The sequence below is a fragment of the Candidatus Woesearchaeota archaeon B3_Woes genome (assembly GCA_005222965.1).
In the GTDB taxonomy this organism is placed as follows: domain Archaea; phylum Nanobdellota; class Nanobdellia; order Woesearchaeales; family B3-WOES; genus B3-WOES.
In genome coordinates, this window is the sequence record NJBG01000001.1 from 56,736 (window position 1) to 114,406 (window position 57,671).

Sequence of the window (57,671 nt, forward strand, 5' to 3'; positions counted from 1 at the left end):
CAGAAGGTATTTTAGCATAATTATACTGCTCAAAAAAATAATCATATATCGCTCTAGAACCATTCTTATCTACATACAAATATTCATCAATAAATTTCAAAAGATTGGTTTTTGAAATCTTTTTTGTAAATTTGCCATCCATAAGCCGTCTAAACTTTCCTATTGCCAGACTTAAATCAAAACTTAATGGTAAAGATTCAGAAAACCATCTTGGAACAGTAGGTGGTCTGCTAACAGAAGCACTTACCTGCGCAACCATTCCACGTGAAAATTTAAACATATAAACAGAGCCACCCAAAACAAAAATATCTCCTGGTTTAAGCTTTTCTAAAAAAGCCTCTTCAATTGTACCAATAACTTGGTCGCCTATCTTAACAAGAACAGCAGTATTATCAGGAATAGTACCTATATTAGTCATATAAATGACCCTACCCATCTTTCCTTTTCTTCCTATTTTTCCCTTATTTCTCCATATCTTAGCATAAATATATCTGTCTTCTAAATCAACAAACTCTCCTGCTAAATAAGATAAAATCTCATTAAAATCTTCTAAAGCCAAATCCTGATAACAATAGCTTTTTCTAATTGTTTTATACAATTCTTTTTCTTCCCATGTCTGTTCCAAAGCCATTCCATCAATCTGCTGAGCCAAAACATCTAAACAATTTCTAGGAATATGTATTCTGTCTATCTTTTTTTCAATCGCTTCTTTAAGCAAGACAGCACACTCTACTAAGTCATCCCTGTCCAAAACAATTATCCTTCCTTTTGTCTTTTCATGAAGCTTATGTCCAGACCTGCCAATTCTCTGCAAAGCTCTTGCAACAGATTTTGGAGAACCCAGACAAATAACCAAATCGATATAACCTATATCAATACCTAATTCAAGAGAAGTGGAACAAACAACACATTTTAATTTTCCATCACGTAAATTCTTCTCAATCTTTGTTCTGTGTTCTTTGCTTAATGAACCATGATGAGCGCCTATATTACTTTTAACACCAGTTTTATCTTCTTCTGTAATCTCTTCAGTATAATTTTTAGGAAATTTTTCTCTTAAATGATGGACAACTCTTTCGGTAGCAGCCCTAGTATTTGTAAAAACCAGCGTTGTTTTATGATCTTGTATAAGTTTATCCATCAAATCATACATCTTATGGTGCATTTCTTCATGTGAAGCATCTATCAATTTTGGAACAGGACTTAAAACCTTTAAATCCATTTTTTTGATAAATTGAACATCAATAATTTTACACGGTCTTTTAGGACCTACTAGAAATTTAGCTATCTCTCCTAAAGGGGCTACTGTAGCGCTTAACCCTACTCTTGCCATATGAGAAGCAATATGACTTAATCTCTCTAAACTTAGATTTAAATGAACTCCTCTTTTATTTTCTGCTAAAGCATGGATCTCATCAATAATACACCAATCTACATTCTTTAGATGATCTTTAAATTTAATAGAAGATAAAAGAATAGCAAGACTTTCAGGAGTTGTAATTAAAATATGGGGAGGATTCTTAAGCATAGCAGTACGTTCTTTTGTTGTTGTATCTCCTGTTCTAACTCCTATCCTAATACCTAACTTTTTCCCGGCAATTTTCTCTATCTCTTTTAAAGGCTCAATTAAATTTACAGAAATATCATTTGACAAAGCCTTTAATGGTGAAATATAGACAGCATATATCCTGTCCTCAAGAATTCCTTTTTCAGACGAATCTATAAGTTCATTAAGTATAGATAAAAAAGCTGTTAGAGTTTTACCACTTCCAGTAGGAGCTGAAACCAAAACATTTTGACGGGAGTGTACTTCCATCAAAGCGTATTTTTGAGGAACAGCAAATTCCTTAAATTTCCCTTTAAACCATTTTTTTACAAGAGGGTGTAAAATAGAAAAAAGCTCCTTATCACTATCTGGTTTAGTCTTGTATTCTATCATTTTATATTTATAGGTAAATATTAATCTTATTTAAAATAAACTTATTTTAGAATTTTTGTTTTTCTATGATTTTAAAAGGGTAACCACGAAGATCTTCTTTTCCTACCTCAGCATTCAATTCTTTTAAAATAGAATAAAGATATGCTTTTCCTTTTTTTGGATCTTCAAAATGATTTTTTGCTTCAAGCTCGATATATGAACCAAGGCTTTTTACCTCATCTACTGCTATCTCAACATCTTTAAACATCCACGTACTTCTAGATTTTTCTACTACCACTATTTTTTTGAAATTGAGGCTTAGCAATATTTTCTTCATTAATTCTATATTATCAAGCTTAATTTCAAATTCATCACAATAGTCTGTTCTTTCCACATTTTCTGGATAGAAGTGTTTATAGTTCAATAAATTCTCTTTATTTGTTTCCCGTAACCTAAGCCATTCATAAGGGTATTTAACATCAAGAAAATCCCTATGAATTGGTGTGAAATAAGTATCTTTTTGAAAAAGATCTTTTGAAATAGGTTTTGCATTAGTATTTAGGAAATTAATCACGTCTTTTGGATTCTTCAAAGGAAATCTTAATTCAATTTCAATATCTTTATTTTCCATGTTTTCTGAATAGTCTAATAGTTTATATCTTTTTCGAAATTTATGTTTTTGATAAATTCATTACTATATAGTAATTGTAGAACAAAGCTTTATATATTAGAAAATATCTAATAAATAAGATGAACAAAGTAAAAGAGATTTCATTAGCAGCAATAGTGGCAGGTTTAACAGTCGCAAGTCCACTAAACGCACAAGAATTAAAATTTGGAGAGTATAATGGTGGTCCAAACGGGGGGCTTAGATGGCATAATGGTAATGCATCACATTTTTGGGCATGTTTTTCGATATATGGGGTAGTAAAAGAAGGATCCCATTTAATATTTGGAGATGTAAATCAAGCAAGAATTCATGGTATTTATGCTACAGGTGCAGCAGCATTTGGAAAAGAAGCACTTGATTTATATTTAAAAAGAAAGGAGCCGAATTGGCCAGATTGGAATGGTGCGCTTAATGATTTGGCGTATGGTGCAGCAGGAGCAGGTGCTGCTTTTGTTGCTGATGAAGCTATGAACTATGCAGTTAAAGCTATTAAACAAGTATTTAAAAGAAATAAAAAAACAAATAAAGATCAAAATTATAGAGTAAACCTTGTACTCTCTCAAAACTTAGGAATAAATAGTTATAGGATTAATCTGAAAATAAATCTATGATTTCTTACTGGCCCTTTTCCTTTTCTCTTTTTTCATACGTTTTCTCTGCCATTTCCAACGCATTTGGCCTTTCTTTTTCCAACGGCTTGAACTTCTTTTCATTATACTATCTCAAGGAATAATACGCCCTTTTTAAGGTTTTCTATCCAAAACCTTAATAAATACCAAATATCTAACTTAAAATATGGACCAATTTAAAGAACATATCATTAAATTATTAAAAAAAGAGACAAAATTAAGTGATATCAACCTTGAAATACCTCCATCTTCAGAATTAGGAGATTATGCTTTTCCTTGTTTCGTACTATCGAAAAAATATAAAAAAAATCCAAATGAAGTAGCACAAGAACTAACTAAAAAAATAAAGCTGGATAAAACAATTAAAGAAGTAAAAGCAACAGGACCCTATCTTAATTTCTTTGTCAACAAAGAAAAATTATCAGAAGACGTTCTAAGAAAAATATCTAATGAAAAAGAAAAATATGGTATTCAACCAAAAACAAATAAAACAATCCTAGTTGAATATCCTGGTCCAAACACCAATAAACCATTACATTTAGGTCATGTAAGAAACATTTCTTTAGGTTATTCTCTATGTAATCTTCTCAAAGCAAACGGTCACAATGTAGTTGTAGTAAACATAAACAATGATAGAGGAATACAAATCTGTAAATCAATGTTAGCATATAAAAAATGGGGTAAAAATGATTCTCCTGAGACCCAAGAAAATAAAAAATTTTCTGGGCACCGAAAATCCAAAGGATTTTCTAGTGAATCAAAACTTAAGTCAGATCATTTTGTAGGAAAATACTATGTGATGTTTGCTAAAAAATCTAAAGAAAACCCGAAACTAGAGGACGAAGCAAAAGAATTATTAAAAAAATGGGAAAAAAGAGACAAAGAAACAATTGAATTATGGAAAAAAATGAACAAATGGGCTTTAGATGGGTTTAAAGAGACCTATAAAAAGTTTGATATTAAATTCCAAAAAGAATATTTCGAAAGCAGCACATACAAAAAAGGAAAAGAGATTATTTTGGATGGATTAAAAAAAAGGGTGTTTAAAAAAGATGAAGATGGCGCAGTATTTGTCGACTTAAACAAACAAGGGTATGGAAACAAAATTCTTTTAAGAGCAGATGGAACATCTGTATATATAACTCAGGATATCTATTTAGCAAAAGAAAGATATAAAGATTTTAAGTATGATAAATCAATCTATGTTGTTGCAACAGAACAAATCTATCACTTTAAAGTTTTATTTGAAACTCTAAAAATTCTAAAATTTCCTTTTGCAGATAAATGCTATCATTTTGCATATGGGATGGTGAATCTAACAACAGGTAAAATGAAATCAAGAGAAGGTAGTGTTGTTGATGCAGATGATTTAGTAAATGATATGATTAAATTGGCTCTAAAAGAAACAAAATCAAGAAATAAAGATATAGATGAGAAAGAGCTAAAAAAGAGAGCAGAAAAAATAGCAATGGGCGCAATAAGATTTTATATTCTAAAATATGATTCAACAAAAGATTTTACATTTAATCCAAAAGAATCAATATCATTTGAAGGAGAAACAGGACCATATTTACAGTACACATATGCCAGAATAAACTCAATACTAAAAAAATACAATAAAAAGATTGAAAATAAAGCTGATACCTCTCTGTTAAAAGAAAAAGAAGAACTAGAACTAATAACAACACTAAGCAATTTTAATGATGTTGTTAAAACAGCAGGAAAGAACTATAAAATACATACTATAACGAGGTATCTTCTGGACTTAGCTCAGGCATTTAACAACTTCTACCATACCTATCCTGTGCTTAAAGCAGATGAAGAACTAAAAAAAGCAAGATTATTATTGATTAGTTGTGTAAAACAAGTCATAAAAAATGGTTTAAATCTTTTAGGTATTGATGTCCTCAAAAGAATGTAATTCTTTTGGGACACAAAAAATCTTTGATTTTTTCATGTTCTAGAAAGAATGTGATTAATCAAGGGCTAATTCATATATTTTAAGAACATCTTCTTTCTTAAGTTTTAAAAAGTTTTCAATAGAACCTCCATCCACACATTTTTCTGCCATTTCTTCTAAATGTTTGTCGTCTATTTTTAATTCTTTTAAAGATGTTGGAAGTCCTATCTCTTTAAAGAAGTCTTTAGTGCTTTTAATTCCTTTTAGTATAATTTGCTCATCTGTGTCGTCTTTGATTCCCCAAACATTTTTTGCAAATTTTACAAATCTTTTTATGTCGTGCTTATAGACATGTTTCATCCATACAGGAAAAACCACTGCAAGACCAGCCCCATGTGCAACATCATAAAATGCGCTTAATTCATGCTCAATTTTATGTGATGCCCAATCCTCTTCTCTTCCAGTTCCAAGAAGACCATTATGTGCAACACAACCAGCCCACATAATTTCTGCACGATATTCATAATTATTTGGTTCTTTTAATACATTTCTGCAGTTTTTTATTATTGATTTTAAAGTTGCTTCACATAATTTATCAGTAAAATCAACATTTTTTGTATTTGTAAAATATCTTTCCATCACGTGTGCCATCATATCAGCAACACCACATGTAGTTTGAAAATTAGGTAGCGTCATTGTCAAATCAGGATTTAATATTGAAAATTTTGGTCTTAATATTTCACCTCCAATTCCTATTTTTCTACCTTCCTCTTCATTTGTAATCACAGTAGCACGGCTAGCTTCGCTTCCTGCAGCAGGAATTGTTAATATAACTCCCACTGGCAAAGCCTTCTCTATTTTAATTTGTTTTGAAAAAAAATCCCATACATCACCTTCATAATAAAATCCAAGAGCAATTGCTTTTGCAGAATCAATTACACTACCCCCTCCAACAGCCAGAATAAAATCTATATCGTTTTCACGACAAAGTTTGATTCCTTCTCTAACTAAACTTAATCTAGGATTTGGAACAACACCTGAAAGTTCTATATACTCTACTCCAGAATTTTTTAATGATTCAATTACTCTATCATACAATCCTGATTTTTTTATACTGCTTTTTCCATAATGGAGTAGAATTTTTTTGCTGTAATTTCTTGTTTCTTTCCCAACTAGATTTTCTGTATCCTTTCCAAAAATAATTTTGGTTTGGTTTTGATAAATAAAATTTTCCATATTACTACAAAACATAACTAATTTATAAGGTTTTTGTAACTTTTTTTGATAGTCAACAAAAACTTTATAAAGGCCATAAAATTCTTATAGCGTACTGAGGTTAACATAAGATTATCCTCGGGAGGAAATCTAAAAATGGCTGATTTTAAATTAACAATTGCAGATCCAAAAACAGGTAAGTGTGTTCAGCGTGAACTAAAATCTCCTGAAGCAAACATATTAATTGGTAAGAAAATAGGGGATAAAATAGAAGGAAAATCAATTGGTTTAGAAGATTATGAATTTGAATTAACAGGAGGTTCTGATTACTGTGGCTTTCCTATGAGAAGAGATGTACAAGGAGCAAATAGAAAAAGAATTCTAGCAGTAGAAGGCGTCGGAATAAAGAAAAAGGCAAAAGGAATTAAACAAAGAAAAACCGTTTGCGGTAACACAATTCAGGATAAAATTGTTCAAATCAATTTTAAAATATTAAAACAAGGCAAGGAAAACCTATTCCAGGCCAAAGGTGAAGAACCTAAAAAAGAAGAAAAGCCAAAGGAAGAAACAAAAGCAGAGAAAAAAGAAACGAAACCTGCTGAAGAAAAACCTAAAGAAGAGAAAAAGGCAGAAGTAAAAGAAGATAAGCCAAAAGAGGAGCCTAAAGAAAAACCAGAAGAAAAGAAATAAACATGGTTGAGAAAAAGACAAAAAAAAGCGAAAAAGCAATTCAACCAGAGATAACTATAGGATTCTGTGGTCATGTTGATCATGGAAAAACAACTTTATTAGAAAAGTTAAGTGGTAAATGGGCTGATACTCATTCTGAAGAAATAAAAAGAGGAATAACAATAAGGCTTGGTTATGCAGACACATCATTCTACAAATGTCCAAAATGCAAAGCTGCAAAATCATATGGAACAAAAGAAACATGTCAAAATTGTAAATCAAAAGGGAAATTATTAAGAAAAGTTAGTTTTGTCGACGCACCAGGTCATGAAAGTTTGATGGCTACTATGTTATCTGGAGCAGCTATAATGGATGGAGCTCTAGTTATGGTTGCAGCAAATGAAAAATGCCCTCAACCACAAACAAGAGAACACCTCATGGCCCTAGAAATAGTAGGCATAAAAGATATTGTTGTAGTCCAAAACAAAATTGATCTAGTAGATGAAAAACAAGCACTAGAAAACCATAAACAAATAAAAGAATTCCTTAAAACAACCCCATATAAAGATGCTCCAATAATACCTATATCTGCTCAACATAACGTCAATATAGATGTTTTAGTAGAAACAATAGAAAAAACACTAAAGACGCCTAAAAAAGACCTTAAATTAGATCCAATAATGTTTGTTGCAAGAAGTTTTGATATTAATAAACCCGGCACAATACCAAAAGACCTAATTGGAGGGGTATTTGGAGGCATATTAAAACAAGGAAAATTAAAAAAAGGAGACGAGATAGAAATAAGACCAGGATTAGAATTCACAGAGAAAAATCAAAAAGTATGGAAACCAATAAAAACAAAAATAACAGCCATAATGGCTGGGGGCGCACAAGTTGATGAGATTCAACCAGGAGGTTCTATGGGATTATTAACAACACTAGACCCTGGAATTGTTAAATCAGACTCTTTAGGAGGAACTATAATTGGCTTGCCTGGTAAACTACCAGATACCAAAGATCAGATTAAAATGGAAGTAAATCTCTTAAAAAGGGTTGTTGGTGCTAAACAAGAGTTAGATGTAGAACCAATAAAGCCAAATGAAACATTGATGTTAAATGTAAATTCATCTGCAACGGTCGGTGTTGTTACTAGTATATCGAAGAAAGATGTAAGTCTAAAATTAAAAAGACCAGTATGTGCTGAAATAGGTTCAAGAGTTACAATTTCGAGGCTTGTTGAACATAGATTTAGATTAATTGGTTTTGGCATAATAAAATAATTGTTTCTTATGACAAAAATAAAGTTTAAAGACCTAAGTTTTGAAGAAATGGATAATAAGATTAGAGTTTTCTTTCTAGATAATTATTATTTTGACATTGAAAAAGAAGATTTATCAAATATTGGTAAATTTAAAGTTAATAAAAACTCTATTGAGTTTTATGTTAATGATAATAAAGCAAGAAAAAGGTTCGATTTTCTTATAAATAAAGGTTTTGAAAATCTGAAAAACAAATTAACCCATAAAAAAGCAGTATATTTACATCAAAATATGGATATTCCCCTTATTGGTCTTAATTATTTTGGGATTATTGACAGAAATACTTCATTAATCGAAGTAAAGCCATTAACATCATGTAATTTTAACTGTATCTATTGCTCAATTGATGAAGGAATAAGCTCAAAAAAACAGACAGATTTTATAATAGAAAAAGACTTTTTAATTCAAGAGCTTAAAAAACTAATTAAAACAAAAAACTGTAATCACATTGAAACCTACATTAATCCTCATGGAGAACCTTTATTATACAAACCACTTGTAGATTTAATCAAAGATATATCAAAAATTAAACAAGTTAAAACAATTTCAATAAGCAGCAATTCTCTTTTATTAGATAAACCAAAAGTTGATGCACTTATTAAAGCAGGTTTAAATAAATTTAATCTTTCTATTAATTCTATAGATGAGAAAATAGCCAAAAAAATGGCAGGAACAAATTATGAACCAAAAAGAATTCTGGAAATCTGTAAATATATTTCTTCAAAAAAAGCAAAACTCTTTATTGCACCAGTGTTGTTGCCTAATTTTAATGATGATGAAATGCCAAAAATAATTGAATTTGCAAAGAAAATTAATGCTAAAGTATGTATACAAAACTTTCTAAATTATAGATTTGGTAGAAATCCTTGTAAATCCTTGCCTTTTGAGAAATTCTTTGAGAATATGAAAAACCTTGAAAAAAAGCACGAGGTTAAACTAATAGTTGATTCTACTGATTTTAATGTGATAGAAACAAATAAATTAGAAAAACCCTTTAAAAAGAATGATACTATTAAAGCAGAAATATTATTTGATGGAAGATTAAAAGGTGAAAAAATAGCTATGGCAAAAAACAGACTTATTTCTATCCCTAATTGCCATAAAACAGGGAAAGTTAAACTAAAGATTGTTAGATCCAAACACAACATATTTGTAGGTATTCTAATTTAGATTGTTTTCTATAGATTTTCGTGAGCTGTTAAGTCAAAGGTTTTGAGGTGACGTTTACTTAACAGCTCAGATTTTCGAAATATTTATATAAGATAACATTTTTTAGTACTGATAAGGGGTGATGGTGTAATAACATGAAAAAAGCATTATTATTACCATTTATGATTCTAATTTTATTAGTTAGCACTGTATATGCTTTAGAAGATGGTCTTAGAATAAGTGATCTTACAATATATCAGGATTCAGACCTACAAAGAAGCATTGGAGACGGATCTGTTTATAATGAGTTTATCGTACCAGGAGGAGATATAAAATTTGAAATAGAATTAGAAAATACATTTATAGATAAAATAGATATTGAAGATATAGAAATAAGCATCACTCTTTATAATATAACAGAAAATGAAGATATATTTGAAGATGTTTCATCTTTTGATTTAAACTATGATAAAACTAAAACTAAAAGTATTAGATTAAATATCCCTGATGATGCTGAAGAAGTTCAAAAAACAGTTGAAATAAATATCCAAGGAATAGATGAAAATGATACAATTCATAAGATTGATTGGTTTGTTTATCTTAATATAGAAGATGAAGGTCATGATGTAAGAATTTACAATACACAATTAAATCAAACAATAGTAAATTGTGGAGAAACAGTAAAACTTATTGTATGGATTGTTAATGATGGGAAACATGATGAAGAAGAAGTTGTCTTAGAAATAGAAAACAAAGAACTTGGACTACATAATGTTTATGACAATATCGAAATTGATGAAGATGAAAAATATGCTAAAAGAATTCTTTTAAATTTTGATAATGTAAATAAATCAGGCAAATTTCCTCTTCAAATAAAAACATATTATAAAGATGATCATTTAGATGATTTAACTACAATAGATTTATGGGTCAATCAATGTAAAAATGTTTTAGTTATTGATGATGAAGATATATCAGAAGAAGAAAGTGATACTCAAACAACAGCACCTCAAACTAATATAGATGAAAGCGATACAAAAAAACAGAATATACCAGTTATGTTATTGGCTTTTTTTATAGTTATTTTAGTAATACTTATTATAATAGTTGTTGTTTGGTTAATAAAAGAATAGAATTCTCAAGTTTTATTTAAAAAAAGAAAAAATAAAGGAAATAAATTCCTTATTTTTATTCAGCTGCTGGTACACCAACACTAATGTCAGTTAGACTTGTTCCAGTAACAACGACTTCCATACCGCTTAAAGCATAATTTCCGCTTTCAGCAAGTACTCTGGATGCTCTTTGTGTGTCGTCTGCTTCCCATCCTGCAACAATTACAGCAACAGTTCCATCAGTTTGTTCAACAAGTTTAATTAAACCTGCATTTTCTGGTATTCCGGAATCTGTACCATATGCTGGATAAGACTTACCTGTTAAAGCTGCAGTAGCTCTGTTAATAGCTGGACCACCTACAACTATCAAGTTTTGGTTTGTATAACTTGATAAAGATGTGTCCAATACAGCTGCTCCAACTTCAATTTTGGTAATTGCTACTGATTCACTTCCTGCTGTTGTTGATACCTGAGAAGCTTTTGAACCAATATATAGGTTTGCATATGTCTCTTCACCAGGATATGTTAATTCTATTACATACTGGTCAGCAACTTTGTCTTCAATTACTTGTGTAGATACTTGGGATTGAACTAATCCTACATATCTCTTTGAGTTATCAATAGAGTATGTCTTGTCATTAGACAAGTTGGTCTTAGCAACAAGCTTTACATGTGCTTCTGTATCGCTGTTAAATGTTGCATTTAACTGTAGGAATCCTGTTCCACTAGCAATATTTTCGTCTTTGTCTTCTTCTGTTACATTCATTGTCCAAGCTGGTGCATAACAGTCTTTACTACCATTAAGACCAGTACCGGTTGCATTCCAACTAGTAAGGTTTAGATGGATACTTTTACTATAATCTCCACCTGAACAATTAATATTTGCTGTAATAATGCCGTTTGACAAATTGTATTCTGTATATACATCAGTTGCTGGCAATCCTAACTGCAAACCTTCTGCTGTAACTAAAGTGCTGTTTACACAATTACTATCAGATAGTTTAAAGGAAACATTACTATCAGTTTGAGATAAATTCATAACAGTAATTGTCATATCTGCTGCATCAAAGGTTTTAGTTACCTTTTTATTTTCAGCAATAACTGTTCCTGTGTAGTCTTTAACAGTAATTCCGTTTGTATCATGTACCTTACTTAATTGAAGTACTGCTGTTTCTGCTTCTTTACCATTTACCTTTGTAACTACAAAGTATTCATCTGTATCCATATCTACATAAAAGTATTCATCAGTACCAAGACATGTTCTTGTAATGAGTTTTTTAGTAGCTGATGCTCCTACATTATTAAAATCACCATCACTATCACTATCATATAAAAGATCTAATTTTACATCATAGTCTTTTACTGGTGCTGCTAATGTAATTGTATCATCTGAGCTGCCATATACAGATATCTCTTCTTCTGCACCTCTATAGAATCCATCCATATAAAACTTAATAGATTCTAATCCAGGCATAACAACTTCATTACCATCTTCTGTAATAAACAAGTCATCATCTGCTGTCCACGCAATCTCTATTTTTTCTAATGCAGTTTTACTAGCACTTTGACTTGTAGTTATATATACATCTACATTACTAATGTCTTCATCATCCATGCTAAGTTCTTCACCACCTTTCATGACAATTTTCTTAGCACCTAGATAAAACTCAACCATATCCTGAGTTACATCTCCTGCTTCATTAGGTAGAATCTCTCTTGCTCCAATATTAATTCCATCGGATAATTGATAGACATCGCCTTTTACCATTGAATCTGTAACTTCTCCATTAATCTTAAACTTAACTTTACTATTTGTATCGTCTATGATTAATGCTGTTACTTCATACTCTTTTCCATCAATTGTATAGGTTGCTGTCTCTCCTTCTTCAAGAGTAGGTTTTAGAGCTCCTCTCATTAACGAAAGTTCTGCAGTAGATGCAGTATTATTTTCAGATCCAGTAATATCAAAGACCTCACCTAGCATTTCAATTTGTCTATCTTCCAATTCAGTTAAATCACCATCAGAGTTTACACTTGATTTTGCATTTTTAGTAAATTCAAGTGTATAATTCAAAACATTTTTGTTTCTAGATATTGAAAGACCAACTACTGGTTTTTCATCTTCATAGTCTTTGTCTGCAAAAAATTGTATATGGTGGTCTGATGTTGATCCTAAGCTAATCTCTTGTTCATAGTCATATTTAGCTCCTTTTGCAGTTGTAAATGTTCCATCTGCCAATATTATTGGAAGGTGTGTATCTGAAAGTTTAGTCCTAATAGTAGTCATATTCTCTCCTACATTAAGCTTGTCAGAAGATTTATCAAACTTAAACACATCTCCAACTGTTGATGTCACTGCACTTGTTCCTGTGGATCCGCCCACTGCTACTGCTTGTAATGAAGAAATCATATCCATTGCTCCAAGCATATCTTGTGTGTCTCCGTCTGCCCCTATTACTAATAATCCATCAAACTTACCATCTTTGATGAACATAGGTGCAGGATATTCGCTAAGGTCAGCTGCCATAGCACCCAGAACTGTCGCTCCAAGCATTGTTGCTCCTGTGCTCAATGCCACAATTCTTTTTACTGTTTTTCTTAATTTCATAGCTTATAACACCTCCGTGTTTGTGCTATACATGGAAACTTTCATGTTTCCTCTTTTTTAGCATCCATCTGGATACATTATGGTTTGTATAAAACCATTAAACATATTTTCTTTCGCTCAAACCATTATATATAGTGTTTCAAACCCAATATATATTTAGGGATATATATTCAAGTTTTACTTTTTATATATTCAAAGTTTTTGCTTAAGCATAATAGAGATTAGTCTCTATCATCCCTAATACTACTGGCTATTGTAGGTAATAAACTCTTTATAAAGATTTCGCAATTAGACTAGATATGTTTAGATTGAATAATATATTAAACCCTCAAACACTTTAAAAAAGGCAATATAGAAGGTTGTTACTTTAAAATGGTATAGAATCTATGGTTTAAAAACATGAATCTATTTCATTAAGCTTTCTACTGTATTTCCAACAACTAGAATTCTGGGTTTTATTACTTTTGTTAATCCACTAAGAATAGGATTATAATATTTTGATTGAGGATCACTATATCTTTGTTCAAACTCTGCTAATCTTTGTTCAATAGGTATAGATTCACCATTAAGATTTGTTAAATCAGCATAAAGAGTTATTTGTTGATTCAAAGTATAAGGTAAAGCAAAATCTTCTATACTCAATGGTTCATCTGTTTTTGAAAGATCTCTTCTTAGCTGTTCAACTTTTTCAATAAACAAACCTATATGATCTTTATACAAAGCCCCATCTGGGAAATTAGACCCTCCTAATTCTTCATAAAGTGCAAGATCGGGTGGGATTATAGAAGCCATTTCTCTTAGTACTCCTTCTCTTTCTGACTTTAATCCCCCATTTATTAATCCTAAATTTTTATCGCCTTCTGTTAATATTAAATGTGCTGCCCCTACTTCATGATATTCGTGCCCCCCATATACCTTACCAAAATCATGCATATATCCTGCTGCTCTAATAATCTCAGGATCAATTAAATTTTTCAAAGAAGGATGTTTTTCAAGAATTATATTAGCTATATTATATGCTATTCTAGCTGTATCAATAGAATGATTAGCAAAGCCACTAGAATCAATAATAAAATCTTTATCTGTATTTGATTCTACTTCAGATTCAATTAATTCTCTAGCTCTTTCCTCAGTAATAAAATTTATTTCACTCATATATTATAAGTAAATTTATAGTATATAAATCTTTCTATTTGTTACTACTACTAAGAAACAAATGCGGAGAGGAGGATTTGAACCCCCGTAAGCACTAAGCTAACAGGTTTCTGCAAACAAAGTTTGTTTACCTAAGCCTGTCCCGTTTGACCGCTCCGGCATCTCCGCATATGTATAAATCAACAGAAATGAGTATTATATAAATATTATGGTTAATTAAGATTTAACACAATCTGAACAAACAAGAACATTATCTTTTTCAATAACCTTTTCAGAATAATTTCCACAAAGATTACAAACTCCTTCTTTTTCTTTAACACTATGAATTGGTTTTCTTTCTTCTTCTTTTAACTCAAACTTTTCTACTAATAAATCAAATAATTGTGGTTCTATTTTAAGGACATCTTTTAATGTCAATAATCCAACCATCTTTCCACTATCTATTACAGGTAAATGTCTTATATTATGATCTTTCATTATAACCAAAGCCTCAAATATATCCTGTTGAAGCTCTGCTGTGTGTTTTATCTTCATCATAACTTCTGATACAATCTCTTTTTCAGGATCAAGACCAAGAGAAACGCCCTTTCTTACAATATCTTGTTCTGTCACAATGTAAAGAACTTCATTATCATTTATTATCAAAGCACCAACATGGTTGTCTTTCATAACATTTGCACATTTCATTAAAGAATCATCTTTACCAACCATTACTGGATTTTTCGTCATTGCATCACACACTTTGTATCCTATCTTCATCTCAAAAAGAATATGAAAAATTAGTATTTAAATATTTAGGTCATTAAAAACATACTAAGAAAAAGATAGGATTTACCGTGTATAAAATTTAAGAATTTACTAAAATTTCTACATCTTTGCCAAAGATCTTTTTTAGATTTTCAAAGACTGGTTTTTTGATAAATGCTTTAGGTATTTGTTCAATCTCAGATAATGTTTTATCTAGTTCATCAAAAGAACTTTTCTTTAATGTGCCAAAACTTCCATCTGGGTTTAATTTTACCTGACTAATTTTCTTAGCTTCTTCACTAACATCATGTATTACAAAAGCAACAGCTCCAAGCAAAACAACTTCTCCGTATTTCTTGCCATATTTTACCTTGATTTTTGATCTTTCTAATTCTCCAACTCTTTTTCTCTGGATATATTCCACCATAAATTTGATTAGTTCCCTTGTATCTTTTTTGACTTTCTCAACTTCTGTTTTTGTTAACTTCTTTTCATCATAATCTTTTTTAGCTTTAAATGTCTCATTAAGTATTCTTAAAAATTTAGCAGGTATTTTTCCTTTTGACGTCATTTCACTCTCAAACACTTTAACAATCTCTTTATCAGGAATTTTTTCAATACCTTCATTCTTTAGTATATCTCTTATGATTGTAATAACAGATTCATATATACTCACAACATCTTGTTCTGATTTTATAACACTTATCTGCTCAAATAATCTTTTTATTCTTTTGAGATATTTTTTAGCATGAGATAATAGATCATCTACTTCTTTCCCGGTTATTTCTTTTTTTGTACCATGTTCAATTTCTTTTCTTAAAGTGATTATTTTCTCGAGGATACTAATATAATTAGCTTCTAAAAGTTTCTCTTTTTGCACAAAGATTTGCTTCATAAGCTCTGGTGTTTCTCTCGGTGTAGGTGGAGGAATACCCAACATCATTAATGCTGCCTGAGAAGGCGTCAAGAGAGCATAATATATATCCTCTATACATATATCTTTAAGCTTGAAAGTAACTCTTTGGAGCATCTGTTCTCCAGACGACATAAACATATCAATAGCTTCTGCACTTGGTTTAATCTTACCCATTCTAAGCAATAATTTCCAAGGCATAAATACTCCTCTGTCATAAAAAGGAACTCCATCTCTCAATAAAGTAAAGATTATTGGGTTTGCTTCCTTTAGGCTGTCCCAGAAATCAGTCAAAATATAAATTTGAATATTTAATTTGTTTTTAATACCAGTCATCTCTCCAGCTTCAATACCCATACCAATAATTATAGCCCTTAACTTATCCCTTAACTCCACTCTTGTCATCTTTTTAACATCTGTATCGTCGATAACTATCCAGACATCAATATCAGATGTTTTTGTAGATTTACCTTGTGTTAAAGAACCTGCTAAAACATAGCTAACTATATACTTTTCAAATTTCTTTAGAACCATTGATTTATGTATTTCAGCTATTTTTATTGCAGCCAACATTCCATTATCATACACAGGAGCAGACATAGAAACCATCTGTAATAATTCATATTTTCCATCATAACAATTTTGCCATAACTCGCTTAACAAAATTATTTCAGGAAATATTTTTTTATCTGTTTTCTGTGCCATCTCGATTATTATAGTGGATAGTTTTTGATGTAATTCCATCTTAGACATTGTTTTACTATCCATGTCATCAATTAAAACCAAGACGCTTATCTTATCTTTATCCTCTTCCTTCATCTTTTGCATCTGTTCAGGTTTAGGGGGAGGTAATAAAGAAACAGCCACAATATACTTATCAAATTTTTTAGTTATCTCTTTTTGGAATTTAGTTAATTTTGATTTGATTGTTTTTAATTTCTTCTCTAACTCTGGAGGCAAAGGTGGTTGTTTAGAATTAACATTATTTGGTTTTACAACATCTTTATTTTTATCATCTTTGTTTGTCATTGTTGCATCCTATTCAAGTAACAACTTATGAAATTAATTGTGAGTATTTAAAGGTTTTGTTTAGATATTTTTATCTATTGTTTAATAACCATGCCGTCTAATTTGATAAGGGCTTTTTTTGCAAAATCTAATTTTATTTTGTTATGAGCATAAATTGTCAGAAGGGTTTCTCCTTTTTTTACATAATCACCAACATGTTTATGTAAATAAATTCCTGCTCCTTTATCATTTGGTGCTCCTGCCACTCTCGCTATTTTACAGATTGCTCTGTTATTAATAATATGTAGTTTCCCATCTTTATGTGATTTTAGGTCAAATTTTTGATTGCCGATTTTTATTTGATTAGGTAATATTTCTTTTCCTCCCTGAGCTTTTATAATCTCAATAAATTTTTTATATGCTTTTCCAGATTCAAGAATATTTTGTGCTTTTCTAAATCCCTGCCCTTTCTTAGCTTTTCCACCCATTTCTAACATAATACCTGCCATCATTAAACTCTTTTTCTCTAAATCTAAAGGTCTTTTCTTATCTCTTTTCAAAACATATAAAACATCTCTTGCTTCTAATCCGGGCCCAATACCATTGCCAATTGGCTGTTTTCCATCAGTTATAATTACTTTTGTTTTAATTCCAAGCTTTTTTGATACTTCTTCAAAATCTCTTTTTAATTTAGCTGCTTTATCTTTATGAGTTATTTTTGAGCCAACCCCAACAGGGATATCTATCAATAGGTATTTGGTTGAAACACTTGCTTTTTTAGACATAACAGAAGCCAGTAATTGTGATTCAGCGTCAATACTTAATGGCCTTTCAACATTTATGATTTTATCATCTGCAGGAGACAAATTTAAACTTCCTCCCCAAACCAAACAACCATTTGTTTTTTTAACAACCTTTTTCATTTGTTTAATATCTAAAGAAACATTTGTAAACACCTCTACAGTATCTGCTGTTCCTGAAGGAGAAGTTATGCTTCTCGAAGATGTTTTAGGAATAGTTAATCCAGCAGCAGCCACAATAGGCACAATAATCATTGTTGTTCTATTCCCAGCTAATCCCCCAACACAATGTTTATCAACAACTACACGATTCTTAAATTTTAATATATCCCCTGTATCTCTCATCGCTTTAGTCAACCAAACAGTTTCTTCCATATCTAACTTATTAGCATAACCTGCTGCAACAAAATATGTCATTTCAGATTCTTGGAGTTTGTTATGAACAATATCCCATACAATTTGATTAATCTCTTTTTGTGTTAGTTTACGACCATCTAATTTCTTTTTGATATATTCTAAGGAAATAGGTTTTCCAGCTGGAATTATCTCAACCACATCATTATTTTCAGCATCTATAGCATCAATAATTTCCTCAAATAAGCCAATATAACCTCTTCTAACTGCTTTGCCGCTTTCTGCTATATCTAGAACAATTGTAGCCTCTTTTTTTCCTTTTCTTACTTTTATTCTATCTAAAGAATGTAGATCAAGTTGAGAAGCATCTTCTTCATTTAAGATAGCTACTAAAATGCCTCCTGTAGATATATTCATATCTTTGACTTTAAGTCTCTTCATTTTATAGATATCTTGTTATTAAATAGTAAAAGAATCTTTTTCTTCCTGATATATTTCAATAATAGTCATTAATAAAGATAGTATGACTGGTCCAATAACAATACCTACAGGACCAAAAGCCACAAGACCACCCAAAACACCCAAAGCAATAATGATGGGGTGTATATCTGCTCTTGTACCTATTATCTTGGATCTTGTCCATATATCCAAGAACATAATGATTAATCCTGCTATTACCAAGACAAGAACTTTAATTGGTTCTCCTTGCACAATATAATATATAGAAGCAGGAACCCACACAAGTGATGCACCAATAGCAGGTACTAAAGCCAATAGCATAATTATTATTCCTAAAAGTAAAGCAATTCTATTTCCAATTATAGCAAAACCAATCCATCCGACTATTCCTTCTATAAGTGCTATTACTAAATAACCATAAACAACACCATTAAGTGTTTCAGCAAACTTCTTTAATAGTTTGTCTTTGTGACCTCTTTTCAAAGGCAATAATTCACTCACCCCATCCCAAATTGTCTTGCCTGCTTTTAATAAAAAGAACACAAGCAAGAATATAATTAATATGTTAAGAATTTTTTTTGGTACTGAAAATAAAAATGAAGAAGTATTTCTTGTTATGCTTGATGCTAGATTTGTTATAGTCCCACTAATATAAAATCTAACTCTTTGGTTTGTATTTACAGCATCTACCATACTACAAAATAAGGTTTCTTTTTCACATTCTATTCCTGTTAATTCTTTATCTTCTATTAGTTTTATTGTTGCATCATTATATATATCTATAACTTCATTAGAAACCATATTAAGTATAAGTATTGATGGGATTGCTATTATTAATACAATCAAAAAAGCTATTGTAAATGCACTAAGATTTTCTCTTTTTGTTTTATTAAGTATTTTTTTATAGAAAGGGTAAAAGACAAAAGCAATTATAAAAGAACTTAGTATTGCCATTAAAAAAGGTTTTAGAATTATGAATGAAAGATATACCATTGCTAAAAAAAATCCTATAAAAAAATAATTGTTTAATTTAGACTTGATGTAAATCACCTCATTAGCATTATTAAAACATTTCAGTTTATAAATGTTATGTATAGGATTAGTTAGGTAGAGTTTTTTCTAAATAAGGGTACAACAACATTAATATTACAAACAAAAGTATACCTAGAGTTAAATAACCAATTTTATAAGATTCTCTCATTACAAAACTTATACCAAAAGCAACGATTATTTGAAATGCTAATTGAATCTGGTTCTTTACAGAAAGCATTGTTGCTTTATAATGTTTGTTATTAAGAAAATTTTTTAGAAAATATCCATTGATTAGGTGATTTCTTCCCCAGAAATACCCCATTAATAATGAAAACATAAATCCATTTAGATAAGGATTAGAAAAATAAGAAGTTGATAATAAAATCAGAGGAAATAAAAATATTTCAATTTTAAATATTTTTTTCATACCAATCTTTTGTTCAAGTAAATGAGCGTTATGTCCTATAAAAAACCAAAACAATCTTGAAAGGCCCATTACAAACCCAATTAATATGATAGGGTAACCAAGAGATTCTAGATATACATATCTATAACCATTTGTTGCCATAATAAATCCCCCTATAGAACCAACAAAAATAGCTGTTGGATAAAATTTAGGATCAATTGCTGTTTTGACAATATGAAAAAAAGATTGAGGTTTGCCCTGTGCAATATGATAACACTCTTCAGGAGATTTAAGTGATAATACAGCTACTAAACCTATCAAATCGAATATTAAGTTTATTTTTAGTGGAAGCACTATTGAAATTTCGGTTAAAAAAGGTAAAAGAATTATAAGTAATGCGCTGGCTAATGAAACATTAGCAGCAATCTTACTCATAATTTTTGTAAATTCTTTTTCCTTGTTAAGACACGATATAGTGTTATGAATAAAAGCAGAACTTGTTCCAGAAGTTGCTGCAAACGAAAGTGATAATAGGGCAGAACCAGCAATAAAATGATATAAAGATTGAGCAAATATAAAAGAGAATAAAGATAAAATCATCAATATTTTAGCTAAAATTAAAGTTCTCTTATGGCCAAATATATCTGCAAAATAACCACTAGGTATTTCAAATAAAAAAGATGCAAAATAACCAATTGCTACATATGTTCCTATTTGTTGAGCATTTGTATTAGGTAATGTTAAAAAATAAATTGCAAGGATTGGTATAAAATGTCTTCTCTGGCTTAGACTAAAAATAAAAAATTTCCATAAATTGTTTGATAAATCTTTTTCCATTTTATATAGATTATTTGTTTTGTTTAAATATATTCTTGTTTTGAATCCAAAAATTTATAATCACTCATATATTATCATAGATTATGTCATCAGAAGGAACAAGTAAATACCTAATAGAAGTTAGATTACTTCCGGCTATAGCTAAATATAGGCAACCAGATGGAACAATTGATTTTAGTAAAATTCCTCTTGAAGAAGTAGTATACCTACAAATTGATAGGGTGCGCAGACTTGATCAAACAATACAAATACAAGAGTATCCTTCTGGTATAAAAAGTTTATATCATCATCCTATGATAAGAGATTTTAGAGATGCTGTTCATTGGCATAAAAGATTTCCAACAGATCATAGTAGAAATGAAATAAGACGTTATAAAAAAGAAGAAGCAATTAAATCAATAAAACAAACTCAAGGATTACTAAACTATCTTCTAACACCACAAGGTATACCAAGAATATAATTTTTTTCTTAATAGATTGAATATATTTATATATGATTATGTTTTTTATTTAGTTAAGAGGTATGTGAGGTGTTTAATTGAAATCAAAAAATCAATCATATGTTGCTTACTTAAGCAGTTACCCTCCAAGAGAATGTGGCATTGCTACATTTACAAAAGATTTAACAAATTCTATGAATAAGAGATTTAATCCTCAGCTAAAATCAAAAATAATTGCCATAAATGATAATTCTACTAATATATATAATTACAATAAGAAAAAAGTAATCATGCAGATTAATGAAGATGATATTGAAAAATACATTAATATGGCCAAAGAGATTAATCAATCAAAAAAAATTAAGATTGTTAATATCCAGCATGAGTTTGGTTTGTTTGGTGGTGATGATGGAAATTATTTAATCCCTTTTTTAGAAACTTTAGAAAAACCAGTTGTAATAACATTTCATTCTGTAGTTCCTGATCCAGATGAGTCAAGAAAAAAACTTATACAATTTATTGTGTCTCATTGTTCTGCAGTCATTGTAATGGCCAATAAAGCAATAGAAATATTAAGAGAGGATTATGAAGTTGATACAGACCATATACATGTAGTTCCTCATGGAATTCCAGAAGTCCCATTTCAATCAACTAAATCTGCTAAAAACAAATTAGGATTACAAGATAAAAAAGTTTTATCTACTTTTGGTTTAATAAATAAAGGTAAAGGAATAGAATATGTAATTGAATCTTTACCTCCTTTAGTAAAAAAATTTCCTAATCTTTTATTTTTGATAATAGGCGAAACACATCCTGTTGTGAGGAAAAATGAAGGTGAAACCTATCGGAATAGCTTAATAAAAAAAATAAAAGACCTTGGTCTTGAAAAAAATGTCAAATTCTATAATAAATATCTTGATCTTCAGGAAATCATAGATTATTTGTTAGCAACAGATATCTATATGTCTTCAGCATTAGATCAAAATCAAATAGTAAGTGGAACTCTTTCATATGCATTGGGTTGTGGTAAAGCAATTATCTCAACACCCTATCTTTATGCTAGTGAGGTTCTATCTGATAATAAAGGCATATTAGTTAAGTTTGCAGATTCAGAATCAATAACCAAGGCTATAGACAAAATATTATCAAATAAAAATTTTAAAAAAGAGTTAGAAAAGAACGCATATGATTACAGTAGACGTATGACTTGGTCTAATGTGTCTACACAATGCTTAAAAATTTTTAATCAGATTGAGAGATTAAGAGAAGGAGTAACAAAAAAATATCCTGCTATTAAATTAACTCATCTTATGACGATGACAGATGATTTTGGAATTATCCAGTTTGCTAATCATTCTAACCCTGATAAAAACTCTGGTTACACTGTAGATGATAATGCAAGAGCACTAATCGCCACAATTAAGCATCATAGTTTATCTAAGTCAAAATCCTCTCTAAAACTAATAAATACTTACCTCAATTTTTTAGAACATTCACAAAATAAAGATGGTGATTTTCATAATTTTATTGGTTATGACAGAAAACCATTGTTGAATAAAGGATATACAGCAGACGCTCTTGGAAGAAGCATCTGGGCTTGCGGTTATACTATTTTTAAAAACAATAAAGATGATATAAAATATAAAGCAAAAAAAATACTCACAAAAACTCTGCCTTTAATTCCCAAACTAGAGTCTCCAAGAGCAAAAGCATTTACAATACTTGGCCTTTACTATTATAATGAAGTCTACAAAGATAAAAAAATTGTTTCTCAAATAACAAAATTAGCTGATTCTTTAGTAGAAGGCTATAAAGAAGAATCATCTGATGATTGGAAATGGTTTGAAAAAATACTTACATACTCTAATGGAAAATTGCCAATGTCTCTATTTGCAGCTTATCAGGCAACAAACAAAAAAGAGTATTTAAAAATTGCTGAAGAGAGTTTGGATTTCTTATCAAATCTAACATTCCTTGATAAAAAGTTTGTTCCAATAGGACATAAAGGGTGGTACAAGAGGGATGGTAAAAGAGCCTTCTTTGATCAACAGCCAGTTGATACATCTGTAATGGTTCAGACTTATTTATTTGCATACAAAACCACAAAAAACCCAGAGTATTATGATAAAGCTATTCTTGCTTTCAACTGGTTTTTAGGTAGAAACTCTATAAATCAGATGATGTATAATGAATCAACAGGAGGGTGCTTTGATGGATTATCTCCAACTTCTGTTAATCTAAATCAAGGAGCAGAATCAACAATAGCTTATCTATTAGCAAGATTAGATCTAGAGGAAATAAAGAAATAAATATTCTTAAAAATGGTTGTAAAAACACTAAAAGATAAAATTGTTTTTGGACCAGACTATGTTAGTATTGATTTTTGTCCTGTAGCAAAAGACACAGGCCAAGAAACTTTTCTTTTAGGAACATTTAATCCAGGTATGACTCGGTTAAAAAATGGAAATGTGCTTCTAATGATTAGGATGGCTGAAACATTAAAAGGATTTAAAGGCAAAGATGTTGTATATACTCCTCGAATGGATCTAAAAAAGAAAAAATTTGTTTTAGATACATATCCTAGAAAACATGTAAAATTCAGTGATCCAAGACATTTTGATATTAAACAACCAAATGGTGAAACAGCCATAAGATTAACTTCTGTCTCATGGTTATTGCCTGTTGAAATGAGTCCAGATGGAATGAAAGTAGTTAAAATTCATTATACAAAAGCGATTCTTCCAGAAAAAGTTTACCAGGAATATGGAATAGAAGACCCTAGAATTACAAAAATAAAAAATAAATACTATATGACTGCTGTAGGAGTTAGTCCTAATAAAATTTGTACTTGTATGTATGAATCAAGCAATGGTCTTGATTATAAATTAAAAGGAGTTATTTTTGGAAATCAGAATAAAGATGTTGTTTTATTTCCAGAAAAGATTAAAGGAAGATATGTTGCACTAACAAGACCAGAAGGGCCATCTAATATTGCTTTCCCTTATGAACATGGTTCTCTTGTAGGAGGAGAATACATCAATATTTCCTATTCTCCTGACCTTAAATACTGGACTCCTTATGACGAGTTTTTATTAACACTAAAAAAGGATAGTTTATTTGATAAAAAGATTGGCAATAATTCTCCACCAATCTTAATGGATTTTAATAGAAAAAAATATTGGTTTTTCTTGTTTCATGGTGTACAAAGTGGAACTAAAGGAGTAGGAGTCTATCGTACTTTTGCTGCATTGCTTGATAAAAATAATCCTACAAAAATTTTCAAAATTAAATATAAACCTTTTTTAGAACCTAATCTAAAATTAGAAAAACGAATTAGAGAAATACTATTACTAAAGAATGTTGTTTTTACAACAGGTATGATTCCTGATGGTAAAGATTATCTAATCTGTTCTGGTGAGGCAGACACAGTAGTTAGAATGACAAAAGTTTCAAAAGAAGCTATTGTAAAATTTTTCTCTTAAAAAATATTATTTATTAGGATTAAATAATTTTGTTAAATCAGTCATATCTTTTTCTTCTTTAGTTAGGATTGGTCTGTCTTCATCAGGTTCTTCTTCAGGCTCTTCCTGTTCTTCAGTTGTCTCTTCTTTATTTTCCTCTTCCTGATCTATTTCATCATTTGTTTTCACAATATCCTCATCTGTTTCAGAGCTCTCTTCTGTTTCTGTCACATCTTCTATTTGTTGAGCTTCTTCCTCTTGTTGTAATATTTCTTGGTCATTTGTCATAACTTCGTCCTTAACCAAATCACCAACTTTCATGTTAGAATCAGCGACATTAAAATCAGCATCGTCAAATTGTGAAAGTTTTTTTTCTACTGGTTTTTCAGATTCTTTTTTTGTTTCAATCTCTTTATCAACTTCATTTATTATACTATCAACTTTTTCTTTTTTTTCAACAGAAGGCTCTTCAACTCTTATCTTAACGCCTTTATTAGAATATCCTAGAATTTCTTTTGCTTTGTCTTTAGCATCAGTTATACTTGCAGCTAATCCAGATTGATGTAATGATTCTGCTAATTTATCTATCTCTTCTTGCTCTCCCATTATAATTAAAAGAAATAGATTAGTATTTATATTATTTTCTGATTTTAAGCTAAAAATATAATATCTTTGTCTTCTTCAATAATATTCTCAACATTAAATAATTCTTTTATTTTTTTTTCAATAAAATCTCTTTTACCTGATTTTTTTAAAAAGCTCAAAACAAATCTATCTTTTCCAACCCTTTTTATCTCTTCTAATCCTTTTTCAATATCACTAAAATTTTGTATAGCAGTAATAGAAATAACAATATCAAAAAAATTATCAGGGTAAGGGATATTCTCAGCAGGTGCTTGTTTATATTCTATCTTATCTTTTTGTCGTGCTTTTTCTAATAATTTTTTAGAAGGATCAACACCATATCTTTTACACTGCCATGGTTCTGTTGTCAAACCAGTGCCGCATCCAACATCTAATAATTTATCTTCAGAATTAATTTTTAAGTTTTTTTTAATCAATTCAATTTTCTTAAGCTGTTCTTCTTTATGAAGCTCTTCATACCCTTGTGCTATTTCATCATAATAATTTGGCATTTTAATAATATGCGGCAGCCGAGATTTGAACTCGGGTCACAACGTTGGCAACGTCATATACTAACCACTATACTACTGCCGCAATAAAATAGTAATGGGCCCGGCCAGACTTTCTGAGATGAAGAAAAACTTCAATCTTTTCGAACTGGCGACCTACGCCTTGTAAGGGCGTCGTTATAGCCACTAAACCACGAGCCCGTTTTAAAGAACGGATAACAAACCTCTTTAAAAATGTTTTGGAAAGTTTATTTTATTGTTTTTATCTTAAAATAATATTCAAGATTATCTTCATCATGATGTCTGCTTATTTCTAAATCAGCTGTTGATCTTACACTTGTTTTTTTTGCTAAGTCTTTTTTTAGCTGTTTTACATTATCGTAATTTTTAATGACTAATAATTTATCTGCATCTTTCCCATCTAATTTAATAACATCTGTTCTGAAAACAGTTTTATTGTAACCATCAACATCCGCTTCATAAAAAACCCAATTTTTGATTGTAATTTTGAAGTCCTTGTCTAAAGGAAGAATTAAATATTCATCAAAATTAAACTTTTTTTGCGGTTTAGCGTATTTCCATTTCTTTTGCATTGTAAAAAATATAATTGTTAGTTATTTTTAAGTTTTCCGTATTTCTATTTCAATTTTATCTAAACTATTAAATTATGAGTTTTGCATTTGCCATTTGACATGGACACCTAAAACATATAAATATAAAATCATTTACATAGTTTAAATTGATTACACTTGTAATATAATGATTTCAACAAAAAACACAGTAAAAAAACAAAGTATTAGTATTCCTTATAAAAAATGCGATAAGTTGGCTTTACTTTACGGAATTATATTAGGGGATGGGTGTTTATCAAGAATAAAAAGAAGTTATTTTATTTCAATTGCAGGGAGTATTAAGGATGATTTAATATTTTTTGAAAAAGTAATTGTTCCTATATTAAAAGATTTGATAAATAAAGAGATACCAATTAGAATAAGAATAAAACAAAGAGAATTGCATATTCTATTTTCACATAAAGTCCTTTTCAATAAATTAAAAGATAAAGGATTTCCCATTGGAAAGAAAGGAACTAAATTAAAAATTTCAGAGAAATTTAATAAAAATGACATTAAATATATTATTCAAGGTTATTTTGCAACAGATGGTTGCTTGGTTTTAACAAAAAACCCCAATAAGTTATACCCCAGGATAGAATTTTCAAGTATTTCAAAAGGATTATTATCTCAAGTATTAGTATATCTCAAAAATTTAGAAATGAATGGTAATATCTATATAAGCCATAAATATTCAAATAAAAATTGGAATACTTTGTACAGATTACAATTTAATGGTAAGAATAATCTTAAGATATTTGAGCATAAAATAGGTTTTATTAATCCAAAACACAAAACAAAATATGAATCTTTCTTAAGAATAAAATAAAGTGGCGGGAGCGAGATTTGAACTCGCGACTTCTACGTAACTCAGTTTGGATGCGATTAATCATTTCCAAAAGGATCATCGCTCAAACACATGAGCATTGCCAAGCAAATGCTTTGTAGCACTCTAGCCAGACTGAGCTACCCCGCCAAACAATAATTCTAGAAGAAATTATTCATTTAAAAAAGCTTCTATTTTTTTCCTGTACTCGTCCATTTCGTTTTCTTCATACTTTCCCTGAGGCCAAAGTTCTAATCCATCACCTTTAAACCTTGGGATGATGTGGGTATGAAGATGCATAACCAATTGACCAGCAGATTCTCCATTATTAGAAGTTATAGTTAATCCGTCTGCATTTGTTGCTTTTTTTACAGCAAATGATAATTTCTTAACAGCCTTAGCAACTTCACTAAAATTATTTTCATCAACATCAAAGACATTCACATAATGTTTTTTAGGTACAACCAACGCATGGCCTTTATGCACTGGCGCAATATCTAAAAAAGCCAAAACATTTTCGTTTTCATATAGTTTTGAACAAGGAATCTCTCCTTTAATTATTTTGCAGAACAAACAATCATACATTTAAATCACCCAAAATCTTTTTTATTTGCTTTAAACTATTAATATAATAATCTGCTCCTTTAAATTTGTTTTTATACATAATAACATCAACTCTTGCTTTTTTACCAGCTTCAATATCTACTTTATCATCTCCTACATATAATACTTCTGATTTTCTTAAACCTAATTTCTTAACAGCTAAATTTATTGGATATGGATCTGGTTTATGTTTTTTCATATGCTCTGAAGTTAAAATAACATCAAAATATCCTTTTATTTTAAAATAATCTAATATTTGATATGTTGTATCACTTCTATTAGTTACTATTGCTATCTTATAACCATTGTTTTTAAGAAATCTAAACAGTGTTTTCGTATTTTTTGAAATTTTTATAAATTTCAAATATTTCCTAAAATCAATGCTGTGTTTGTATTCTAAAAATTCTTTTTTGTTTATACTCGAAAAAAAGACAGGATACTGGTCTTCTTCACATAAAGTATACAACAATCTTTGTTTTTTTCCTTTTGGAAATTTTATATTGAAATGTTTAAAGATTAGTTTATCATAAGCCAATACTTGTTTTATAGAACTAATTACAACGTTATCAAAATCAAATATTATTGCTTTTATCATTTTAAACTTTTTTAAACCATTCAATTGTTTCTTTTAAACCGCTTTTCAGATCGTGTTCTGGTTTCCAATTAAGCTCTTTTTCTGCTAAAGTTGTGTCTAAAAAAATATCTTTAACTTCCCCTTTTATTTCTTCAATATAATTTGGTTTTTCTTTAAAATTTGTTAATTCCTTTAATATATTAAATACTTCATTAACACTAACTTGCTTTCCATTAGCTAAATTGAATAATTTGTGTTTTGGATTTTTATTTATACTTTCAACTATAAACTTTACCAAATCAATAACATAAATAAAATCTCTTGTTTGTGTCCCATCCCAAAAAATGGTAGGTATTTTTCCTTTAATCATTTTTTCTATAAAAACTGAGATTAATCTTTTATTACTTGGGTCATCTCTCATACCATAAACATTTCCAAAACAAAAGATAATATAATCTAAATTGTATAATTGATTATAAATCCGTATATAGTGTTCTGCTGTATGTTTAGAAATTCCATAAGGAGAACAGGGATTTAAAGGATGTTTTTCATCTACAGGAAGATATTCTGGTTCACTAACTCTTGCCCCTCCTGTTGACGTATATATGATTTTTTTTACATTATTTTTCCTACACGCTTCTAGTATATTTATTGTTCCAATAACATTTATTTGAGCATCCTTCATAGGATCTTTTAATGATTCTCTTAACATAACATGAGCAGCAGTATGAATCACAATTTCTGGCTTCTCTTTTTCAAAAATAGGATTTATATCTTCTGTAATATCTGCTTTATAAAATTTTGATTGTTTATTTATGTACTCTTTTTTTCCAGTACTTAAATCATCAACTATAATAACTTTCTCTCCTCTTTTTATAAGAATATCTACTATGTGACTTCCAATAAAACCTGCTCCACCTGTAACTAATATTTTCATTTTAAGTTTTCTTTTAACTCACTCAAACTAGAAATCTTATTTTCAAACTCTCTGCTTCCGCGTCTGTCAACTAATATTGCTTTTATTCCTGCGTTTTCTGCACTTTTAATATCTGAATCTATAGAATCTCCAACCATTACTGCTTCGCTTTTCTTAACCTTTAATTTCTTAAGAACATCTCCAAATGATTTTTTATTAGACTTTAAATTTCCAGTGTCACAACTTAAAACAATCTCATCAAAATATTCCTTTAATTTGTGCTTTTCCAAAACAGATTCTACTGAAAAAGGATCTGTATTTGCTATTAATACTAATTTGTAATCTTTTTTCAATTCTGTTAATACATCAATTGTATCATCATAAATAGTTGATAAAATTGTATTCTTATTCCACATCCCTATTAACTTCTCAACAACAAAATCCGGAACATTTAATTCAAATGCTTTTATAACCTCTTCAAATCCCTCTTTAAGGTCTTTAAATTTCTTTGTCATAAATACTTCTTCAAATTTAACAATATATTCAGAAAAATCCATATCCTCTAATCTTAAAATCCATTTGACTTGTTTAACAGGACTCCTAACTCCATTTTCTAATAAAGTTCCCCACAAATCAAAGAATATTAATTTAGTTGCCATTTAATTCCCCATCAATAACCAGTATATCATAATATAAAAATGTTTCTGATTACTTAAGTCTTTTAGTTATACCAATTTTCTCATGACATTTTCCACATTCAAAAACATAAGAAGGTATTTTGTTAAGATTTTTTCTTTTAAATTCTGTTGTTGCTTCTCCTTCAAACCCACAATGAGGACATTTGTATATAATTTCTAATTGACTTTTTTCTTCGTGTTCCTGTTTTTCCTCAGAATAACCACATTCAGGACAAACATATTCCTTTGCCCTCATTTTTACTTTGCCTTTTTCAACAGGTTTGCCCATCTTTGCTTTTCCACACTCAGGACAATCCCTTTTATAAACCCATGCAACTGCATTTCCATCATTGTCTAAACTTCTTCTTGTAAAATACAAACATTCTGCTGTTGATTCAGGCATTGTTAAACTCATTATATCACCAAAATAATATTAAATGAATTGTTTTAAATACTTTTCGATTTGTAAAAAGTAGTGACAACACCGTCTAGAAATATACCAAAACCTTTATATATTAGTTTATAATAACCTTTTTTATGGTGGTGGATACAGTATATAATCAATTAGGTTTAGTAGATAAATTAACTCTTGATGATGGAGACCATGTAGAAATTATTAGACCTTCTCAAGATGGTGTTTCTTTTAAATCTCTTATGGATGGGTCAGGAAATAATATATGGTCTTATCGAAACGAAGATACAAGAGAACTTGATAGAAGATTTGGGTTAACAGGGGAATCAATGTTAGTAGAAGAAGCTATAAAAAGACTAACAGGGGACGAAAGTTTTATTTCATATGATTATTTACAAAAATGTGATTTAGGTAATCCAAAAGTTGCAACTACTTTAGGTTTTTTTGTAAAAATGGCATTACTTAATGGAAATTTCTTAGGTTACAATGCAAGAGATATTATATTAGAAGGAGTACCTTATTTTCATCCAGAACTTGCATTAGAACATACTAATGGGAGTCAACAACCTTATCTTGTACAAAAAAGGGTATATGATGAGTTTCCTCTTTTTCCTAGAGGGTTACCAGACGAATTTGTAAATCTACATATGCAATCTATTAATCAATTTTCTAGAGCTATTTAATCTATCTACTAGAATCAGCTTGTCTTTCAATTTCTAATTTCTTTGTAATAGCATTAGAATTATTGCTTAAATTAAAAGCATTAATAATCTCTTCTGATAAATATTCTTCAATAGATTTCTTAGAATTAAATGATTTATGATAAGCACCTTGTGTCATATATCTTAAAGCCAAGTCAATTCTCCTTTGTGGAGCACACTCAACTGCTTTTGGATATCTTGCTCCACCATATTCAATTGTTATGATTTCTTCACGCTGAGCAGCATTTTCCAAAGCTTTAACAAAAACTTTTATTGGATTATCATTAGTTCTTTTTTCAATAAGTCCTAATGTTCTTTCAACAATATCATATGCTTTATGGCCTTTTCCAGTGGTTCTTCCGCTTGATTTAAAGTGTTTTCTGCTTTTATGTCCAGGAACCATAAGCTTGTTCATTAATCTCTCAACAATAAATACTTTAGACTTATGAAACCTATTTCCAGCGTATTTTGCACCTGTTCTAGGAACAATTTTAGGACTTAAGGTTATATAATTTCTTAAACCAATATCTTCTACTTTAATTCCTTCAGTAGACCATCTGTTAAAGGCTTTTATCTCATTCATTTTCTAGCTTTCTCTATAATTCCTTTTCTTAAAGCAACTAAACTTTGATCATTAACTTTAATAACCTGCCATCTAATACCTGACAAATCACCTTTTGATTTTCCTTTTGCTCCACCAATACACTCTACTACAACTTCATCGTGTTCGTCTATTAACTTTGTAGCACCATCTCTTGGGGCAAAAGCAGTTATTTGTTTGCCGTTCTTTATTAACTGAACCCTAACGCACTTTCTCATAGCAGAATTAGGCTGTTTTGCTTCTAATTGTACTTTTTCTAATACAATACCTTTTGCTTGTGAAGCTCCGCCTAAAGGATCAGATTTTATCTTTAAACCAAGAGTTCTGCTTGCATAATTTGAATTCATCCACCTGCCTTTAACCCTTCTCTTTCTAAGCTTGCTTCCCGCTCCCAATCCATTTGATTTTTTCCCCATATTAAGAGTGAAAATTTGAGGTATTTAAAAAGCTTTGTATTTAGAATTAATATAAAAAAATAAAGAAAAAGAAAAGAATTATCTTTTCTTTAGTCTAATTACTAACACTACGCCTACAATAATCACTACAAGATAAGCTAATCCTAGTAATAATGCAGCGCCATATTGGTCCATAAAGGTTTCTTCTTCAACTACTGCTGGAGTTGTAATAACTGGTGTTGTTGGTTCTTCTACTATTGTAACTTCTTCTTCCTCAGGTTCTTCTGTTGGACAATCTTCAACCTTTAATGTAAAGGGTTCTGTTTCTCGTTCATCTCCGTCATCATATTCAGCTTTAACATAGAATGTATATGTTTTTGCTGCTGCATCTGCTAAATCTAAGACAAATGATCTCCTTGTTTTTATGTCGTCTTCATCATCACCAGCATCCAAATCAAATGATGATTTTTCGCTGATATCTAATTCTGTGTTATAAACAGTCATTTCAACGTCTTCATCGCTTGTACCAATATTCCATAAAGTTACTGATACTTCTGTTGTTCTTGAGCATTTAAGTGTCTCATAATTAACAACAGGTTCTTTCATCATTAACTTATGTCTCTTTTTTTCAACATTTACAGTAAAATTAAAAGTTTCTGTATATCTAGTGCCATTGTTTTCGTCATCACCTTCTACAGTTACATAAATGTCATAACTTTGGTCATCAACAGCCAATGGTATTTCAAACTCAAAATCTATACTGTCATCCACATTATATTCTAAATCATCAATATCATCGTCATCATCAAGGTCATCAGATCCTGAGTCATCAATATCTTTTATGACAACTTCAACATTAATGTCCTCAATATCAACATAAGTACCATTTTGATTATAAATATTAGTTACTTCCACTTCAACATCAAAAGAATCTCCTGGTTCAACATCATCATCAAAGCTTACATCTACTTCATAGTATATGCCTGTCTCAATTCCATCTGCAGAAACAATCCCTGCAAAACATACAACAAGCAATCCTATTAGTATACTTAATATTGTTTTTTTCATTATATACTACCCCCATTAGGTTAATTTAAATTATAATAAAAGAGTAAAATAACTTCTCATATATAAATGTTTTGTTATTTCAGAGTAGTTAAAAATCATACTTTTCAAAAAGGCCAAATTATGAATTTTTCCATATGTATATATACTACAATATCTACCCTTTCCTAGATGAACTCTGAAACAACACAAGAGGGATTTAATTCTTATATTGCTGATTTACCAGATAAAGAGCTATGTAAATATATGGAAAATATCCACGGAATTGTTAATTTGTGTAATGCTCATTTTAAGTGTAAATACCAGACAAAAATAAGCTTTCAGTTCAGGTTAAAAGCAAAACATGAATGTAAACGTCCACATTATATGAAACTAAAGAAATTATTATGACTTGTTCTCTGTGGTTTCTATTAAACATCCACAAGGAAGCTTTTTCTGAACTCTCTTAAGAGCTTCTCGTGCGGTTTTTAGGTCATTTTTATTTACTTTTAATCTGAATAATGTTTGGCCTTTCCTAACTTGTGCTGCAACACTATGTGGTTTTCCAAAACTATGGCTCATACCAGTACTAAACCTATCAGCTCCAGCTCCAGCCGCCACTGGATTTTCTCTTGTAACGTGATGAGGATAAACCACTATACTTAATGCATATTCTTTTGTGCCAAGCTCTTTTTCTAATAATCTGTTAGAAGATTGTCTTGCTGATTCTATTGCATTATGTCTTATTTGTAAATCTGATTTAGATTTAAGATCTAGAATATAATTAAATTTTCTTGTTTTATTGCCCATGTTAAATCTAATAATAGTATGTCTCGGCTGAGCTTTAATAAAAGACTTTTTCTTATATTTTGATATTCTTGTATAAGGTCTTTCTATTCTCCTATATGATGTAAATTTTCTTAATCTTGCCATAGAAGAGAGGGATTTTAAGCTATTTATAAAGTTTTCTATGTCTTTAAAACAAAAACATATAAAAACCAATAGCATATTTTCTTATTATGGATAAAATAACAGACGAAAAGCTTGAAAAATATTTTGAAGTTACATCTAAAGCTTTGGAAAAAGTAGAAGCTTCTTCAAATAAAACTTCTTTAGTTAAAGAAAGAGAAGATTTTCTTGATATGATTAAAAGGTATATTTCAGATGCTCAACATTTTAGAGAAAAAGAGGATAAAATAAACGCTTTTGCAGCATTAAATTATGCTCATGGTTGGTTAGACGCAGGAGCAAGAATTGGTATATTTGATGTTCATGATTCTGAATTATTCACAGCAGATTAAATCTTTGGATAAATTCCTTCCTGCATAAAAACCTTGTTGATCTTAACACCAACACCTTTTAACTCATTCATCATCTGGCTAGAAGTCATATTTGCAGTTCCAACAGCAACTAATTCATCCTTCAAAGTCATAACAGCAACAATATCCTCTCTTTTAATACCTGACTCAAGCTTAGAAATCCCAGGCATTTTAAGATTAGAACCATGAGTTAGGCTATGAACAGTTGTATCTAAAACCCAAAGTTTAGGCAAATGTCTAACAGCAGTTTCAATTGGTTTTATACAATGCCTAATAAATTTCTCATTGCCTTCATTTTTATAATACCAATAAGCATCTGTTAGATCATGCAAAGTAACTAATCCTTTTTCACCAAAAGGTCCTGCTTTTGTTCTTCTTAATTCAGCCATATGTGCTCCCATGTTTAACTTCCTTCCAATATCGTGGCACAATTTTCTTATATAGGTTCCAGCCTCTACTCCTGTTCTAAACAAAACATCTTGATCAATAACTTCAATAATATCAAAATAATAGATTTCTCTTTCTCTTAATTGTCTTTTAACAGCAGATTTTATAGGTGGTTTTTGTTGTATCTTTCCTATAAAATGTTTTTTAATAACTCTTTCTACCTCTTCTTTTGAAATTTCTTTATGTAAATGCATTATTCCAACATACTCTTTTCCTGCTTTTAGCAATGATTGTACAATTCTTGTTGCTCTTCCTACAGCTACTAATAAAACTCCAGTTACAATAGGATCTAGAGTTCCTGAATGTCCTGATTTTTTTATACCTAAAATTTTTTGAACATAAGCACTTGTCTGATGAGAAGTAGGGCCTCTTGGTTTGTCTATATTAACAACACCATAATTAATTAGTTCTTTTACAGATCTCTCTTCTGGATTACAACCAAATTTATCAGAAGTCTTAGATTCCTTTTTAACAAGGGTTTCTCTCTTATTCTTTTCAAAAGGTAATAAATTATTCATTTTATACACTCAAATATCGGTTAATAAGAAAGAATTAATTTGCGTTAATAAGATTTGCGGTTTTAACATCATCATAGAATGATTCTATTGAAGAATTATATGACGGATATGATAAGGTGTCCATTTGGGTTCAAAACCAATACAATGAGGATAACAAGGTTCAATTTTAGCAAGGATTGAAGATTTTCCTAATAAATGTTTAGCAACAGTTCTATGAGTTCCGTCATTTAAATAATATTTCCCAGTATGTACACAATAACTAACAGACACAGGATCTACTTCTTCTCCTTGATGATATCTCACCATATATTTTCTGACCTTTTTTTGAGTTACTTCTGGATAATCTAATAATAAATCTTCAATCTTTAATTCCAATAAGTTATCTGTCATAATAATTAAGAAATAATGTCAATAATTTAAAGCCTTTGTTGTCAACTTTTTAGATGAAATTTTCTTAATGCAAATCATCGCTTAATCATCTGAGCAGAAACCTTTATATAAAACTAAAAACCATATAAATTAAATGAAGAAACAAAATACATTAATGAACCTCATAGGCCAAATAAGATTTTATTCTCTTGTAGATTTAATGATTCTTCTTATAGCAATAGGAACGAACAAACTACAATTTATCGGAGTGATCTTTTTACATTTAGGATTTATTTTGTATCTAGAATATATTCATTCTCATTCTTATAGGATGTCTTTCCCTAAATTTTTGTGGAGTATTCTATTGATCATAGGACTCATTTTTTATAATCATATTGCAGTTATTGGATTTTTGATTTGTAGCTTTTTGTATACAAGAAAGAATTTACCAACACTTGGTTTGTATAGTCCACTTTTTAGGGGTTTACAATACTATTTCCTTACTGCAGGAATTGTAGGATTTCTCAATCCCCTCTCCTTCCTAGCTGGAGTTTTGCTAACCCTTCGTAATTTTGCTGGCGATTTAAGAGATACTGTAAAAGATAGAAAAGAAGGATTAAAAACAATTCCAATCATATTTGGATTGAAGAAAAGTATTAAACATATCCATCTAATAGTCTTATTGATAACCTCCCTTGTCTGGTGGTACATCTCAGGATTATCTATCTTATGGCTTGCCATTTTGTATGTTATTCAAATAGGAACTTATAATTTAACACCCAGATAAAGCACGTGCTTTCTCACCAACCTCAAAACTGAACATCTCTTAATCGCGATGTTATTTTCAATCGGCAAATGGTAAAACTGTGGAAAGGATAAAATGATTTAATTTAATAAGATTATGGTTTTAAGATAATAATAATTTAACACAATTTTTAATGCTTGGATAAAACTTTGAGACTAAACCAGGATATTTAACAATAGTTTTAGCCCCCATATATATTGTATCCATATACATCCTCATATGATCCTTTAATCTTGGGTTAAATTTTAATATTCCTTGTTCCTTATCCATGTTCAAATCCACTGCTGCATCTGCCATATTGCCTAGCTCCCCTAGTTCAATGAATAATGTCTTAAATCTTGATAAACCCCCTTGCAAACCCGGTTCAATAATTTCATAAAAGAGTTTAGCTGTTAGTCTACCAACTCTTTTTCTATTTTTAATATAAGTTTTTATATCAGGGGAATTTGACTCAGTATTCACTGCATGATATAATTCAGTAAAGCTTTTTAGAATATTATCATACCTATCAGGTTCTATCTGTTTTTTTAGAAGTTCAGTTAAATATAACACTTCATCTGTTTCAGTCTCAGAATCAAATTTTTCAGATTTATCTCTTAACCTTTCAAGAACCTGGATCCCAACGTTACAATCAAAATCGTCAATTCTATCATCAACTGTCTTAATCCATATTGAGAGTATTCCAATTTTTTTTCTAACATCCTCTGGCACATATGAAATATTAAAGTAATCTAAATATGATACAACCCTGTCACTGATATTTCTATATGGGACATACCTCTCTTCCATTATCAAAGATTTAATATCTGGCCCTTTGCTAGATGTTTCTTCTTCAATTAACTGGATTAGGCTTTTACAATTTTCGTCTCTTCTCATCTTAAAAACCTAAAGAAATTCTTTAGGCACCTTATTAGTACCTCTTTATGTTTAGAAATATTCAATCATTTAAAAATTTTCCTTTAATTAATTTCACAAATTAAGATAATCTAATTTTTGAATAACTCCTTTTACTCTTTCTTCCTTTTGCTGTAACACTGTCATAGCATCCCAAGTTCCATTCAAGAAAGCTTGTCTTCTTCCTTCAGATATATCTAAATCAATAGATTTACCATCATATCTGATAACCTTATCAGCAAGACTAAGTAAGATTTTAGTAGAAGGTTCTTGTTTTACAAAATCTGCTAATTCTGTAGCATCTTGTGGAGAAACAGTAACTCCTACAACACCTAAACTTGCACAATTCCCAGCAAAAATCTCTGCAAAACTTGGAGCTATTATTGCATTAAGTCCGTATCTATGTAAAGCTTGGGGTGCGTGTTCTCTTGAAGATCCACATCCATAATTAGCACCACCTATAAGAATTGTAGCGCCTTGATATTTTGGATCATTAAATGGGTGATCTTCTATTGGTTTCCCATCTTTGAATCTTTCATCAAAATATGCGTAATCTCCCATATTTGCAAAAGTAATCTCTTTCAAATATCTTGCAGGAACAATATCATCAGTATTTTGATCATTTGCAGGTTTTGGAATACCTCTTCCTTTTAGTTCGATTATTTGGTTTTCAGGAATTATAAATTTATCACTCATTTTATTTACCTCTTAAGTAAGGTGTTGGATCAGCGATTTTTCCTGCTATTGCTGAAGCTGCAGCCATGTATGGGCTCATTAAATGAGTTCTCCCAGTAGGACTTCCTTGTCTTCCTTTAAAATTCCGATTTGATGTAGAAGCGCTTCTTTGATAACCTTCTAGTTTATCTGGATTCATTGCAAGACACATTGAACAACCCGCATATCTCCACTCTGCTCCAGCTTCTTTAAAGATTCTATCTAATCCTTCTTCTTCAGCTAAATATTTAATTTCCTCTGACCCTGGAACAACCAATGTTTTTACAGAAACTTTATTTCCTGCTAATACTTCAGCTGCTGCTTCTAAATCACTTAATCTTCCATTTGTACACGAACCAATGAAAGCTACATCTATTGGTGTTCCAGCAATTTGATCTCCTGCTTTCAATCCCATATAATTAAGAGCATCTTCTGCTTCACTTCTTTGTTTATCAGTAAGATTATCTAAGTAAGGAATTTTTTGATCAATTTCTACTGCTTGTCCAGGATTAATGCCCCAAGATACCATTGGTTTAACTTCAGAAACATCAAATACTACCTTATCATCATATTCTGCGTCTGGTTCAGAAGCAATTGATTTCCAGTATGCTACTGCTTTTTCAAAATCTTTTGGAGCAAAAGCTTTTCCTTTCAAGAAATCGAAAGTTGTTTGATCAGGATTTACATAACCAGATCTGGCGCCCCCTTCAACAGCCATATTACATAAAGTCATTCTTCCTTCCATAGACATACTGTCAATTACTTCTCCGCCAAATTCATATGCAAAACCAACACCTCCTTCTACACCAAGTTGGTTTATCATATAGAGTGCTAAATCTTTAGCAGTAACTCCTTTTTGTAATTCGCCATTAAATTCAACTTTTCTAACTTTCAAAGGGTCCATGGCAAGTGTTTGTGTTGCAAGAACATGACTAACTTGAGTAGTTCCAATACCAAATGAAAGTGCACCAAAAGCACCATATGTGCAGGTATGACTATCTCCACAAACTGCAAGAACACCTGGCAAGATTAAACCTTGTTCAGGGAATGATACGTGACATACGCCTTGTTTGCCTGAGCCTGGTGCAAAGTATTCAATACCAAATTCCTTGATTTTGGTTTCTAAAGTTTTTGTCATTAACTCTGCTTGTGAATCTTGAAAAGGTCTTGATAAATCATGTGTAGGGATTACGTGATCAACAACAGCAGTAGTAAGTTCTGGATGTTTAACGTTTAATCCTCTTTCTCTAAGCATCTCAAATGCCTGCGGACTTGTAACTTCGTGCACTAGATGTCTTCCAACAAAAAGTTGTGTTTGTCCAGTTGGTAATTTCCCTACTTCGTGATTTTTCCAAACCTTATCATAAAGTGTTCCTTTTGACATTTTTATGCTGCCTCTCTAACATATTGAACAATTAGATCCCCCATCTCTTTGGTTGAAACTTGTTTATATCCTGGTTCCATTATATCCTGTGTTCTCGCTGTTTTTAATGCTTTATCTATTGCAGTATAAACCATTTGAGCCCCTTCTTTGTCTCCTAAGTCTTCAAGCATCATTGCAGCACTTCTAATTTCTGCAATAGGGTTTGCAATTCCTTTTCCTGCAATATCGGGGGCACTTCCAGCTATTTGCTCATAAATTCCAAAACCTTCTGCATTAACAGCAGATGAAGGCATTATACCTAATGATTTACCTACAACAGCAGCTGCCAAATCTGTATAAATATCCCCCATCATATTACTTGCGATTACTGTGCCTAATGATGCAGGATCCGTTAATAATGTTTCAACACTTTCTTTAACATTCATGTGTCTCAATCGATACCCTTCTTTAGAAGCATTTTGATCCAATACTTTTGCCCAATAACCAAAAGTAGGCACACCATCAATTTCTAAAGAGTCAATTGTTTCTAAACCTAATTGCGAATTAACTCTATTTGCTACAGAACCTAAATCATTGACTGTTTTTGAATCATAATGCAAAGTGTCAAATGATACTTCATCTCCAGAACTTCTTTTTCCAAAATATAATCCACCGCAAAGTTCTCTAATGAATGTCCTATAAACTCCATTCTCTTTTATCTCTTGAATAGCTTCTCTATTCACAGATTTACTTCCGCTGACAACATCAACAATTGCTTGTAAGAAATCCCCAAACATTGCATCAGCAATAACAATTGTATTTGCATATCTTTGAGGATTAGCTGCAATCTGCATTCCAGCGTTGTCGATAATTAGTTGTCCGTTTTGAGACCATTCATTTAGTTGAACTTGCCCTTGATATTCCTGAGCAACTCTTTCAAAAGTATCACTTAACATTTTTTCAGAAACAAGAACATTGTATTTTGAAGCACATAAAACTTGTTTGCTTGTTTCTTTAGCTTTTTCAAAAGCACTTCTTACTGTTTTTTCTAAACCTGATTTGCTAAATTGTTTTCTTGTAGAATGATAATCATCTCCTTGTTCAGTAGCTCCGTTGAATAAAGATTCTTCAGGACTTATTATTTCAAAACCTTCAACTTCAATAGGATCTCTAAATAAAATTGAGTTATGAGCTAATATTGGATCAATAATAAATGGTCTGTTATTAACAACACCATATCTTTTTCTCATCCCAAGAAGAGCAAGTTCAGCAGTTCTCTTTGGTAAATCATATCTTCCAACAGCTCCAAACAAAACTGCTCCTCCAGTATCACGAGCATGATCCATAGCATCTAATGTTGCTTGTGGTAAAGTTAAGCTTCTTTTAGCATCATCATCCCATTTATCTATCTCTTCTTTCTCTTCTTCTGACATATTAGCAGTTGCTTTATCATATGCAACTCCCCCCATATCAGCGAACTTATAATCAAATTTATGACCTCTTACTTCAGAAATAGCATCTAAGACTTTAATAGCTTCATTTGTTATTTCAGGACCGATTCCATCACCTTGTATGACTGTAATATTCTTGTTCATTTTAGCACCACCAAATGCGTTTACTTTATAAAAAGAATAATCAAATGCTTTATAAACTTTACTTTTATAACTACTATAAAATAGAAACTATAATTGTTGCTCAACTGGTTTTTCTTTTACAACAGGTTTAGGAGCATGGCAAATGACAAGTGTATACTCTATAATGCCTAAAACAAGAGAAATAAAGAATCACGGCCCTTCCACTATTTGCCAACACCTGCTTAATACTTCGTTTAATAGGTGTTAAATCCAATCGCCAGCATTATAAATAAAATGATGCAAATAAATAGAGTATAGTTCAAACCAAAGAATTCGAAAAGTATTTATACTGGTATTAATCATATTTACATATGTTTGCTGTAAGGAAATTTTATAAGAAAGTAATGGGAGCAAAAATTGGTCTTTCTGCTCAGCAGTTAAAATTAGTGTTGAGCCTGATAAAACTTAACAAAATTCATACTAAAGAAAAACTAATTGCAATGCTTGAGTGGTTTAGAGATGAGTATTCAGAGAAAACATTAGCTAAAAAGAATGATCCATACCACGAATCTTATGATAAGGCGAGAAAAGAAGAAGTACAACCCATTATTGATCTTATAATGGTGAAACTTGAAGATTAATAGTTTTTCTAAAGCAACAAAGCAGATTTCTTATCCAAATAAACAAAAGCCTTTTTATGATTCTTCAAAATTGATGATGGACACATTGGAGAAATTCTTTTAGTAAAACACTCTTTAACTATTTCTGATTTTCTTTTTCCAAAAACTAAACAAATAATATTCTCGGATTTCATTATCTGTTTAATAGACATTGAAATTGCCTGCTTAGGAACATCAGAAAGTTTTGAAAACCACCCTTCTTTGAGTTGTTGCTTTCTATTAACCTCATCAAGCTTTACAATAATAAAAGGCTTAGCTGTTTTAAAATCTGCAGGAGGATCATTAAATGCCAAATGCCCATTTTCTCCAACACCCAAAAAAGCTATATCAATTTCTTTTTTAGATATCTCCTTATTTAATAATTTAATTTCTTCTTTTGGATCTTTAGAAGTGCTTTTAATTAAATGAACTTCACCAAGATGTATCTTATTAATTAATCTTTTCCTTAAATATCTGCGAAAGCTGGCTTTGTGTTTCTCAGGCAAACCAATATACTCATCAAGATGGAATAATGTTACCTTGGACCAATCAATTGATTTATCTTTAATAACATTCTTAAGAAATTCAAACTGCGATGTTCCAGTTGCAGCAACAATATTAGCATGTCCTTTAGATTTAATAGCACTATTTAATATCTCAACAGCCTTTTTAGCAGCTACATAAGATGCCTCTTTTTTTGTATTATAAATTTCAAGTTTCATCTAACAATAAACTTCTAATTTAGAAGTATAAAAAATTATCTTTTTATCAAACAACAAATTTATATATTCATAATATTTTAATCAGGTTATGGCCGTTATAGGGTTGGATATTGGTGGAACAAAAATAAAAGCAGGTGTTGTTTCTAATAATCGTATTTTGAAAAAGCTTGTTGTTAAAACAGGAAAAACAAAAAAAGAAGTTATCAATAATATTCTAAGTTCTGTTGACTCTTTGTTTGATAAAAAAATCACAGCAATAGGAATTGGGTGTCCTGGCCCTGCAGATTATAATAAAGGCCTTATAAAAAATACAACTAATCTGCCATTAGAAGGGGTTAATATTAAGAATATTATCTCAAAAAGATTTAGAAAAAAAACACTAATGGAAAATGATGCAAACTGTTTTGTTCTTGGAGAATCTATAAGATTGAAAAAGAAAAATATTATTGGATTAACATTAGGAACAGGAATTGGAGGGGGAATTGTTATCAACAACAAATTGTACAAAGGAAAAGGTAATGCAGGTGAATTAGGACATTGCACAATCAAGTTTGATGGATTAAAAGATAAATTTGGAAAAGGAAATCTAGAAGCCTATCTTTCATCAAAAGCTATTAAAAAAAGATATAATAAAGAACCGTCTAAATTATCAAAAAAAGACTGGAATGATTATGGAAAGCTATTAGGAACAGGAATTGTAAATCTTGCACACACTTTTGATCCAGACATTATTGTAATTGGTGGAGGAATCTCAAAAGCGTTTAACTCTTTCAAAAGTAGTATGAACAATGCGATTAAAAAAAGAACTAAGTATCAATTCAAAGTCATTAAAGGTTATGAAGACAGCGGGATACTTGGAGCTGCAGCTATAGTCAAATGAAAAAGAAAGTTTTAGTGATAGTTGCACATCCTGATGATGAAACAATTTGGATGGGTGGGCTTCTTCTAAAGAGTAAAGATAGTTGGAATACAACAATCATAAGTCTTTGTAGGAAAGATGATAAAGACCGAGCTCCAAAATTCAAAAAAGTTTGCAGAATCTTTAAAGCAAAATGTTTTATGTCTGATTTAGAAGATGAGAAACTAAATAAAATTCCAATAGATGAAGTTACAAAAAGGATTAAAAGATTTGCAAATAAAAATTACGATTATATTTTTACCCACGGAAAAAATGGAGAATACGGCCACAAAAGACACATCAATGTTAACAAAGCAGTAGTTCAAATGCTAAAAGACAAATCTCTATCAGCTAAAAAAGTTTTTTTCTTTTCTTATTCAATGAAAGGGAAGATTTGTTATGCAAAGCAAAACTCAGATAGATTTATAAAGTTAAATAAACCACAGTTAGAATCAAAGAAAAAAATCATCAAAGAGGTTTATGGTTTTGACAAAGGCTCTTTTGAAGACCTTTGTTGCAGAAATGAAGAAGCATTAAAAGAGGTAACATGAGAAGCATAGTATTTTACGCTTATCCACCTGAAAACGATGGAACAAGCTTACAAGGACACCTGCTTTACAAAGGAATCTTGAAGACAGGCAATGATGCAGTGCCATGTCACTTTAAAGATAATCTTCAAAAAAAGTTTTTTCTAAAATATTACAAACCAGATGTTGCTTTCGGTGTTGGGTTTTGGGGAAACGTTCCAGAGATTGTTAAAACACCAGCCAGATATGGAATTAAATCTGTTCCGTGGTTTAATGCAGATGGATGGGTTGCTAATTATAAAGAGGAATTCGATAATCTTGATCTGATGTTTACAACAAGCGAATGGGTAAGACAAACCTATAAAAGAGATGGAATAGACATAAGCAAAATAATTCCGATGCATATTGGAATAGACACCAACTTGTTTAAGCCAACAAATAATCTAAACTTTAATAGAAGTATAAAAAATATGCTTGGAATTCAGGATAATGAAAAGATGATTCTTACGGTTGGAGGAGATACAACCTCAAAAGGCTCACAAGAAATGATGAAAGCATTAGCAGAGGTCAACAAAGAATTTAAAGATTGGAAATACGTTTGTAAATCCTGGCCTAGTGATTGTGCATCTGACTGGAGAGATAAAGAAGTTGAATTAGCTGAAGAGTTAGGTATAAGTGATAAAATTATTTTTTTAACTGATGAATTTGGTCCTGAATTCATGGTTCATCTTTTAAACGCTGCAGATATTTATGCTGCTCCTTCAAGATTAGAAGGTTTTGGAATGATCCAGGTAGAAGCAATGTCCTGTGGAAAACCAGTAATATCAATTAATAAGATGGGTCCATCTGAAACAATAATTCATAATAAAACAGGATTTTTAGCCAAAGTTGGTGAAGAAATAAAATTAGGTCAAGAGTGGGTTTATCCTTCAATGGGTTTTAAAACAAAACAAATAATTGAATTTGATTCACCAAAAACATTTGGATATAGAGCAGATATAAATGATCTGAGAGATTTTACTCTAAAACTTTTAACAGATTCTGATTTACGAGAACAAATGGGAAAACAAGCAAGAGAACACGTAGTTCAAAACCTTGATTACAAATATATTTCCCAGAAGATGGTAGATATAACCAAAGAAAAATTAAATTTAGATTAAAATCTTTTTCTTTTTTAATGATTCGTATGCAAGAATATATAATCCTGCATCCCATGCCTGAAGATTTCCAAAAGATTCTTTTGTTAATGGATTTATCCATTCGGGAAAGTTTCCTTTTAGATTTGCTTCTGCTAATTTCTTAAGTTCTTCTTCAGCTTTCTTAAATTTCTTAAGCTTGATCAAACTTAAAACATAAAATCCGCCAATATAAGTCCATATTCCCCCATTCAGATAGTGATGAGGTTCTTTAGCATCACAATCTTCAAAATAATCATGCCACTCTTTTGTTCCTCTTCTTATTGGAGGATAGATTGCCTTAACAGGATATGGTCTGTTTATTTTGTTTTTTTCTATGTAATTAATAATCTTTTTTGCCTGTTGCTCATCAGCCAGATCAAAAACAATTGCAAGAAGATTTCCTAATGAATCAAACCAATCTCCTATCTCTTTGTATTTATTATGATTTTTCCATCTGTAAGGAACATAAAAATCTTTATCCCATAATTTTGTTTCTTCATATTTATTAACCATAAATTTTAATTTTTTTGCGTCTTTTTGATTATTGGTTAAATTCAAAACTTTATAATACATGGCTTGTGTATTTATAGCAACTCCATACTTGTGTGGAAAAGCATCCTGCCAGTCTGTTGTAGGAAGCTGTTCTAAAACTCCATTTTCACCTATATCCTGAAAACTCAACCAAAACAAAGCTTTTTTTATTGTGTTTTGATATTTCTTAAATAATGAATTATCTTTGTATCTTTTCTTGTAAACATAATGTCCAATTATATACCACAAAGTTGAATCAATAGAAGCATAATCTACATGTGGTTTTCTTTTGCTGTATTTATCTACAGCGTTTGGTATTTGCCCTTTAGGACTTTGATTCGTTGCCAAAACAACTAAGCTTTTCTTAAAAGTCTGTTTAAATTTAGGATCTAAACTAGCTCCTAAAAAACTTATCATGCTGTCTCTGGACCAAACAGCATTATAACCTTCTTTTCCGCCAGAAGCAAATAAACCATGAGGTGTAGAACAAGCTTTTATTACCTCTTTTGCTTTTTTATGACATTCCCCTATCATGAATATAATTAAGATTATCTATTATTTAAGAGTTTTGGAGTTTAATAGCTTTTAATAAGATTTGCTGTTTTAAGAATTAAGTTAATCCAATGGGCTTGTTATTGAGTTAAGCATATTAAAATCTGTTTTTATGTATCTTTGTGTTGTTGAAAGTCTTGCATGCCCTAATAATTTTTGAATATGAAAAGAATCAACACCTTTTTGATTAAGGTGTGTTGCAAAGCTGGATCTTAAAGCGTGGCAAAATACATTTCTCTTTATTCCGGCTTTTTTAGCTGCGTTTTTAACTATTTTTTCTGCTGTTCTTTTGGAAATGTGAGTTTCTGGATTAGAACTGCTGATAAAAATAAAAGAATTTGTATCTTTTCTTTTTTGCAGAAATTCAATTAAATCCTTTATGAATTTTTCAGAAGCTATAACATATCTGTCTTTTTTGCCTTTACCTTGTTTTACAATCAAAAATTTATCTTCAAAATAAATATTTTCAATTTTTAGTTTTACTGCCTCATTTACCCTTAATCCAGATGAATATAATAATTCAATCAGTAATTTATGTTTAATATTTGTTGTTTTATCTATCATTGCTAAAATATCATTTTTAGTTAGTATAACTGGCTCTTTTATCTCTGGTTTTGCTCTTTTTAGCCCATTAATAAACCTCCTTTTCATAAAATCAACATAATATGATTTAAATGCGGATATTGCTAAATTTATTGTAGCTGGTTTTGCACCATATTGTTCAATCATATATAAAATATAATTTTTTACATCATTTTCAGTAATTGTTTTTGAGCCTTTTTTTGTAAATTCTAAAAGTTTTTTGTTAAAAAATAAATAAGATTTAATTGTTTCTTTGCTGTAACATCTTATTTTTAATTCATTTTCAAAATTTTTAAGTTCTGTTGTTTTCATAACTATGTTATGAATAGAAGTTATTTATATACCTGACGCGAGCATGGCAAATGGCAAGTGTATTTACCATAGAGCTTAAAACAGGCGAAGTAAAGCAATACAACCATTTACTATTTGCCAACACCTATTAATACTTCGTTTAATAGGTGTTAAGTTCAATTGTGTTTAAGTTCTAAAAAAGAAAAAAGGGGGAGTTTGTCCTTTGGACAGATTGGCAAAACCTTTGGTTTTGAATTGCGATAATTTATTTTGCATATTCCTTTATGAATTGATCTTTGTTATAATGTTTCATTTCCGCTGTTGGCTTCTCATTGAACGCCCCTTCAAAATCCTCGAAGTCCAATTGCTTACATTTAGTTTTAATCTCTTCATTATCAAAAACCAAATTATAGAGTGGTTCTAACAATATTGGATTTAATATCTTCAAATGGTGCAATATTCGCATTATCTTAAATAAATCTCTTGTATCTAAGGGTGGTTCATTCTTTTTACCCTTATACTCTATTAGTTTTATATCTTCATCCTTGAATGTCAACATATTATCGTGAAAGGATTTCAGTATTAATTTGTGTAGAACTTTTTGTTTGTCCTTTAACTCTAGTAATTTATTTGGATAAAAAAAGTAATCTACTAGGCCTACTTTTTGCCCATATATATTCTCAATTACCCCTAGTATTTCCTTTAATGAATAAGTGAATCCCTCACAGCATTCCTCTAACTCTTCCTTTGAACAAACTTGCAAGATTATTCTTAATGTGCCCTTGCCCAAGGTTTCTTCATCAGACGCAAAATTATTAATCTGCAAATGTGGCACGCAGTGTCCTTTTCCCTCTTCGTGCTTCTCAATTGCAACCCTCGTTTCAATCCTGATTAATTTCTCATTCTTTTTATTCTTTGCATTTAGTGATATCTCAAACCATTCTGCAGTATTACCAATCTTAATATTTAAGAAAATCTCGAAAAGCGCATTGTCGAATTTTGTATTGCCCGTTTGACATCCTATTACCCTTACCAGGTCGGGAAGTTCTACCTGTCTAGATTTAGACGCCATGTTTTCCTCTCTAAATCTGTTTGTATTTGGGATATTTCGCTATCAAATTGCGAAAGTTTGTTCCTTACATCTTCCTGAAATGTTTCTTGATTCCAATCCTTTCGATAGTATATATCTTTCCAGAAGTTTATGTCAAGTAAATTTTCATCTCTTGGTATTCGTCCGACTTTTCCACCTACTAATCCATAAAGTATCTTAAAGTATATCAAATATTTGGTTTTAATGTAATCAAAGTCGCTGTCCAGCAGGGCTTCCTTTTCTCGTATCGTTTCGCGTACACTATTTGATATTTTTACATTACTCAAGGATTTTATTATCGAAATTGTTTGGGCTGACTTTATGCCCTCCTTCTCAGTTATTGTCTCTCCTTGGAGGATATATTTTTCAATTTGTAAATTATAGGGTGTTCCATCGCAACCTCTTGTTCTGGAAAAATTATATGAGTATTCAATCTTTAAATCAGGATGGTAAATATATATGCCTCTGGCTCTACTATATCTTTCTTCAGAATAGTTCACTGCATAATTGTCTTGGCGATCCATCATTTCTTTGATAAATTTCCTCTTTTCTTTTAACTCCTTATCTCGTTCGATTAGTCTTAAAACTAGGTCTTCATACGTTTCTCCTGAATTAAGCATTTTTTTTAACTTATTTTTTGTTGCGATTGTTAGTCTAATAGTTGTTCCAGCTTTATTTGATCCGTTAACTAACGTATTATATTCTCCGAGATTGTTCTGCCTTATTTTTTCGTGAATAAGCCGCTCCATATTCTCCTTGAGTAACTTCTCAAATTCCTTGTTAGATGCATATGGTTGCCTAATGGTTATATCGCTCATACAACGTATAAGTTGCATACATATATATAAATCTTTCGATTATTACTAATGGCTAAGCAGAATGTATGCATTGTATACAATATATACTGGTTTTGTAAATAGCACTAGTGATGTGTCAGAAAATTTATAGAATTAGTACTAAATTCATTTATTGAATCTCACTGATATTGAAAGTTAATTTAATTGGATGAAAATTATATGATTTTTCACTTGGGCGATTTGAAAGAAATTTGTTGGAATATTTTCCATTGCTCACCATTTGGTAAGCTATTCTGATTAAACAAAAAAACTCCCCCCAGTGCTTCGCACATATAGACTCGCTTCGCTCGAATTGATTGGAACTTAAACACAACTCTACGGACGCGGTTTGACCCCACGTTGTATGGAAAAAGAAACTAACAGGAATTTTCCTATGTTAAACTCAATAATTTTTTAATCTTAATTAAGAAAAACTATTTATTAGAAGGAGCACTTGGATGTTGCTCAACTGGTTTTTCTTTTACAACAGGTTTAGGAGCAGGAGTTGCTGGTTTTTCTTTCTGAATTGTCTTTATTTCTTCTTTTTCAATTTCTTTTTTCTCTTCAGAAGGTCCTTTTTCTTCAATAGGCTTTTCTTCTGGTTTTTCTTTCTTAGGCTTTTTCTCAAGCTTTGCTCTTGCTTTCTTAAGAACAGCAGGAACCCTTTCTTTAAGTTTAACACCTTCTAACTCAACTTTAACTAAACCATTTTTATCCTTAACAGCTCTAATCTTTATATGATGGGGTGGATTCTTAATTCCATGTTTCCATATCTCTAAATTTGCGTGTTTTCCTATTTTAACATCTTCACTCTTCATATTTTTTATAATAAATTGTTTCAGAGCATTAACAGCCTTTTTAGCTCTTTTATATTTAGGAACTTTAAGCCATTCTTTACGTAAAGGAACATTATAAACTCTTTCTAAGACTATTTCTGTTGATTCGTCTTTTTTCTTAGATTTTTTCTCAGCCATTTTATACCTTTAGCTTAGTTCTTCTCCAGTTTCTCTTTACAGCTGTATGTCTACCAGGATGAACTCTACGTCCCTTTCCATATATCTTTACAACTGTCCAAAAAGGCGCCCATCTGGTTTGTTTATGCCTTTTGGCTAGTCTTTGCTTCCGATTTGGATGTTTGTACCTTGCCATCTTCTTCTTTTTTTACAGGTTCTTTCTTTACTTCTTTTGGTTTTTCAACCTTTTTTGGTTGTTCAACTGGTTTTTCAATCTTTTTAGGTTGAACATTTGAACCTTTATAAATTTGAGTTGAGATTTTATCTAAAAATGATTTTCCTTCTGATGTTAGAATTCTTCCTTTATATTTTGATTTACTGTCTGTTTTAAGAAAGCCCGCTTTTTCAAGCTGTTGTAATGCTTTTCTTATTATATTTCCAGAACCAGGATAGAACCTTGAAGGTTTATGGCCTCTTCTTTTTTTACCACCATACTTAACTCTTAATTTTGAAACACCAATAGGACCATATTTATAGACTGTTCTTAAAACAGCTGCTGTTCTTGTATACCACCAATCGTTTTTTATAGGAACTCTCTCTTTATGTCTTCCTGTTTTTGCATACATAGCCCAGTCAGGTGCTTTTATATTTTCATTTTTCTTTAATTCTTCTGAAACTTTTTCTATAAGTTCACTTGCATCAACATCATATATATTTGCCATTTTTTCTCCTAAACAGTCATGCCTTGCGGCATTAGATTTGCTATATAATAGCCTAAAAACAAGAATTTTCAATGGTTTATAAATTTAATTGTTTCTATACAAAAAAAAGACTCTTTCATTATTTGCCAACACCTATTTAATACTTCATTTAATATGTGTTATAATCTAATTCAGAAAAAACTTTTAATTATAAGGGGTTTGGGGCTTATTGACTGATATTGGGTCCATCTATTTTTCAGGTTCTGCCTCAGGAAATAATTCATAGAACTTTTTTAGAGTATTTTGATATTCAGATGCAATATGTTCTTCCTGAAAAGAACCAGCTATACTTTCAATGGGAGCAGTTGCTTTATGATCTTCAGCCTGTAAAAGAAGGTACTCTGCAAAATTTTTCAATCTTCCCACTAAATCAGGTTCATTTTCCATTTTATAGTATATTAAAACTAATTTATTTATAAATCTTACTATTTGTTACTACTATTTAGACATTACAATCGATAAATTTATAAATATAATCAGATTTTCTTATTTTTATGAAACATATAAGAGATATGATAAAAGGAGATTTAACAGTATTAATAAAAGGTGATGTAAAAGATGAAGAATCAGCTATTGCTGAAGCTTTTTCTAATCTTTTTTGGCCTACAATAGGCAGAAACTCTAGATGGCCTAAATTTACAAAAACATTAAGATATTTTCAAAAAGATACAAATAGGGGTGGACCCGTTTCTGATGTACTAACACCAGAAGAAATTGCAGATATACTAGTTTTAGCAGGAGTTTACAAAAATCAAGGGGGAGCTATGCTTGATATGGAAAATATTCTTGATTTAAGATTAAGTGTAATGAGTGGAGCAGATTATATATGGGTAGAGAAAAAAGGTGGATACTATTTACGAACAAAATATAGTATGGATTAAACTTCTTTCTTAATTTTTAAAAATATATAAAAAAGAAAAAATTAGACCTTTGGTTTTGGCAAAGGCCTACGAATAGTTATTGGCAATAAATCTTCTTCAAATTCTCTTTTAGCTATACTTATAGGATTATACTTCATTTTCTTCAAATCTCCATCACTTAGTTTAACTAAAAAAGGAGCACCCATTGCTATTTGCAAAGCCCTTGAACCAATCATACGTGCTTTCTCATATTTTGTATGATCTGTAATTTCTTTTGTTTTAACATCTACGACCATTTTAAGTACCTCACTTAATATGCTTCCTCATTTCATCGCATTTTTTAGAAGCTAATTCTACCATTTTGTCAATATCATTTATACTCAAAGGCTCAACTTCTCCTTTTTGCATAGCGCATATCTTGCCTTCTTTTGTTGTAGCAACTGTCAAACGAGCATCTACAACCTTTTCTTCTTCTGTTGTAGGATCAATTAGATATGTATCTCCTATTTTACAAACAGTAACAGAAACAGGATCTTTTTTGCTTAAAGGCAAAGATTCCTTTGTTAACTCTTTGTAATTAACCTTATCATCCTCTATCTTTGGAAATTTGGCATTCTTAAGAGCAACCATTGCTGCTAAAGCAGAAGCATCAAACAAATTTCCATCAACATTAATAGTTATGATATCAATAGCAACTATCCATATTTTCTCGCCTTTTTCAATACATAACTTCTTAAAATCAAGTACTTTGCTTTCCCTAATACCCCTATCAACAACTCTTGCCAATTCAACTGCTCCTATTGAAGGCGGTCCTGATTCAAATTCAGGATTTGACATTGGCAATAGTTCTGCACCAACCATAATTGTTCCTTCATCAGGAGAATCTGGATAGGGTTTTCCTAATTCTAATTTAACCCCAACTATAACCTCTGTATCACCAATCTTTACTCTTGCAGAACCCTCTGCACTTTTGCTTATGTTGGTTTCTACACTTATGTCTCTGTATTCGTCAAATTTACGTCCATCAAATCTGATATTTTTCTTAAAAAAGCCATCCATATGTAATTTTAGATCTTCAATCATTTTATTCACCTTTATACCTGTCTTTCAGGATTTTTTTTTGAACTTCATTAATCTTTTTACAGGCCCCTATACCCATTTCAACAGCCTTCTTGAGTTCTTCTTTTTTAATCTCTCCATCTAACTGCATTAGTGATACTTTTCCACTGTTAGGTAAAACAGCAATAGGAACATCAACAGTTCCTTCAATGTCTTCTTCTTCCTTGCTTAAATCAACAACTGGTTTTCCATTAACCAGACCAACAGCAATTGATGATACCATTTCTTTCATAGGAATTCCAGCATCTGCTAGGGCCATTGAAGCTGCACATATTCCAGCACATCTTGTTCCAGCATCTGTCTGTGGAAATTCAATATAAAGATCTACAACAGCATTTGGAAACTCATTCAAACCAATAATTGGTGTTAATGCATTCTTAGTAACTAATGCTATCTCTTTTGAACGTCTGCTTCCGCCAGGTCTTATTCTATCTCCACTTCCTGAAAAAGGCATCATATTATAATTACATCTTAAAATACCTTTCTCTGGATTTTGTAAAAATCTAGGATGTAATGATCTAGGACCATAAACAGCAGCATAAGCCACAGTATTTCCTATCTTGAACATTGCAGAACCATCAGCTCTCTTAATAACCCCTACTTTAGCCTCTATTGGTCTTGTCTCGTCAACTTTTCTTTTATCTGGTCTGCTCATTTTTTCACCTTTGCTTCTTTTTCTAAGAATGCTTTAATATTATCTGTCAAACCTGCTTTATGAGATTCTTTCTCTATCATTCTAATTGCTTTTATAGTTAGAATCTCTTTTTCAGGTTCTCCTTGTAACCACAATAAACCATTTTGACCAACAGTTATTCTGCATCCAGTAGCATCTTTTATCATACTGACCATACTTCCCTGCTTGCCGATAATTCTTGGTACTTTGTTTGAATTAACATTGATTACTCTTCCACCCTTAAGCTTATGCAATCCAGGGCCCTTTGCAGTTACATCAATTAATTTTTGTGAAGTAACATTTGTTATGTTACAAACAACATATTCCCCAAAATCAAAATATTTTCTTAAGTTAGCTCCCTTAGGAATAAAATCAGATGTTCCTTCTTTCATGCTAAGCATAGCATGATAGGCTGTGTTTGTATCTAAGAGCCATCCGCTCATTATAACATCTGTAATTTTGGCAATTATTGTGTCTCCTCTCTTAGGAATATATTTTCCTGTTAAAGGAATAATCTTTATTGCCCTATTATCTATTGACAATAATCCAATTCTTGAAGAGAATATCTTTTCTCCTTCTCTGTAGGTTCCCTGCCCAGGTAAAGTATCCATTCCTTCTGCTAGGCATTCACCAGGAACTACAACTTCTTTTTCTTTTAATAGTATTTTTCCCATTATTTTTCACCTTATTTAGTACTTAGTACTTTGCTTTCTACATTACCATGACATATTGCATTTAACTTTTCATAAAAGTCTTCTTCTAATCCGCCAGGCATTTCTATGACAACTGCTAAACTTCCATCACTTAACCAGTCTTCTCTTGTCTTTTTTCCAAAACTGTTTATAACGCTGTATGATTTTGAAGCATATTCAGCTGGAATCTTAACAGTTATTTCTTTTATCTCAAATTTAATTGGAAGTATAGGTCTTAACTTGGTTACTATCTCTTCCATTTGTTTTTGAGTACTCTCGAACTCGTCAATATGAACCTTAACTTGTTCCATTGCCAATTCAATTCTTTGTGGTGGATGTGGATTGTGTGTTTTAGGATCCACAGCATTTCTATGAATTAAATCGATTATTTGTTTTTTCTTTGTTTCTCTTAACTTCTGTTTGTATTCTGCAGTTAGAGCAAAATCTCCTTTTCTTATGATTTCTTCTGCAACCTTTTCAACGTCTTCTGTTTCAAAGCACTGTTTTAATGCTGTTGGACTCGCTTCCATGCCTTTTTTAGAGTCTGTAAAGATTTTTTCAACAGCCAAAACCTCTTTTACATCAGTTATACTTCCTGATTTAAAAGCAACCGCTTTGTCAGAATCTATTAGAATTTCAAAATTCTGTCCGTGAGTTTTTAATTTTGCAGTATTTGCTTCGTCTACATTAACCATTGTGGAAGTTAATTATTATTTTTTTTGGCTTCCTTAAGAGTTCTTTCTATGTCTTTGTTGTTGAAGTGCTTGTATTTCCATCCGCTTGTTTTTATGTATACTGCATCAATTCTCTCGGGTGTTAAACTTTTGCCCAGAACTTTTGATAATGCTTTTATGCATAATTTAAATCCTTCTTCAACTGTTATAGAATCTTTATATTGTTTCTTAAGAATAGCTTCTATTTCTGTTTCTGATTCACCTATTGCGCAGGCTTTATAGCCAAAATATATTCCAGTTGGATCTGTTTGATATAATACAGGTCCTGTACTGTCAATTCCGCCTACTAACATGCTAACGCCAAAAGGTCTTAATCCTGCTGATTGTGTGCAAATTTGTTTTAATTCACACATATCTTTTACAACGCTTAAAACATCAATTGTTGTATCATATGTTACTCTGTGTTGTTGTGCTTTTATCTGTGCTCTTTCAATTAAAACTCTTGCATCAGATAAAATTCCTGAAGCTGTTACACCAACATGTTCATCAACCTGCCATATTTTTTCTACACTTTCAGGTAAAATTAAACTGTCTATAATTCTTTTGTCTGTTACTAATATAACACCATCTTGGCAAACTAGTCCAATCGCTGTTGAACCTTGTTTAACTGTTTTTTTAGCATACTCTACTTGTAATAATCTTCCGTCAGGGCTGAACATTGTGATTGCCCTGTCATATCCCATCATTTGATGTGAAACTGGTTCCATTTTTCTTTTCCTCCTTTTAGGCTGCTATAAATTTGTCTTGTGCTTTTTTAAGGATACCACTTACCCCTACACTTTTAACAATAACTTCTTTATTATCTATCTCTTTTACAAAACATAATGATCCTTTCAAGTGATTTACCATTTTGTTATTTACTCTTATTATTCCTCTTTGTTTTTCTTTATTAAATTTATCATTTAATATTAATATTCCTGCTTTTGCTAAACCCATTTCGCCTAAAAAATTATGGCAGCTTTGAAAAATGGCCTTTGAAATGCTGTTTAAGTTGTTTATTTTGGTTTTTGATATGATTTCAAACACCAAATATCTTTTTTTTTCCCTTAAACTTGGCAAAAGCGGTTTAATTTTCGTCATGGCTATCATTTCCTTATATTTAACGAGAAAACAGTTTGGTTAAAAAACCCATATAAGCCATCTATTTTTCTTCTCTCGTATTACCCAGAAATCATTTCCAATTTAAAAAGTTTGTGGTTTATGCATTAATCGCTTCCACTTTTAACATTTACAAAATTATATGTTTTTGATAGAACGTCTTGACAGTTTAAACAACTAACATTAACATCAACAGAAAAGATTCCTTGATCATTAATTTTAAATTGTATTATTTTATCAATACAAGAATAAGATTTTGCTGGTATCTCATCATAATACGTTGTTTCTTCTATAAGGTTATTTGTACTTATAAGTATACTAATTTCTCCACTATCAATCTCTCCTTTATTAACAATGCAAAATTCGGCTAAAGTAGAATTTCTAATAAGTTCTCTTTCAATATCTTCATCTTCTAAATTTGAATGGGTTATATCTAAAAAAGCTGTGGTTTTTAATTCTTCAAATTCTAATATTTTTTGATTAAATTCGTTTTGTTTATTATTTATTTTAATATAAATTATTATGTTAAAAGCAGAGAAAACAAACAAATAGAGGGTTATCAACACTGTTATTACTTTTAATTGAAGGTCTGTATCTCTGTGTCTTGCGCTATGTCTTGTTGTGATTAGTTTTTGTAACTCTTCTTTTAATTGATAATTATTTAATACATTGTAATAATCTTTATTTTTAAGAATTTTTTTTTGAAGAAAAGGATAATCATTGATGATTTTTTCTACCCTACAAAAATCCTTATGAAATTTTTTTTTAAGTTCAGAAAGATCTACTTGATTCTTTTCTAAGTCTAAAATATAATTAAGGATTTTTATTAAGATTTGCGTTCTTGGTTTTTTAAATAATTTGTCTAAAATAATCATATAATTAGTAAAATCTTTTTAATACTTAAATGTATCATTTTCACTTGTCATTTGCCATACAGCCTCAAAGTATATAAATAAGGTATACCTTACTATATTTAATATTGAGTAGGGGTGATAAACAATGCCAGACAACCTTAAGAAAAAAGGACCAAAAGATAGAAAAAGGCAAAGTAAACAACCTTGGGAAAGGGCACATGCGCCAAAACGTAAGTCTCCTGGAACAAGAAATAAAAGCAGAAATTGAAAAAGTTTGAGGTTATAAAATGAGTGATTTACCATTATATTTAGATATCAGGGCATCGAAAAACTTCACAGAAAAGGAAGGATATTGGTATGATACAATTTCTACATGGATGGGTAGATTCAAGGAAGAAGGAAAAAAGAAAATTACTTTTTTAATTAATGATGAAGCAAAAGAAAATTTTATACAATTTTTAGATAATCATAATATTAAATTTGAATATAGTGGGTTTGTATCTGAATTTTATAAAGATATGCCAACAGTTCCTATGCCTATTTCAGGTCAGATGTATACAATTTTTATTTAATAAGAACTATAAAAGTAATTATCCATACTATAATTTGAATTGTAAAAGAAAAGAACACTAACCATCTTACTATTTTATAATAACCATGTTTTCCATCCATTGAACTTGGATAGTTTTTACGAATACAGTGCTCATAAATTGATCTGTTGATGTTAGATATAGCACTTTCAAATATCCATGTACCTAATGCAA

64 protein-coding genes, 3 tRNA genes and 1 pseudogene (2 of these 68 cut by a window edge) are annotated in these 57,671 nt (G+C 30.5%); 20 read left to right on the forward strand and 48 right to left on the reverse strand.

Translation table 11 applies throughout. From position 1 onward, the window contains the following. A protein-coding gene (locus tag CEE44_00340; GenBank protein ID TKJ16971.1) for an ATP-dependent helicase crosses the window boundary here: on the reverse strand, positions 1-1,939 show its 5' portion. It extends 968 nt beyond the left edge of the window; 1,939 of the gene's 2,907 nt are visible here — the first part of the coding sequence; its start codon is at positions 1,937-1,939; its stop codon lies off the left edge, out of view. Between the two features lie 46 nt (positions 1,940-1,985). Next, positions 1,986-2,549 (reverse strand): hypothetical protein, encoded by a 564-nt coding sequence (locus CEE44_00345; GenBank protein ID TKJ16972.1) that lies wholly within the window; start codon positions 2,547-2,549, stop codon positions 1,986-1,988. Between the two features lie 119 nt (positions 2,550-2,668). Here CEE44_00345 and CEE44_00350 point away from each other — a divergent pair, with 119 nt between their 5' ends. Both CEE44_00350 and argS read left to right on the forward strand, forming a co-directional pair. Then, the gene (locus CEE44_00350; protein TKJ16973.1) at positions 2,669-3,199 is read left to right on the forward strand and encodes a hypothetical protein; all 531 of its coding nucleotides are present in this window, start codon (positions 2,669-2,671) and stop codon (positions 3,197-3,199) included. 184 nt (positions 3,200-3,383) lie between these two features. Beyond that, complete coding sequence (gene argS, locus CEE44_00355; protein TKJ16974.1) at positions 3,384-5,138, forward strand: arginine--tRNA ligase; 1,755 nt, start codon at positions 3,384-3,386, stop codon at positions 5,136-5,138. A 54-nt stretch (positions 5,139-5,192) separates the two neighbouring features. On the opposite strand, the gene CEE44_00360 is transcribed toward argS, so the two are convergent. Continuing rightward, entirely contained in the window at positions 5,193-6,353 is a 1,161-nt protein-coding gene (locus CEE44_00360) for an NADH-dependent alcohol dehydrogenase (GenBank protein TKJ16975.1), read from the reverse strand. Between the two features lie 135 nt (positions 6,354-6,488). Between CEE44_00360 and CEE44_00365 the strand changes: the two genes are divergently transcribed. The 4 genes from CEE44_00365 to CEE44_00380 all read left to right on the forward strand — a co-directional run bounded on the left by CEE44_00365 (position 6,489) and on the right by CEE44_00380 (position 10,602). Next, positions 6,489-7,022, forward strand: coding sequence for a 30S ribosomal protein S6e (locus CEE44_00365; protein ID TKJ16976.1), 534 nt, complete (start codon positions 6,489-6,491; stop codon positions 7,020-7,022). Between the two features lie 2 nt (positions 7,023-7,024). Continuing rightward, the gene (locus tag CEE44_00370; protein ID TKJ16977.1) at positions 7,025-8,281 is read left to right on the forward strand and encodes a translation initiation factor IF-2 subunit gamma; all 1,257 of its coding nucleotides are present in this window, start codon (positions 7,025-7,027) and stop codon (positions 8,279-8,281) included. Between the two features lie 9 nt (positions 8,282-8,290). Next, entirely contained in the window at positions 8,291-9,490 is a 1,200-nt protein-coding gene (locus CEE44_00375) for a hypothetical protein (protein ID TKJ16978.1), read from the forward strand. 134 nt (positions 9,491-9,624) lie between these two features. Continuing rightward, entirely contained in the window at positions 9,625-10,602 is a 978-nt protein-coding gene (locus tag CEE44_00380; GenBank protein ID TKJ16979.1) for a hypothetical protein, read from the forward strand. A gap of 55 nt (positions 10,603-10,657) precedes the next feature. On the opposite strand, the gene CEE44_00385 is transcribed toward CEE44_00380, so the two are convergent. From CEE44_00385 to CEE44_00420, 8 genes are all read right to left on the reverse strand, one after another. Beyond that, positions 10,658-13,189, reverse strand: a complete 2,532-nt coding sequence (locus CEE44_00385; protein TKJ16980.1) for a hypothetical protein — start codon at positions 13,187-13,189, stop codon at positions 10,658-10,660. A gap of 405 nt (positions 13,190-13,594) precedes the next feature. Continuing rightward, entirely contained in the window at positions 13,595-14,344 is a 750-nt protein-coding gene (locus CEE44_00390; GenBank protein TKJ16981.1) for a hypothetical protein, read from the reverse strand. Between the two features lie 62 nt (positions 14,345-14,406). Beyond that, positions 14,407-14,512, reverse strand: a tRNA-Leu gene (locus tag CEE44_00395). A gap of 48 nt (positions 14,513-14,560) precedes the next feature. Next, on the reverse strand, positions 14,561-15,103 hold the full coding sequence (locus CEE44_00400; protein ID TKJ16982.1) for a hypothetical protein: 543 nt from the start codon (positions 15,101-15,103) through the stop codon (positions 14,561-14,563). A gap of 88 nt (positions 15,104-15,191) precedes the next feature. Further along, a complete protein-coding gene (locus CEE44_00405; GenBank protein TKJ16983.1) occupies positions 15,192-17,033 on the reverse strand; it encodes a hypothetical protein in 1,842 nt (613 codons plus the stop codon). A gap of 74 nt (positions 17,034-17,107) precedes the next feature. Continuing rightward, positions 17,108-18,607, reverse strand: a complete 1,500-nt coding sequence (locus CEE44_00410; protein ID TKJ16984.1) for an AMP phosphorylase — start codon at positions 18,605-18,607, stop codon at positions 17,108-17,110. A gap of 18 nt (positions 18,608-18,625) precedes the next feature. Beyond that, positions 18,626-19,618, reverse strand: a complete 993-nt coding sequence (locus CEE44_00415) for a hypothetical protein (GenBank protein TKJ16985.1) — start codon at positions 19,616-19,618, stop codon at positions 18,626-18,628. Between the two features lie 106 nt (positions 19,619-19,724). Further along, complete coding sequence (locus tag CEE44_00420) at positions 19,725-20,900, reverse strand: hypothetical protein (GenBank protein TKJ16986.1); 1,176 nt, start codon at positions 20,898-20,900, stop codon at positions 19,725-19,727. 83 nt (positions 20,901-20,983) lie between these two features. On the opposite strand from CEE44_00420, the gene CEE44_00425 reads away from it, so the two are divergent. From CEE44_00425 to CEE44_00435, 3 genes are all read left to right on the forward strand, one after another. Further along, positions 20,984-21,361: a hypothetical protein gene (locus CEE44_00425; GenBank protein ID TKJ16987.1), complete on the forward strand. Its 378-nt coding sequence runs from the start codon at positions 20,984-20,986 to the stop codon at positions 21,359-21,361. Positions 21,362-21,438: 77 nt separating this feature from the next. Then, on the forward strand, positions 21,439-23,649 hold the full coding sequence (locus tag CEE44_00430) for a hypothetical protein (GenBank protein TKJ16988.1): 2,211 nt from the start codon (positions 21,439-21,441) through the stop codon (positions 23,647-23,649). Positions 23,650-23,661: 12 nt separating this feature from the next. Then, positions 23,662-24,822, forward strand: a complete 1,161-nt coding sequence (locus tag CEE44_00435; GenBank protein TKJ16989.1) for a glycosidase — start codon at positions 23,662-23,664, stop codon at positions 24,820-24,822. Positions 24,823-24,828: 6 nt separating this feature from the next. Here CEE44_00435 and CEE44_00440 read toward each other — a convergent pair whose 3' ends face one another. From CEE44_00440 to CEE44_00455, 4 genes are all read right to left on the reverse strand, one after another. Further along, the gene (locus tag CEE44_00440) at positions 24,829-25,407 is read right to left on the reverse strand and encodes a hypothetical protein (GenBank protein ID TKJ16990.1); all 579 of its coding nucleotides are present in this window, start codon (positions 25,405-25,407) and stop codon (positions 24,829-24,831) included. Between the two features lie 44 nt (positions 25,408-25,451). Next, complete coding sequence (locus CEE44_00445; protein ID TKJ16991.1) at positions 25,452-25,937, reverse strand: hypothetical protein; 486 nt, start codon at positions 25,935-25,937, stop codon at positions 25,452-25,454. Positions 25,938-25,947: 10 nt separating this feature from the next. Continuing rightward, a tRNA-Gly gene (locus tag CEE44_00450) sits at positions 25,948-26,019 on the reverse strand. Between the two features lie 163 nt (positions 26,020-26,182). After that, positions 26,183-26,527, reverse strand: coding sequence for a hypothetical protein (locus CEE44_00455; protein TKJ16992.1), 345 nt, complete (start codon positions 26,525-26,527; stop codon positions 26,183-26,185). 166 nt (positions 26,528-26,693) lie between these two features. Between CEE44_00455 and CEE44_00460 the strand changes: the two genes are divergently transcribed. After that, positions 26,694-27,374, forward strand: coding sequence for a hypothetical protein (locus CEE44_00460; protein ID TKJ16993.1), 681 nt, complete (start codon positions 26,694-26,696; stop codon positions 27,372-27,374). A 2-nt stretch (positions 27,375-27,376) separates the two neighbouring features. Here CEE44_00460 and CEE44_00465 read toward each other — a convergent pair. The 6 genes from CEE44_00465 to CEE44_00490 form a co-directional block, all read right to left on the reverse strand. Continuing rightward, positions 27,377-27,521: transfer RNA gene (locus CEE44_00465), tRNA-Lys, on the reverse strand. A gap of 21 nt (positions 27,522-27,542) precedes the next feature. Beyond that, positions 27,543-27,956 carry an HIT family protein gene (locus CEE44_00470; GenBank protein ID TKJ16994.1) on the reverse strand — a complete coding sequence of 138 codons (414 nt, stop codon included), beginning with the start codon at positions 27,954-27,956 and terminating at the stop codon, positions 27,543-27,545. Further along, the gene (locus CEE44_00475) at positions 27,949-28,593 is read right to left on the reverse strand and encodes a hypothetical protein (GenBank protein ID TKJ16995.1); all 645 of its coding nucleotides are present in this window, start codon (positions 28,591-28,593) and stop codon (positions 27,949-27,951) included. Before CEE44_00475 ends, CEE44_00470 begins: the two co-directional genes overlap by 8 nt. Continuing rightward, a complete protein-coding gene (locus CEE44_00480; GenBank protein ID TKJ16996.1) occupies positions 28,571-29,485 on the reverse strand; it encodes a UDP-glucose 4-epimerase in 915 nt (304 codons plus the stop codon). Before CEE44_00480 ends, CEE44_00475 begins: the two co-directional genes overlap by 23 nt. Then, positions 29,482-30,123 carry a hypothetical protein gene (locus tag CEE44_00485; protein TKJ16997.1) on the reverse strand — a complete coding sequence of 214 codons (642 nt, stop codon included), beginning with the start codon at positions 30,121-30,123 and terminating at the stop codon, positions 29,482-29,484. The genes CEE44_00480 and CEE44_00485 overlap by 4 nt, the downstream gene beginning before the upstream one ends. A 49-nt stretch (positions 30,124-30,172) precedes the next feature. After that, positions 30,173-30,556 carry a hypothetical protein gene (locus CEE44_00490; protein TKJ16998.1) on the reverse strand — a complete coding sequence of 128 codons (384 nt, stop codon included), beginning with the start codon at positions 30,554-30,556 and terminating at the stop codon, positions 30,173-30,175. Positions 30,557-30,678: 122 nt separating this feature from the next. Here CEE44_00490 and CEE44_00495 point away from each other — a divergent pair, with 122 nt between their 5' ends. Continuing rightward, positions 30,679-31,236 (forward strand): hypothetical protein, encoded by a 558-nt coding sequence (locus tag CEE44_00495; protein ID TKJ16999.1) that lies wholly within the window; start codon positions 30,679-30,681, stop codon positions 31,234-31,236. A gap of 1 nt (position 31,237) precedes the next feature. On the opposite strand, the gene CEE44_00500 is transcribed toward CEE44_00495, so the two are convergent. The 3 genes from CEE44_00500 to CEE44_00510 form a co-directional block, all read right to left on the reverse strand. Beyond that, a complete protein-coding gene (locus tag CEE44_00500; protein TKJ17000.1) occupies positions 31,238-31,837 on the reverse strand; it encodes a 30S ribosomal protein S7 in 600 nt (199 codons plus the stop codon). After that, on the reverse strand, positions 31,834-32,271 hold the full coding sequence (locus tag CEE44_00505; GenBank protein TKJ17001.1) for a 30S ribosomal protein S12: 438 nt from the start codon (positions 32,269-32,271) through the stop codon (positions 31,834-31,836). Before CEE44_00505 ends, CEE44_00500 begins: the two co-directional genes overlap by 4 nt. Before the next feature lie 78 nt (positions 32,272-32,349). After that, on the reverse strand, positions 32,350-33,318 hold the full coding sequence (locus tag CEE44_00510) for a hypothetical protein (protein ID TKJ17002.1): 969 nt from the start codon (positions 33,316-33,318) through the stop codon (positions 32,350-32,352). A gap of 168 nt (positions 33,319-33,486) precedes the next feature. On the opposite strand from CEE44_00510, the gene CEE44_00515 reads away from it, so the two are divergent. Further along, positions 33,487-33,705, forward strand: a complete 219-nt coding sequence (locus tag CEE44_00515; protein ID TKJ17003.1) for a hypothetical protein — start codon at positions 33,487-33,489, stop codon at positions 33,703-33,705. On the opposite strand, the gene rpl10e is transcribed toward CEE44_00515, so the two are convergent. Further along, on the reverse strand, positions 33,700-34,302 hold the full coding sequence (rpl10e, locus tag CEE44_00520) for a 50S ribosomal protein L16 (GenBank protein ID TKJ17004.1): 603 nt from the start codon (positions 34,300-34,302) through the stop codon (positions 33,700-33,702). The two genes, CEE44_00515 and rpl10e, sit on opposite strands and share 6 nt — an antisense overlap. A gap of 8 nt (positions 34,303-34,310) precedes the next feature. Here rpl10e and CEE44_00525 point away from each other — a divergent pair, with 8 nt between their 5' ends. Beyond that, the gene (locus CEE44_00525; GenBank protein ID TKJ17005.1) at positions 34,311-34,595 is read left to right on the forward strand and encodes a hypothetical protein; all 285 of its coding nucleotides are present in this window, start codon (positions 34,311-34,313) and stop codon (positions 34,593-34,595) included. Here CEE44_00525 and CEE44_00530 read toward each other — a convergent pair. Beyond that, positions 34,592-35,578, reverse strand: a complete 987-nt coding sequence (locus CEE44_00530; protein ID TKJ17006.1) for an RNA-guided pseudouridylation complex pseudouridine synthase subunit Cbf5 — start codon at positions 35,576-35,578, stop codon at positions 34,592-34,594. The genes CEE44_00525 and CEE44_00530 overlap by 4 nt on opposite strands. Positions 35,579-35,662: 84 nt before the next feature. After that, positions 35,663-35,968, reverse strand: coding sequence for a hypothetical protein (locus CEE44_00535; GenBank protein ID TKJ17007.1), 306 nt, complete (start codon positions 35,966-35,968; stop codon positions 35,663-35,665). Positions 35,969-36,101: 133 nt separating this feature from the next. On the opposite strand from CEE44_00535, the gene CEE44_00540 reads away from it, so the two are divergent. Next, positions 36,102-36,734, forward strand: a complete 633-nt coding sequence (locus tag CEE44_00540; protein TKJ17008.1) for a hypothetical protein — start codon at positions 36,102-36,104, stop codon at positions 36,732-36,734. A 120-nt stretch (positions 36,735-36,854) separates the two neighbouring features. Here the strand turns inward: CEE44_00540 and CEE44_00545 are convergent, their stop codons facing one another. The 4 genes from CEE44_00545 to CEE44_00560 all read right to left on the reverse strand — a co-directional run bounded on the left by CEE44_00545 (position 36,855) and on the right by CEE44_00560 (position 41,318). Further along, positions 36,855-37,628: a hypothetical protein gene (locus tag CEE44_00545; protein TKJ17009.1), complete on the reverse strand. Its 774-nt coding sequence runs from the start codon at positions 37,626-37,628 to the stop codon at positions 36,855-36,857. 93 nt (positions 37,629-37,721) lie between these two features. Continuing rightward, positions 37,722-38,342: a 3-isopropylmalate dehydratase small subunit gene (gene leuD / locus CEE44_00550; GenBank protein ID TKJ17010.1), complete on the reverse strand. Its 621-nt coding sequence runs from the start codon at positions 38,340-38,342 to the stop codon at positions 37,722-37,724. 1 nt (position 38,343) lies between these two features. Beyond that, positions 38,344-39,744, reverse strand: a complete 1,401-nt coding sequence (leuC, locus tag CEE44_00555; GenBank protein ID TKJ17011.1) for a 3-isopropylmalate dehydratase large subunit — start codon at positions 39,742-39,744, stop codon at positions 38,344-38,346. 2 nt (positions 39,745-39,746) lie between these two features. Further along, the gene (locus tag CEE44_00560) at positions 39,747-41,318 is read right to left on the reverse strand and encodes a hypothetical protein (GenBank protein ID TKJ17012.1); all 1,572 of its coding nucleotides are present in this window, start codon (positions 41,316-41,318) and stop codon (positions 39,747-39,749) included. Between the two features lie 350 nt (positions 41,319-41,668). On the opposite strand from CEE44_00560, the gene CEE44_00565 reads away from it, so the two are divergent. Then, positions 41,669-41,938 carry a hypothetical protein gene (locus tag CEE44_00565; protein ID TKJ17013.1) on the forward strand — a complete coding sequence of 90 codons (270 nt, stop codon included), beginning with the start codon at positions 41,669-41,671 and terminating at the stop codon, positions 41,936-41,938. A gap of 8 nt (positions 41,939-41,946) precedes the next feature. Here the strand turns inward: CEE44_00565 and CEE44_00570 are convergent, their stop codons facing one another. After that, entirely contained in the window at positions 41,947-42,678 is a 732-nt protein-coding gene (locus tag CEE44_00570) for a glucosamine-6-phosphate deaminase (protein ID TKJ17014.1), read from the reverse strand. A gap of 88 nt (positions 42,679-42,766) precedes the next feature. Between CEE44_00570 and CEE44_00575 the strand changes: the two genes are divergently transcribed. The 3 genes from CEE44_00575 to CEE44_00585 are packed head-to-tail and all read left to right on the forward strand — an operon-like array spanning position 42,767 to position 45,263. After that, complete coding sequence (locus tag CEE44_00575) at positions 42,767-43,558, forward strand: hypothetical protein (protein TKJ17015.1); 792 nt, start codon at positions 42,767-42,769, stop codon at positions 43,556-43,558. After that, entirely contained in the window at positions 43,555-44,127 is a 573-nt protein-coding gene (locus CEE44_00580) for a hypothetical protein (protein ID TKJ17016.1), read from the forward strand. Before CEE44_00575 ends, CEE44_00580 begins: the two co-directional genes overlap by 4 nt. Further along, positions 44,124-45,263 (forward strand): glycosyl transferase family 1, encoded by a 1,140-nt coding sequence (locus CEE44_00585; GenBank protein TKJ17017.1) that lies wholly within the window; start codon positions 44,124-44,126, stop codon positions 45,261-45,263. Before CEE44_00580 ends, CEE44_00585 begins: the two co-directional genes overlap by 4 nt. On the opposite strand, the gene CEE44_00590 is transcribed toward CEE44_00585, so the two are convergent. From CEE44_00590 to CEE44_00620, 7 genes and pseudogenes are all read right to left on the reverse strand, one after another. Beyond that, the gene (locus CEE44_00590) at positions 45,255-46,346 is read right to left on the reverse strand and encodes a hypothetical protein (protein TKJ17018.1); all 1,092 of its coding nucleotides are present in this window, start codon (positions 46,344-46,346) and stop codon (positions 45,255-45,257) included. The genes CEE44_00585 and CEE44_00590 overlap by 9 nt on opposite strands. A gap of 81 nt (positions 46,347-46,427) precedes the next feature. Continuing rightward, the gene (locus CEE44_00595; GenBank protein ID TKJ17019.1) at positions 46,428-47,258 is read right to left on the reverse strand and encodes an integrase; all 831 of its coding nucleotides are present in this window, start codon (positions 47,256-47,258) and stop codon (positions 46,428-46,430) included. Positions 47,259-47,502: 244 nt separating this feature from the next. After that, entirely contained in the window at positions 47,503-48,309 is an 807-nt protein-coding gene (locus CEE44_00600) for a hypothetical protein (GenBank protein TKJ17020.1), read from the reverse strand. Beyond that, positions 48,285-49,145: a hypothetical protein gene (locus CEE44_00605; protein TKJ17021.1), complete on the reverse strand. Its 861-nt coding sequence runs from the start codon at positions 49,143-49,145 to the stop codon at positions 48,285-48,287. Before CEE44_00605 ends, CEE44_00600 begins: the two co-directional genes overlap by 25 nt. A gap of 704 nt (positions 49,146-49,849) precedes the next feature. Further along, positions 49,850-50,137: pseudogene (locus CEE44_00610) on the reverse strand (hypothetical protein). 122 nt (positions 50,138-50,259) lie between these two features. Further along, positions 50,260-50,838, reverse strand: a complete 579-nt coding sequence (locus CEE44_00615; GenBank protein ID TKJ17928.1) for a 30S ribosomal protein S19e — start codon at positions 50,836-50,838, stop codon at positions 50,260-50,262. Positions 50,839-51,066: 228 nt separating this feature from the next. Continuing rightward, positions 51,067-51,264 (reverse strand): hypothetical protein, encoded by a 198-nt coding sequence (locus CEE44_00620; GenBank protein ID TKJ17022.1) that lies wholly within the window; start codon positions 51,262-51,264, stop codon positions 51,067-51,069. A gap of 107 nt (positions 51,265-51,371) precedes the next feature. On the opposite strand from CEE44_00620, the gene CEE44_00625 reads away from it, so the two are divergent. Continuing rightward, a complete protein-coding gene (locus CEE44_00625; protein ID TKJ17023.1) occupies positions 51,372-51,758 on the forward strand; it encodes a hypothetical protein in 387 nt (128 codons plus the stop codon). Positions 51,759-51,799: 41 nt separating this feature from the next. Here the strand turns inward: CEE44_00625 and CEE44_00630 are convergent, their stop codons facing one another. The 8 genes from CEE44_00630 to CEE44_00665 form a co-directional block, all read right to left on the reverse strand. Beyond that, positions 51,800-52,033 carry a DNA-directed RNA polymerase subunit K gene (locus CEE44_00630; protein ID TKJ17024.1) on the reverse strand — a complete coding sequence of 78 codons (234 nt, stop codon included), beginning with the start codon at positions 52,031-52,033 and terminating at the stop codon, positions 51,800-51,802. A 10-nt stretch (positions 52,034-52,043) separates the two neighbouring features. Further along, on the reverse strand, positions 52,044-52,820 hold the full coding sequence (locus tag CEE44_00635; GenBank protein ID TKJ17025.1) for an RNA-binding protein: 777 nt from the start codon (positions 52,818-52,820) through the stop codon (positions 52,044-52,046). 1 nt (position 52,821) lies between these two features. Continuing rightward, positions 52,822-53,511: an exosome complex exonuclease Rrp41 gene (locus CEE44_00640; protein ID TKJ17026.1), complete on the reverse strand. Its 690-nt coding sequence runs from the start codon at positions 53,509-53,511 to the stop codon at positions 52,822-52,824. After that, a complete protein-coding gene (locus CEE44_00645; GenBank protein ID TKJ17027.1) occupies positions 53,508-54,203 on the reverse strand; it encodes an RNA-binding protein in 696 nt (231 codons plus the stop codon). Before CEE44_00645 ends, CEE44_00640 begins: the two co-directional genes overlap by 4 nt. 11 nt (positions 54,204-54,214) lie before the next feature. After that, positions 54,215-54,916 carry a ribosome assembly factor SBDS gene (locus CEE44_00650; GenBank protein TKJ17028.1) on the reverse strand — a complete coding sequence of 234 codons (702 nt, stop codon included), beginning with the start codon at positions 54,914-54,916 and terminating at the stop codon, positions 54,215-54,217. 8 nt (positions 54,917-54,924) lie between these two features. Continuing rightward, positions 54,925-55,662 carry a proteasome subunit alpha gene (locus tag CEE44_00655; GenBank protein TKJ17029.1) on the reverse strand — a complete coding sequence of 246 codons (738 nt, stop codon included), beginning with the start codon at positions 55,660-55,662 and terminating at the stop codon, positions 54,925-54,927. A 16-nt stretch (positions 55,663-55,678) separates the two neighbouring features. Continuing rightward, positions 55,679-56,044, reverse strand: coding sequence for a hypothetical protein (locus tag CEE44_00660; protein ID TKJ17030.1), 366 nt, complete (start codon positions 56,042-56,044; stop codon positions 55,679-55,681). Positions 56,045-56,160: 116 nt separating this feature from the next. After that, complete coding sequence (locus CEE44_00665; protein TKJ17031.1) at positions 56,161-56,928, reverse strand: hypothetical protein; 768 nt, start codon at positions 56,926-56,928, stop codon at positions 56,161-56,163. Positions 56,929-57,194: 266 nt separating this feature from the next. On the opposite strand from CEE44_00665, the gene CEE44_00670 reads away from it, so the two are divergent. After that, a complete protein-coding gene (locus CEE44_00670) occupies positions 57,195-57,479 on the forward strand; it encodes a hypothetical protein (protein TKJ17032.1) in 285 nt (94 codons plus the stop codon). Here the strand turns inward: CEE44_00670 and CEE44_00675 are convergent. After that, a protein-coding gene (locus CEE44_00675; GenBank protein TKJ17033.1) for a hypothetical protein crosses the window boundary here: on the reverse strand, positions 57,472-57,671 show its 3' portion. It continues 160 nt past the right edge of the window; 200 of the gene's 360 nt are visible here — the last part of the coding sequence; its start codon lies beyond the right edge, outside the window; the stop codon is at positions 57,472-57,474. The genes CEE44_00670 and CEE44_00675 overlap by 8 nt on opposite strands.

Coding starts and splice junctions, on each gene's coding strand:
- CEE44_00415 (TKJ16985.1), bottom strand. CDS start 19,618: ATGGTATATCTTTCATTCATAATTCTAAAACCTTTTTTAATGGCAATA.
- CEE44_00410 (TKJ16984.1), bottom strand. CDS start 18,607: ATGAAGAGACTTAAAGTCAAAGATATGAATATATCTACAGGAGGCATT.
- CEE44_00425 (TKJ16987.1), top strand. CDS start 20,984: ATGTCATCAGAAGGAACAAGTAAATACCTAATAGAAGTTAGATTACTT.
- CEE44_00365 (TKJ16976.1), top strand. CDS start 6,489: ATGGCTGATTTTAAATTAACAATTGCAGATCCAAAAACAGGTAAGTGT.
- CEE44_00530 (TKJ17006.1), bottom strand. CDS start 35,578: ATGAATAATTTATTACCTTTTGAAAAGAATAAGAGAGAAACCCTTGTT.
- CEE44_00665 (TKJ17031.1), bottom strand. CDS start 56,928: ATGATTATTTTAGACAAATTATTTAAAAAACCAAGAACGCAAATCTTA.
- CEE44_00380 (TKJ16979.1), top strand. CDS start 9,625: ATGAAAAAAGCATTATTATTACCATTTATGATTCTAATTTTATTAGTT.
- CEE44_00460 (TKJ16993.1), top strand. CDS start 26,694: ATGATTTCAACAAAAAACACAGTAAAAAAACAAAGTATTAGTATTCCT.
- CEE44_00580 (TKJ17016.1), top strand. CDS start 43,555: ATGAAAAAGAAAGTTTTAGTGATAGTTGCACATCCTGATGATGAAACA.
- CEE44_00535 (TKJ17007.1), bottom strand. CDS start 35,968: ATGACAGATAACTTATTGGAATTAAAGATTGAAGATTTATTATTAGAT.
- CEE44_00605 (TKJ17021.1), bottom strand. CDS start 49,145: ATGAGCGATATAACCATTAGGCAACCATATGCATCTAACAAGGAATTT.
- CEE44_00455 (TKJ16992.1), bottom strand. CDS start 26,527: ATGCAAAAGAAATGGAAATACGCTAAACCGCAAAAAAAGTTTAATTTT.
- CEE44_00635 (TKJ17025.1), bottom strand. CDS start 52,820: ATGATTGAAGATCTAAAATTACATATGGATGGCTTTTTTAAGAAAAAT.
- CEE44_00670 (TKJ17032.1), top strand. CDS start 57,195: ATGAGTGATTTACCATTATATTTAGATATCAGGGCATCGAAAAACTTC.
- CEE44_00600 (TKJ17020.1), bottom strand. CDS start 48,309: ATGGCGTCTAAATCTAGACAGGTAGAACTTCCCGACCTGGTAAGGGTA.
- CEE44_00620 (TKJ17022.1), bottom strand. CDS start 51,264: ATGGAAAATGAACCTGATTTAGTGGGAAGATTGAAAAATTTTGCAGAG.
- CEE44_00495 (TKJ16999.1), top strand. CDS start 30,679: ATGGTGGTGGATACAGTATATAATCAATTAGGTTTAGTAGATAAATTA.
- CEE44_00390 (TKJ16981.1), bottom strand. CDS start 14,344: ATGAGTGAAATAAATTTTATTACTGAGGAAAGAGCTAGAGAATTAATT.
- CEE44_00655 (TKJ17029.1), bottom strand. CDS start 55,662: ATGGAACCAGTTTCACATCAAATGATGGGATATGACAGGGCAATCACA.
- CEE44_00360 (TKJ16975.1), bottom strand. CDS start 6,353: ATGGAAAATTTTATTTATCAAAACCAAACCAAAATTATTTTTGGAAAG.
- CEE44_00515 (TKJ17003.1), top strand. CDS start 33,487: ATGAACTCTGAAACAACACAAGAGGGATTTAATTCTTATATTGCTGAT.
- CEE44_00440 (TKJ16990.1), bottom strand. CDS start 25,407: ATGGGAGAGCAAGAAGAGATAGATAAATTAGCAGAATCATTACATCAA.
- CEE44_00650 (TKJ17028.1), bottom strand. CDS start 54,916: ATGGTTAATGTAGACGAAGCAAATACTGCAAAATTAAAAACTCACGGA.
- CEE44_00560 (TKJ17012.1), bottom strand. CDS start 41,318: ATGAACAAGAATATTACAGTCATACAAGGTGATGGAATCGGTCCTGAA.
- CEE44_00630 (TKJ17024.1), bottom strand. CDS start 52,033: ATGGTCGTAGATGTTAAAACAAAAGAAATTACAGATCATACAAAATAT.
- CEE44_00505 (TKJ17001.1), bottom strand. CDS start 32,271: ATGGGGAAAAAATCAAATGGATTGGGAGCGGGAAGCAAGCTTAGAAAG.
- CEE44_00595 (TKJ17019.1), bottom strand. CDS start 47,258: ATGAAAACAACAGAACTTAAAAATTTTGAAAATGAATTAAAAATAAGA.
- CEE44_00375 (TKJ16978.1), top strand. CDS start 8,291: ATGACAAAAATAAAGTTTAAAGACCTAAGTTTTGAAGAAATGGATAAT.
- leuC (TKJ17011.1), bottom strand. CDS start 39,744: ATGTCAAAAGGAACACTTTATGATAAGGTTTGGAAAAATCACGAAGTA.
- CEE44_00470 (TKJ16994.1), bottom strand. CDS start 27,956: ATGTATGATTGTTTGTTCTGCAAAATAATTAAAGGAGAGATTCCTTGT.
- CEE44_00490 (TKJ16998.1), bottom strand. CDS start 30,556: ATGAGTTTAACAATGCCTGAATCAACAGCAGAATGTTTGTATTTTACA.
- CEE44_00420 (TKJ16986.1), bottom strand. CDS start 20,900: ATGGAAAAAGATTTATCAAACAATTTATGGAAATTTTTTATTTTTAGT.
- CEE44_00345 (TKJ16972.1), bottom strand. CDS start 2,549: ATGGAAAATAAAGATATTGAAATTGAATTAAGATTTCCTTTGAAGAAT.
- CEE44_00370 (TKJ16977.1), top strand. CDS start 7,025: ATGGTTGAGAAAAAGACAAAAAAAAGCGAAAAAGCAATTCAACCAGAG.
- CEE44_00660 (TKJ17030.1), bottom strand. CDS start 56,044: ATGATAGCCATGACGAAAATTAAACCGCTTTTGCCAAGTTTAAGGGAA.
- CEE44_00625 (TKJ17023.1), top strand. CDS start 51,372: ATGAAACATATAAGAGATATGATAAAAGGAGATTTAACAGTATTAATA.
- CEE44_00590 (TKJ17018.1), bottom strand. CDS start 46,346: ATGATAGGGGAATGTCATAAAAAAGCAAAAGAGGTAATAAAAGCTTGT.
- CEE44_00500 (TKJ17000.1), bottom strand. CDS start 31,837: ATGAATGAGATAAAAGCCTTTAACAGATGGTCTACTGAAGGAATTAAA.
- CEE44_00435 (TKJ16989.1), top strand. CDS start 23,662: ATGGTTGTAAAAACACTAAAAGATAAAATTGTTTTTGGACCAGACTAT.
- CEE44_00480 (TKJ16996.1), bottom strand. CDS start 29,485: ATGAAAATATTAGTTACAGGTGGAGCAGGTTTTATTGGAAGTCACATA.
- CEE44_00645 (TKJ17027.1), bottom strand. CDS start 54,203: ATGGGAAAAATACTATTAAAAGAAAAAGAAGTTGTAGTTCCTGGTGAA.
- CEE44_00510 (TKJ17002.1), bottom strand. CDS start 33,318: ATGAAAAAAACAATATTAAGTATACTAATAGGATTGCTTGTTGTATGT.
- CEE44_00545 (TKJ17009.1), bottom strand. CDS start 37,628: ATGAGAAGAGACGAAAATTGTAAAAGCCTAATCCAGTTAATTGAAGAA.
- CEE44_00575 (TKJ17015.1), top strand. CDS start 42,767: ATGGCCGTTATAGGGTTGGATATTGGTGGAACAAAAATAAAAGCAGGT.
- CEE44_00540 (TKJ17008.1), top strand. CDS start 36,102: ATGAAGAAACAAAATACATTAATGAACCTCATAGGCCAAATAAGATTT.
- CEE44_00400 (TKJ16982.1), bottom strand. CDS start 15,103: ATGAAGATAGGATACAAAGTGTGTGATGCAATGACGAAAAATCCAGTA.
- CEE44_00385 (TKJ16980.1), bottom strand. CDS start 13,189: ATGAAATTAAGAAAAACAGTAAAAAGAATTGTGGCATTGAGCACAGGA.
- argS (TKJ16974.1), top strand. CDS start 3,384: ATGGACCAATTTAAAGAACATATCATTAAATTATTAAAAAAAGAGACA.
- CEE44_00350 (TKJ16973.1), top strand. CDS start 2,669: ATGAACAAAGTAAAAGAGATTTCATTAGCAGCAATAGTGGCAGGTTTA.
- leuD (TKJ17010.1), bottom strand. CDS start 38,342: ATGAGTGATAAATTTATAATTCCTGAAAACCAAATAATCGAACTAAAA.
- rpl10e (TKJ17004.1), bottom strand. CDS start 34,302: ATGCTATTGGTTTTTATATGTTTTTGTTTTAAAGACATAGAAAACTTT.
- CEE44_00445 (TKJ16991.1), bottom strand. CDS start 25,937: ATGCCAAATTATTATGATGAAATAGCACAAGGGTATGAAGAGCTTCAT.
- CEE44_00565 (TKJ17013.1), top strand. CDS start 41,669: ATGTTTGCTGTAAGGAAATTTTATAAGAAAGTAATGGGAGCAAAAATT.
- CEE44_00405 (TKJ16983.1), bottom strand. CDS start 17,033: ATGACAAACAAAGATGATAAAAATAAAGATGTTGTAAAACCAAATAAT.
- CEE44_00485 (TKJ16997.1), bottom strand. CDS start 30,123: ATGGCAACTAAATTAATATTCTTTGATTTGTGGGGAACTTTATTAGAA.
- CEE44_00640 (TKJ17026.1), bottom strand. CDS start 53,511: ATGAGCAGACCAGATAAAAGAAAAGTTGACGAGACAAGACCAATAGAG.
- CEE44_00570 (TKJ17014.1), bottom strand. CDS start 42,678: ATGAAACTTGAAATTTATAATACAAAAAAAGAGGCATCTTATGTAGCT.
- CEE44_00615 (TKJ17928.1), bottom strand. CDS start 50,838: ATGGCAAATATATATGATGTTGATGCAAGTGAACTTATAGAAAAAGTT.
- CEE44_00585 (TKJ17017.1), top strand. CDS start 44,124: ATGAGAAGCATAGTATTTTACGCTTATCCACCTGAAAACGATGGAACA.